Genomic DNA, 57,671 nt, shown 5'->3' with positions numbered 1-57,671 from the left:
CAGCCAATGTCAAGTACCTTTTTACCGCGCAGGTCTGGGAATAGCTTTAATTCGTCCTCGGTCGGGATAAGGCAACCGTATGTGGGCAATGCAGTTGTGCCAAACCAACTGTCGGCCATAGCATCCCAGCTTTTCTTGTTTTGAATTAGTATGTTGTCAGCCATATTATCGTCCTCCGCCTAATATAAATAATCTGAAGTTCGTTAGATACAACGGAACTTTTGCTCACTTGGCTCAGTCGCATTAGTCCACAATGCCTTATACTCAACAAGCCTCTTTTGAAATCTTTTAACCGAAGGTCTAGTCAACCTCCGTCAATGATTTGCCAAAAATTCCATACGTCTACCTAATTTTAGGTTTTGGAGAAGTTCTATTTTTTTCTGACCAAAAATTCAATACCCCTAACCATCCACTATTCACCTTTTATTCTCATATTCTCTAACTTGAGTCCAATTCCTTTACGAACAATCCTTTGCAACTTATCCGTCTCTCAATTACTAAAAAATTATTACCACCTCTTGTCAAATTTACGTTTACAGCTATGCTTAACAGTGCTGTTGAAGCCACTTGAATTGCTGTTAAATAGATACTTTTCCCTGTGGCGGGCGTCCACGTTATAGAATTACCTGCTGTTAACGTTTGATTTAAGATTTTATTAGATGGACCTTCAACTATATATAATGGAGACAAAGAATCATTAAAGATTTTGAAATTGGATCTCATGTACTTTTTCATGACTTTCATTCCTCTTTCTCAATATGTGATTTCACTGCGAAAATAAGCCCTCAGATAAAGGAAACCATGCTGAGCACACACAAAAGGCCAACATTAGTCAGCAAATTGACTAATGTTGGCCTAGTTTTTCCTATTGACTATATCCACGAACAGCAACAGACGTGAGTCCGAATCACCCAGAACCCCTAGAAAGTTACCAGCATAGAAGCACTAAATCGTAATTAAACTCAATATACCAAATCCAGCTATTATAAACCCCGAAAGCTGATTAACCCATTTAAGACGCTTTTGGTCAAATTTTGAACGCAGTAGATTTACCGATGCACTTAATGTTAGCCACCAGAGCATTGAACCCACAAAAACACCAAGAACTAATAATCCTGCTGGTATGTAGTCTCCACCAGTTGAGCCTACTCCTAGTCCTGCAAAAACTGCGGCAAAAGACATTATAGTCATCGGATTCGTCAACGTTAAGAAAAAAGCAGATGTATAGGAACCTAAAAAACCATTACTTCTCTCGTTCGCAGTATTTTCTGCTGGAATAGATTGAAATGTTCTATAACCCAAATAAAGTAAAAACAGTCCTCCAATCAGACGCAAATAAGATTGATTATCTAGTAAAAAAGCAGTAACAACTGTTACACTAAACGCGGCTATACAACCATATATGGCATCAGCTGTCGCTGTACCTAAACCTGAAAGCAAACCATTTAGCATACCATTGGACAGAGTACGCCTAATACAAAGTACTCCAATTGGTCCCACCGGTGCAGCTATAGAAAAGCCTAATATTAATCCTTTAATCAGAAATAACCACTCCATCGCCCTTCTACCCTCTTTATATTTTTACTCCTGGTAAATCCAATATAGGATCTACCAGGAGTTTTAAAACATTCTCCACCGTTTTTGTCGCTCAATTACCAATCATGCTTGAGCATAAGCGACGCATTCCAATTATAGCTATTGCTGCCTTTTTCTCCGCCAACCCGGCCGCTGATGCTCCAGGTAGGATTTACTAATCCCTCAGCGTTTAATTCCCAGACCAAATATTCCCGATCCTGCCGACCACCGTCAATTGTGAACTTATCATCCAAATTGCCACCGTAGGCGACTGTCATTTGCGGATCATAACCACCCAAAACTCTTTTATAACCCACATTAAATCCATAATGGCCTTGTTTTAAGGAGTGCTCCCACTCCAGTCCTATCTCGCCGGTACTGTACGTATTGTGCGAATGATCAGCCACCTGATTATAATTGCCGGCTCCTTGTTCGCGGAAACTGTCTTGCGTATAACGGGTAATATCCACACCAACGTAGGGACTAAGTGTAACGGGAGTTTTTCGCCCTTCATACAAATTGTACTTTTCTTTCAAACCCAGGCTGATAGTATGGCTGCCATAATGGCTGTCCGCCGTTAAACCTAATTCTCGTAAATAGCGTGTGGACGCATTGGTTTGACGGCCGCAGGCAAGATAGACTTGACTATCGAAAGCACCCTGGCTATAGTCACCATAAAAACCCAGCCGGTAATCATCAGCCTCGCTGCGAGCACTTGCCGAGGAATTATCGCTGTTTTCATAACCAAACATCCAGCCTGCCCGCCAGTTCGGGGTGCTTTGCCAATCCCGGCCTACAACAATGCCTAGCCCCTTGGATTTCATTTCGGGTTCATCGGCATAAGCATCTCTCGAACCTCCGCTGCGAGTAAACTTCATCCACCAGCCATTGTCTGTATCCAAATGCAGCGGAATCACACCCTTAGCCGCCAAATCGTTTTCTGACAGATTGCCAGCCGATCCACTGCTTTCCTCCTGGTTGTTATGGTTTAGATGATTGAAGCGAGCCGTTATCGCGTTGCTTAACAGATCGCTGCGTTGAATAAGCAGCGACTGATTGATTTGAGCGCCGCCGTAAATTTCATTTAAAGCCAGCGCAGCGGACAAAGTATTCAAATTATACAGTGTATCCATTTGACGTTGGGCATCCCCGGCCAGCGCATCATACATTGCGTTCATATGCAGATACGCTGTCTGCTGCCGCAAGTTGGGTGAAGCAATATTATTTTGGCGGTTCACTTCTAAAAAAGCGCTGGTGCCATTTTGCGAACCGTGAGCACTCAGTAAACCGGAAACAGCCGCTGTGCCGGAAGCGAAATTACCGGTAATATTGGACGCAGTCAACACAGTATAACTGGTATCCGGCCGGTAAGTATTGCCCGCGGCAGTAGTCAAACTAGTGCCTTTAATATCTGCCTCGCCGACTACGGCAATTTTGCCGGCAACATTATTTTGTACTGCGACAACAAGCTGGCCGCTGCTGGTTAAATTGCCGCCGACACTAAGAGTACCCGGCATTCCATAGCTGCCGGCCTGCAGGCTGGCACGGTTGGTCAAATCACCGGCGATAGAACCGGAACCGGCAATTGTGCCGCTAAGAATACTATAAGCGCCTCCGGCCACCGAACCGTCAATCTGCAATACGCCGCCGGCAGCAATACTACTGCCGCTATAAGTATTTTGGCCGGTAAGCGCCAAAATGCCATTACCTTTCTTGTACAGTCCAACAGGCAAATCAAGCAGTCCATTGGCTATAGCCTTGGCATTGTATGTATCAATATATTCCCGGCCACCTGAAAGACCCAAACCCAAATCAGTTCCCAAATAATAGTTGTAAATTGACTTCAAATCAGCATAGGTACTGGTGGGGGACAGCAAACCGGCCCGTTTTTCAGCAATGTTGTTGCTCCACACACTATTATAACCTTGCGTATCAATAGAATATAGCGCCTGAGCCTGACCAAATTCATTGGCCGGACTATAATTGCTAAAATCCATCCGCCGGGCATTGAGCAATCCCGGCCCTTTTACCGCTTTCCCCACATCCAATAGACCCTGGCCAAAAATAAGTTCCCGCGGGGTATTCTGGTAAACCCAAGCTTGATTAGCAAACTCGTCAGCTGTTGCATAGCCATACTGTTGCAAAATAAAGCTGTTTTTATTGTAATAATCCACTAAATCGTTCACGATTTCATTTACAGACGATACATTGCCGAAATAATAGATATTAGTGGTATAAATGGGGTTTTCTTCATCGCCATCTTCTTGCACAGTCAATGTATACTTTGGCAATGTAAACGTATTGTTAGCTGTCGATAGCACCGTATCCACAATCTGACTGCCGGTCATATAGGGAAAGGCTTCCTGAACCAGTCCGGCTGAAGCCGAAACATAAGGTGTAGCCATCGATGTGCCGGACATGGTTACATAGCCGCCTGTGCCTGAATTAGCTGAATTAATAAACAAACCTGGGGCTGAAATACTATTTTCCTCCACATATTTGGACAGATCGCTAAACAAAGCGACAGCATTAGTACCTGTCGTCGTACCCTTAAATGCATCACTGTTCAGAGCTATTACATTAATAAAATTACCAGCCGCTTCCGGGTATAGATAAGGAAAGAGCGCGTCTACATCCGGGGATGCATGGCCGGCATTGCCGGCAGCAAAGACTAATACTTTGTCATAGTCCAAAATGCTGTGCCGCATGACTGAATACTCATCATTATCGTTATTCATCAAATAACGGATATCCTCTTTTCCTAACGTCGTGGTATCAATGTAAATATCTCGACCCCAGCTGTTGTTGATAATTTTTACACTATTATCTTGATTAAATCCACTATATACATCACCAATATTATTATCAACAAATAAATTACCGGAAAGAAGATTCGCGTCAAACGCTACGCCATGCATCCCGGTATTGTCTTTGGCAGCAGCCATAATGCCGGCTACATGAGTAGCATGATTATTTTTTGCCCAATCATAATCACTTGGTGGCACACCAATATACCCGGAGCCCGTTTTACTGCTAAATTCCGGATGATAAAATTGCACATACTGGTCACAAACTCCCAGCTTAATGCCCTTGCCAGTATAGCCTAATGCATAGGCGTCCGCCGCGTTAATCAGATTGAGTCCTGTGCTGGCGAAATATTCCTCCGTTTTGAAAGAAGCCGCATCAGCACACCAAACGTCCTGTTCGCTCATCCCCCATAACAATCCTGCGACAATCAGCCTACGCAGCAGGTTGCGGTAAAACGTCCTTGTTTTCATCTCATCACCTGCTTTTATTTTTTATATTCATTTAACGTATTCTTAAGAATGTATTTCTTATTTGACAATTTCACCCCCTGCGTTATCTTATCCCTTGTCAATAATCCCGTCCCTCTGACACCTCACCTCCTTCTCGAATAACCTGCAATAAAACACAGTGAACTCATTTCAGCTAAGTTTACAACCACATTATACCACTTTAGATGTCTATCATAGTTAAAGATTAGCTAAAGAAGCTTTTGCACCTTCGAGACTGGAAGGAAAACAAGTTATATTGTCGAAAGAAGAACTGTAATAAGAAATTTTTGTATTTTCATCCAATTTGAGGAGGATCTTATGGCTAGAGATTCTAGCAATGAACTTGCAATTTTACAGAAGTGTCCTTCCGGAATCGAAGGACTTGACGAAATAACATGTGGTGGTTTACCGCTAGGTAGGGCTTCGCTGGTTTGTGGTTCAGCAGGTTGCGGCAAAACCATGCTGGGTATGCAGTTTTTAGTTAATGGTGCCCTCCAATATAATGAGCCAGGTGTCTTTGTTTCATTTGAAGAAACCGAGGCAGAATTAACCCAAAATTTCGCATCTTTAGGTATTGATCTTGATGATCTTTGTAGTAAAAAGAAGATTATGATGGATTATGTTTATATTGATAAAGATGAAATTGAAGAAACCGGCGATTATGATTTAGAAGGTCTATTCTTAAGGCTTGACTATGAAATAAACGCTATTGGTGCTAAACGTGTTGTGCTAGATACAATCGAGGCATTATTCTCCGGACTCTCTAACACAAAAATATTACGTGCAGAGCTACGGCGTCTCTTCCGTTGGCTAAAAGATAAAGGAGTTACTTCTATAATAACCGGAGAGCAAGGCAGCGGAACTTTAACTCGGCATGGAATTGAGGAGTATGTCTCCGACTGCGTTATTTTGCTTGACCACAAGGTAATTAAGCAAATTTCTACTCGACGGATACGAATTGTAAAATATCGAGGTTCCGCGCACGGAACGAATGAGTACCCATTCCTCATAGACGAACAAGGCATTTCTATAATGCCAATAACCTCAATAGGACTAAAAAGCGAAGCATTAATTTCTAGAGTATCAACTGGTATTCCAAGACTAGATACAATGTTAGGTGGTGAAGGGTTTTATGTTGGTAGCACAGTACTGATTTCAGGAACTGCCGGAACTGGTAAAACCAGCGTGGCTGCACATGTCGTAGATGCAGCTTGCCGCCGGGGAGAACGCTGCCTTTACTTTGCTTTTGAAGAATCACAAAGTCAAATCATTCGCAATATGCATTCCATTGGTGTTGATTTAGATCAATGGGTTTCCGAAGATCTCTTAAGATTATACGCATGGCGGCCAACTAATATCGGGCTCGAGATGCATCTACTTTCAATGCACAAAAAGATAGCTGAGTATACCCCTGCTATCGTAGTAATTGACCCAATTTCAAACTTGACTGAAATCGCTAATGAGACTGACGTAAAAGTTATGCTGATGCGTCTAATGGATTTCTTGAAAATGAAAAATATAACTACAATTTTATTAGATCTTTCTGATACCTCAAAACTTGAGTCAACAGGAGTCGGAATCTCCTCTCTTGTCGATACTTGGATTACCCTCCGGGATATAGAACTAAATGGAGAACGAAACCGCGGTCTACATATTATTAAATCCAGGGGTATGGCACATTCCGATCAAATACGCGAGTTCGTATTAACCGGTGAAGGAATATTACTGAAATGAAGGGCTGACTAACGAGGGAGTGATACCATGATGAATAGTAATATAATGGAAAGTCTAGATAAAAATCAAGACAGATGGATCCTACGACTATATGTTGCAGGACAAACACCAAAATCTATTCGGGCTTTTGCTAACTTGAAGAGAATATGTGAAACTCATTTGTCTGGAAAATATACAATTGAGGTTATTGACCTTGTAGAAAAACCGCAGATAGGTAGAGAACATCAAATCTTAGCCATCCCTACACTTGTAAGACAATTACCTATGCCGCTGATAAAAATTATTGGCGATTTATCAAATACTGAACGGGTACTAGTGGGGCTCAGTATTTTACCTAACTAGGAGGCTATGTAATGGACTATGTTAGTTCTGCTGATAACTTTGAACTATCCGCCGTCAGGGAAAAATTCCAACCTTGCTTATTACAACTATATATTGCGGGATGTTCTCTACACTCACAAAGAGCTATCTCTAATTTACGAACACTTTTTCAAGATCATCCAGAGATAAAATACCACTTGGAAATTATAGATATACTACAGCAACCCGAACTAGCTAAAGAAAACCAAATAATAGCCGTTCCTACACTGATAAAGAGAAAACCGGTTCCGATTCGGCTATTTATAGGAGATATGTCTGATATAGAAGTAATTATAGCTAAGCTAACTGCGTAAGTAAGGAGTTCTATTATGCATAACCATGAAGACCTTAAAAAACTGAAGCAAGAGGAATTACTAGAGCAATTACACGAAGCAAATAATGTTCTCTCTGCTATTAAGAACGGTGAGGTAGATGCCTTACTAGTTTCTCATCATCATAAAGACCAAGTGTATATTCTAAAAGGAGCGGACCACGTTTACAGAGTACTTGTAGAAGAAATGCAAGAAGGCTATTTGACAATTGATACAAACGGGCATATCCTGTTTTGTAATAGAAAATTTGCAGAACTTATCAATGTTCCCCTTAATAAAATCATTGGTTCACCGACAAGTTTATATTTTCCCTTAAGCGATTTATCTGCTATGAATAAGACTTTAAATGCGGGACATGCTCGGTACAAAAAAGAAACATGGATTAAGACACAACAGGGAAAACAAGTTTCAGTAAATATTTCTTGCGCTCGTCTCACGTTGGATACTGATATGTTTGCTTGCATAGTTGTTACAGATCTTACAGATCAAAAAAGGCGCGAGAAGTTAACCAACCTCGTTCTTGATCAAGCAACAGAGGCTATTCTAATATGCGATACTAACGGAGCTATTGTAAAAGCTAATAATATGGCGACTAGTTTGTTCGGTGAACAAATAGTTTCTCAGCAGTTCGATAGTGCAATACCTCTTTACTGTGAAATTCATCATAAAAGTCTTAATCTCGAATCCCTATTACGCTACGAAAATGATCTAAAACAAGAAATTTGTTTCAACGGAAAAGATAGTACTTTCTATTTTCTCGTTAGTGCCTCAATGTTACTTGACAAGGAAAACGGTGAAGCGTTTGGTTCAGTTGTAATGTTGACTGACATTACTGATAATCTTAAATTTAAGAAGGAAATGAACCGTCTTGATCGACTAAATATAATTGGTGAAATGGCAGCAGGTATAGGCCATGAAGTTCGGAATCCAATGACAACAGTACGGGGATTCTTACAACACTTTGTTCATAAGGATGAATTTAAGAAACATCGAGCCTCATTCGATTTAATGATCGAAGAGTTAGATCGAGCAAATTCTATTATTACTGAATTTCTTTCATTAGCAAAAAATAAGACTGTTGAACGTCACCCAGTTAACATAAATAATTTAATAAAGAATATACTTCCACTATTGCAAGCCGATGCTCTTAGATTAGGTCATCAAATCATATTTATGGGGGAGTCAACCCACGAGATACACGCTGATGAAAAAGAAATTCGTCAATGTATTCTTAATCTAGTTCGTAATGGGCTAGAGGCTATGAAAATAAATGGAACTTTATATATAAAAACGTTAGAGCAGAATGAAAAAGTATGTTTAACTGTTATTGATCAAGGTGAAGGCATTCCCGATACTATCATGGATAAGATAGGCACCCCCTTTTTTACTACTAAAGATAATGGTACAGGTCTAGGACTTGCAGTATGCTATCGTATTGCTGAGAGACACAATGCAAAACTGGAAGTTAAAACAGGGCCCGATGGCTCTGCATTTAGCTTAGTTTTTATTCCATTTGAGGAGAAAGAAATGTCGGACTAACAGGGTTGTTGACGCGAAATTAAACCATTTCATCTGCCAATATTGCATATTCATACGTATCATTCCAAATAGGTTTTCTTTCTTCGTCATACTTAAAAAATATGTTTTTTTGTAAATGTCCCTCTCTTCGCATATTTAACCGTCGTTCTAATTATTTCAAATTCTCCACATACCTTACTGGTGATTACTTCTTTATTTATAATCCAGCATGGAAAACAAATATCCTCCACCTTCAATCAACTTGTTGTATATTAAGCACTGAGCCATAGCTATCGAAATAGTAGCTATGGCTCTAGTTCTATACTTTACTTATTTTTCCTGCAATAATGTTAGTTAATGTACTTGAGATAATGAATCTGTGGTAGAAGCTAGTCGGATTAGTGGAGAAGGATGTTACATGCTGAAAATTCAGGTTAATTCTCAAGATGATTTGAACTATTTTTTAGATTCGATCTTGGAATATGGAAATTACCGAGTAAATATTTCTATCAGAAGGGTCAAATAACAACTACTCCGACCTAAGTTTAAAAAGCAGTTTAGCAAAAAATCAATTGAGTGCCTTTTTTGAGTATCGGTCGCATTTGAAAAAGGCTTGTTTGCATTGCTCATTTTACTTTGAACAAAAATTGTGATTGGGGGCTTGACTTTAATTACCTACCAGCAATATCTGCGCTTCTTTCTTTTTGCTCTTATTCAATTCATGACGTTGTCGTCCTTCTTCAAATCTTATCTTTTCTTCTTCAGTCTCTAACTTCAAAGGAGATATACTCAGTGGCTTCCCTCCAACATTCAATGCAACCATTGTAAAATAGGCTGTTAGCGCACATTTTCCTGGTGATTCGCTAAAAAGATTTTCTACTTCTACCGTAACTACAACTTCCATCGAAGATCGATTGACAAAGGTAAGAAAAGCATGACAGGTAACTAAGTTTCCAACATAGATAGGTTGATGAAAAATCAACTCATCTACTCTCGCAGTGACAACGTTTGTGCGTGCATGTCGCTGTGCGACAACAAATGCAGCATTATCCATTATTTTCATAATCTCGCCCCCATGTACATTACCCGCAGGGTTAGCCTGGTCTGGCTGCATAACCACTGACATTATCAATGCTGAACTTGCAACAGTTTTCCCCTCCATATACCCTTCTCACCCTTTCCTTTGCTATTCTTTGTATCTTACCGCAAAAGCAGCAGACAATATATTTACTATGCTAGTAAGATTAAAATCATTCCAATTTTTTTCAAAGTATTTTCAAAAAAATCAGGGGAAAATCCTTTTCAATGCAAAAAAATAGTCTCCGCCTTGCATTTTTGCTAAGGACGATGCTATTTTTCTCCCTTATAGATCCAACGTTTTACCCGGTTTTCATTCTGCTAGGTTAATTTACTTAACGCCTGTTCCCATTCTTTGTAAAATTTCTTTATAGATTGAAATCGCAGTTTTCTCTCTGGAAAAGTCGCTTTACATGCAAGTTCATATAGTTCTTTTGATCCTTCCCATCTTTCAAATGACCGATCAGATTCACCACCGATCAATCCAAACAAAAGTACTCCCATTGTATAAACATTTGTTATTGAATCTATAGGTGCCCCAAAAATATATTCTTCGGGTGATTTAAATCTTTTTGGTCCCCAAAAATTTTCCCCAATATCATTCACTGTAGGTTTCTTTCTATAAAAATCGATATCACATACTTTGGTTTCATCGGTATTAAAGTCATATAGAATACTTCCATCATAGAAATCAATTGCTGCATAATTCTTTTGTTCAACAAACAATAAAAAATTAAAGATTGCACTTATAGATTTCAATCGTTTTTCAAAGCTCAATCTTCTATATTTATAATAGGGTGAATTGGGGTGAGTATATCTGTTCCATTTATCAAATGTCCAATGAGCAAATAAACACTCGCCATTAAACCATTCAAACACGAGTGCTACTCCATCAGCTGTCGTTATTTTTTTTACAAAACTAATCAAATTTTCATGTCTTAAATCCTGATATACAGTTATCGCTTTATTAAGATTATCTATTGCTGTTTGCGTATTTCCTTCATACTCAACTGTTTGCGCCCCTGCGTATTTTACAAAGTATTTTTTCTCGTCATTTTGTACACCAAAGGAAATATTCCCAGAATCTTGCTGATCAAACACGCAGAAAACAGTTCCCAGTTCCTTCAGCCATCCGAAATTTTGTGTCTTTTTTAATTCAAAAGACACATTATCAATAATAGTTATTTCCATATATATTTTCCCCCATTGTCCTGTCAACATTGGAACATTTTGTTCCATATCGTGTCATTAAATTGTTCCATAACGTGCCATTACAATATCCTTTAACCACTCCCATCCTCAAATATTATATTATTGCTATTAATTCCCTATTTACCAAAAATTCCCGTTAAATTCATGCAACATTTAACAGGAATTTTCTATTATGCCATTAAAATGATTTTTTCCAGCTATAAAATTAAGTTACTTTAACAACATGGCACCACTGTCATGTTAAAATTAGAATAGCCTGACTACACCTAACGGCATGATTATTGCAATTAAAACTTATTAAAGGAATTAGTTTTTGGAATATACTGGAGGTATGTCTTTGAAAATTACCCGGATTACGCAAAAAATGCTAATATTTTCGATAATTATAGGACTAGCCACAATTATGCTTACTACTTGGTCTATGAATCAAATTGTTTTAAAGTATATTGATCAATTGGAAACTAATCTAATAGAAAAAAAATTCAACGAACTAGATTTAATACTTAGCAGAGAAACAAAGAGTCTCTTAGGAATATCCCGAGATTGGGCTTGTTGGGATGATACCTACTTTTACATGGCTGGCGAACTAGATGGTTATGAAGAAAAAAATCTACAAGAAGATATACTTAAGAAGATTAATCTAAATATTATGCTTTTCCTTAATACTGATGGTACTATTGTAAAAAGTGTACGAGCTGATATGAACGATGATAGTTTTAACGCTTTTGAAGAAAAGCTGACAGATAAAGTAAATGACCTATTGAATTCTGATGATAGCGAGGCTGCACATACTGGCATTATCAATATTGATGGAGCTATTTTTATCATTTGCATAGCGCCCATTACTACGAGTGATGAAACTGCTATTAGCAACGGCACTTTACTAATAGGGCGAAAAATTGATAAGGAAATTATTTGCTATATAAGCAATCTTCTAGACGCTGCCATTGTTATTTCAGAGAATCCCGCTGCAACCATCGAGCACAATATAGTTGTTGAAAAAACCGAGAAAAAAATTGACGCCCACAGCGCAATAAAGGATATTAATGGAGCTTATGAAATAAATGTTGGTATTTCAATGCCGAGAACGGAATACTCTTTAGGAAAATATTATATCCGCTTATTTATAGACAGCTTTTTAATTTTGTTTACTGTTATCGTAATCTTTGCCGTAGGTATGACGCAAACACACATAATTAAAAGGTTAAGCTTGATACACAATTTTATTAAAAATGTAGCCAAAACACAAGATACGAGTAAAATGCTCTCTGTTCCTTACAATGACGAGATTACCGACATTTCTAATTCAATAAACTTGATGTTAGCAGAGCTGACAGATGCTTATAAAAAGAAAAAAGAAACAGATGTAAGGGTGCGGACAATCTTAGAATCAATTGATGACGGCTATATAGAACATAATCTTAAAACCAATGACTACTATATCAGTCCCAAATGGAGTCAAGTGAGCGACGCAGAAAAAAATCAGCCTGCATTTGATCCGCTGGCAGCTTATTTTAAAAGAATTAATCCTGATTTTTGGCCGGAAGCAAATGCAAAACTAAAGGCATTGATTGAGGGTGAAAAAGATTATGATGAAATGGAATATACACTTACTACATTGACCGGCGAATTAATCTGGGTGCTTCATAAGGTCAAAATTGTAGAAAGAGACCATAATGGCAAAGCCTTGCGAATGGTTTGTTCTTTATTGAATATAAGTGCAAGAAAAGAATTTGAAGAAAAAATAGTAAAGCTTAGTTATTATGATGCTGTAACAGGGCTTTGGAACCGGCACTATATTGAGGAACAACTAAATGAATTAGCCTATCATCCGGATTTAGACTATTTTATAATCATGGGTGACGTAAATGGGTTAAAATTAGTAAATGACACTTTTGGGCATAAAGATGGAGACAGCTTAATTGTGAAAATCAGCCATATTTTATGCAGCGTAAGTGAACCCGACGATATCATCGCCCGCTGGGGCGGGGATGAATTTGTACTGTTTATTAAAAATAAAAGTGACAGTTATGTAGCGCAACTTATCGAAAGAATTCAAGAAGAATGCCGGAATGTGAAAACATTTGGGTTTAGTATCAGTATTGCTTTAGGCAGCGCCAGTAGTAAAGAACGGCCTACTCTAGAAGCTGTTATGAGTCTGGCAGAAGAAAAAATGTATCGAAATAAGATGACAGAAGAAAAAAGTGTGAGAAGTGCAACTATTGTTTCCTTAGAAAAAACATTGTATGAAAAACATAGTGAAACAGAAGAACACACCCAAAGAATTAAAAAACTAGCTTTACGATTAGCGGAAAATCTGCATCTATCAAATGACCAACTGCATGAATTAGAGCTTTTGAGTCTATTGCATGATATTGGTAAAATTGGCATACCTGAACATATACTAATGAAACCCGGCAAATTAACAAATGACGAATTTGCAACCTTAAAAGAACACACAGAAATAGGTTACCGTATTGCTAAAGCAACACCTGGTTTATCTCATGTGGCCGAAGAAATTTTGAGCCACCATGAAAAGTATGATGGTACCGGTTATCCCCAGGGACTAGCCGGAACCAATATTCCTATTTTGGCAAGAATCATCAATGTTATAGATTCTTTTGATGTTATGACTCACAAACGGATTTATAAGGAAGCAAGTACCTACGATTACGCCATCAGCGAGTTAATTCGGTGTTCAGGATCACAGTTTGATCCGATGATTGTAACTGAATTTCTTAAATTACTGGAAGAACAGAGTAATCCATTTTAAGTTACAACTAGTATATATATAGCCGAGTAATAACATGAATTAGACAGCTTCTATGACTTGCCACTTTAGGAATTAATAAGTTTTTCACATTATATTCTTTGCAGGAAATTACTTCCTTTTACCGAAGTAAGTAAAAAAATGGAATATAAGGAGATGAGTATAACATGGATACAGATATCAATAATGTGTTTGAAGGCTTACTAGACTGTCCACAATTAAAAGGATTTGTAAAAGTAGTTGGTATTTGGGAATTAATATTAAAGGAACAAACGGTTAAGATAAAAGTGACTTATGATTATAAGACAACATATTATAGTTATGCAGTAAGTCATTATTATCAAGGACCTACAGACGATAGGCCTAATATTCCACGTAAAATAATTGATGACACTTCAAATGGAATACTGAAAAGAGCAGTACGGATTATTCTCAGTGTATATGATACTGATTATGTAGGTGGGAAATGGGTAACAAATAAAGAGTTTTGATAGGTATATTTAGCGTCCTTTTGGGCGCTTTTCTTTTAGTACATTATAAGCTATAAAAAATATTCTCCTGAATAAAAATAATACATTGCCATCCTTTTGGAGATTATATTCTTTCTCAGTTAATTTCAATACATCAGTTTCAAATTCACACCTAAGAGCTTCGTTTGGTAGTTTATCAAGGTAAGGTCTCATTCCTGTTGATTTATACCAATCAATTATACTCTGGTGATTCTCCATCACGTGGCAGTAATTTGTTTCCCATAAATAAATCTCCGATGTTAGCGAGCATAGAATGTCATAGTATACTTGTGGTGAATCATAAAAAATTTCAGTAGTATTTGAGTTTAAATATGTATTCCACCTTTTATCTTTCACTGTTGTTTGAATAGCTTTATTGATACCCATATCAGTCACATTAGGAATTTGTATCGCAAGTATCCCATTTTCATTCAACATAGAAAATAGTTTTGGGATTAATTTTTCATGGTCTGGAATCCATTGAATTGCTGCATTAGAAAAAACAATATCAAATTTTCCCAAATGTGATAAATTTGCCTCTGCATCTGCTATCACCCATTTTAAATCCGGTATGTTTTCCTTGGCCTTTTTTATCATAGTACAAGAATTGTCAAGTCCAATAATTTCAGCTTTTGGCCATTTACTTTTAAGCTGTTTTGTACTATTTCCTGGGCCGCAACCGATATCAATAATTCGCGCCGGTTCGTCTTTTTCTATTCTGGAAATTAGATCTTTAACAGGTTGTGTACGTTCCATCTCAAACTTCAAATATAAGTCTGGATTCCACTCAGTCATAAAAATGCCCCCTATAATTGGTAATTATTACTCAAACTTTTAATTCGGATCATATTAGCCTAATCCCTCCTGCTCTTGAATAATTTTCCTTTTGCTAACTGTAATTATAAATCCACATATGTATAATTAAAATATGAAATATTCAATAAAGCCCTTATGGTTGACAGTGGGCTTAAATATAAAGGTAAGCCTTTACAGATTCTCCGTAAAGCCTTACCTTTATGCATTTTATATTCCTCAAAGCTTTTTTCAGTCGTTCGGAAGTTATGTTTGTGGCTTGTAAAAATTAACCTAAACTGATAATATAAGAAAGTAATTGTAGAATTTTATTATGTAAGCAAGTTTTTGAGGTGACACTATGTTATTTAATTCGTATGAGTTTATTTTTATTTTTTTACCAATTACATTATTGATTTATTTTACGTTAGCAAAATACAAGCTGACCAAGCTTGCGACAGCATCGCTCGTGATTGCCTCATTAGCATTTTATTCCTATTGGGACATACGATATTTACCGCTGTTATTGGGATCAATAGTATTTAACTATACTGCTGGTTCTTTTATAGAAAAAACGCGAAATAAATATTTACTCGCGTTTGCTATTGTAACCAATTTATCTCTATTAGGTTATTTTAAATATACTGGTTTTTTTATGCGGTCTTGCAATGATATATTAGATACGTCACTTTTGGTTCCCGAGATAATTCTGCCACTGGGTATTTCATTTTTTACGTTTACGCAAACTGCCTATTTAGTAGATGCTTATCGTGGTGATACCCAAAAATATAGTTTACTTACATATAGCCTATTTGTAACGTTATTTCCCCATTTGATAGCAGGGCCTATTCTTTATCATAAAGATATGATACCTCAATTTTCAAAGTTGAGGAATTTTGTCTTTTCACATAAAAACATGGCTTTAGGAATATCAATGTTTACCATGGGCTTGTTTAAAAAAGTTGTAATTGCAGATACACTGGCACCCTGGGTCAAGGTAGTATTTGACAATGCGGATAAGGTTAATTTTATTGATGCCTGGGCTGGAGCAATAGGGTACACACTGCAGTTATACTTCGACTTTTCCGGTTATTCTGAAATGGCAATTGGCCTTGGTTTTATGTTTAATTTTGTTTTACCAATCAACTTTAATTCGCCGTATAAAGCGACATCGATTATTGACTTTTGGCGTAGATGGCATATCACTTTATGTATATTTCTAAAGAACTACCTCTATATACCGCTAGGAGGCAACAGAAATGGTGAGATGAAGCGAATCCGGAATTTATTGCTTACTATGCTGCTCGGAGGACTATGGCATGGAGCAGGTTGGACGTTTGTTATCTGGGGCGGCTTACATGGTTGTTATTTGGCAGTAAATCATATGTGGCAGAAAACTGGGTTTTCTATGCCAGCATTGGCAGCATGGTTGCTTACATTTATTTCAGTTGTGATTGGATGGGTATTTTTTAGAGCTAATACTATACATGATGCATTTGCGATTTTACATGCGATGGCCGGGCTTAAAGGTATTATCCTTTCCATATCACTAGAACCAAACTTTGCATTTTTAAATAGATTCGGTGCCGATATAGATGTATTCCGTTTATTAAAAGCTGGCGAGATAGAGCTGATTGTGCTAGCTGTACTTATGCTAGTAGTCACAACGGTCAAAAATCCATACCAGTACATTGTGAATTTTAATCCCAACTGGAAATGGGTACTATCTATCGCGATAGCATTTGTGATAGCATTATTGGAGTTAACACAGGTATCAGAGTTTCTGTATTTTCAATTTTAATTTTGAGGAAAATGGGGTTTAGTTGTGAACAGATATAGAAGCTATAACCTAAAACTATGCACATTAGTATTAGTACTAGTTAGTACCATTTGTGTGATTAATATACTTGTTGATCCTTTTGGCATTTGGAATGTATGGAATAATAAATCCGTCAATGCCTGCAAGTCAGAACAAGAAACACATGAACGGTTATGTAGGGCTATTGCAATAATTAATATAAAACCATCAATTATTTTTATTGGATCATCTAGGGCGCGTATAGGGTTAGATCCTGGCTATTACGCGCAGATATATCCTGAGACGATTTATAATACAGGCGTGTCTAGTGTTACGATGAACGAAATGTTATGGTATTTTAAACATGCTTTACAAAATCAACCTGAGTTAAAACAGGTAATTATCGGTATAGACTTCTATGGATTTAATCGTAATTTTCCCAACGGCGAGGATTTCCCAAATCAACAGATGGGGAAATCACATCTTACTTGTAAGAGCTTTCTTGAGACCGCGGCATCATTGGATGCGTTGAAAAGTACTATGATAACAGTTAAAAATAATTTGGGTACGCCTGTGCCCAGCTTTTTTGAGCCTAACGGCAAGACTTCTGAACCTGCCATCCAAAATATTTATGGCAAAATTGTCGATATCGAAGGTTTTACTATGATCAACAGATTCAACATTAATACCAAAGAACATTATGCAAACTATGAATTATCGCCAGAGCGTATTGATGAGTTTCGCGAACTGGTTACCCTCTGTCGAGAAAAAAATATTACATGCAAAGTTTTTATCTCTCCCTCGCATGCAACAGATATGGAAGCAATTCATGTGGCCGGGAAATGGCAGGAGTTTGAAAATATGAAACGCCTGTTATGCGCCATTACGCCAATTCTGGACTTTTCAGGATATAACAGTATTACCACTGATCCAATAGGTAGCGAAAGGCGGTATTACTGGGACGGTTCTCATTATAATAAAGAAATCGGAAATATGATTTTGGGGCAATTAATTGGCACCAGGGGGGATAGTCCTGCTGATTTCGGCGTAATTATTACGCCGGATAATATTGAAGAACATCTCAGTTCTATTCGACAGGCAAGAGAAAAGTGGGCCAAGGATAACCCCAACATTGTTAATTACGTTCAGTCACTTAAGAAAACACAAACTTAATCTGTGATAGACAATTGTCGCTGAACGCTTCTAAAGGTTAGAAAATTTTAGCTAGTTCTGTCACTTCACATACCGCCTGTTCAAAAATTTTCTCCGTTTTGTTAGGGTCTGCTTCAATCCCTTCACATATTATTGTCTTAAAATTAGTGATTCCCAACAAATTGCAGATTGATTTTAAATAAGGTACCGCGTGATCATATGCTTTGGCTGGACCATGCAAGAAAACTCCGCCGCGAACATGAATAAGCAGCACTGGCTTATTCGCTACCAATCCCTTCCATCCGGTTTCTGTATATTCAAAGGTCTTTCCAGGTACGGTGATGTTAGCAATATATGCTGTAAGCATGGGAGGAAACTGTAAATTCCACATTGGAGCAGCAATAACTACCTTATCAGCTGCTAAGAACTGATTTGTAAAGTGATCAATTTTATCTAATAGAGTTTTTTCTTTAGCTGTAAGTTGTTCTTCTGTTTTATTCCAAGCCTCCAATACTTCACTATCAATTACCGGGATTTCCGTTTTATATAAATCCAACTCACTAATTGTATCAGTAGGATTATTGTTCATATACGCCTTAATAAATGACTGCATAAGTCGAACTGTATATGAGTTTTTTCTTGGATTTGCTATAATTGCAAGAACATTAGCCATAAAACACCATCCTTTAACCTGCCGACGCCGCAGACCAGCAGCTTTTTATTGGTAACAATTTGGTTAATTATGAGTTCGGTATGGTTTATTCCTTTTCCTGCTGAATGTTATCAACTGTCATTATTTCATGTATAATCGTGGAAATTCCATTGCCAGAAATTAGTATTGTGATATAATCATTCCAAAAGCATTTTTGTACAATACTGGAGGAATGATAGTTGGAAGAGCAGGATACTAAGAGACAATTAAATCGGGGGCTTAAAAACCGGCATCTGCAAATGATTGCCCTTGGGGGAATTATCGGCAGCGGCTATTTTTTAGGCAGTGGGTATGTGGTTGGCAAAGCCGGCCCGGCATCAGTACTGGCCTACCTGTTAGGCGGTTTGATTGTTTATGCTGTTATGGTATGTTTGGGTGAATTGGCGGTGGCCCGGCCAATTGCCGGTTCGTTTATCAGTTACACCCGTGACTATATATCACCGGCCTGGGCGTGTGGTGTGGGCTGGTGTTACTGGCTAACCTGGGTAACGTATGTACCGTCCGAAATGATTGCTGCCGGTATTATCATGAACGGTTTTTTCCCTGCAGTGAGTGCAATGTGGTGGGCGGTACTGTTTGGCTTAGCGATCACATCTATAAATTTATCCCGGGTTAATCTGTTTGGTGAAATGGAGTTCTGGCTGGCGCTATTTAAGATTGTTGCTCTTCTAATTTTTTGTGGTTTAGCTATCATGATTTTTTTTGGCGCTATTGGTGGCGGGGATTATCTAGGAACTAGTGTTCTGTTATCTAACGGCGGTTTTGCACCTGAAGGGTATTGGGCTGTGCTGCTGACGATGGTAATTGTTCTAGTTAATTTTCAGGGCTCGGAAATAATCGGTCTGGCAGCAGCAGAAAGTAAAGAACCGGCCAAGACAATTCCATCTGCCATCAGACAGATCACTATGCGGATTATCTCGCTCTATATTATTCCCATGCTGTTATTGGTCACTATTTTCCCCTGGGATAAAGCCAGCTTGGAAACAAGTGTGTTTGCGGCAGCATTGAGCGCTTATAATTTGGAATGGGCAGGAACTATTTTCTCGTTTGTTGTTTTAACAGCCGCTATTTCCTGCTCAAATTCTGGTTTATATGGCTGCACGCGTGCGATATATGCACTAGCACAGGAAAAGATGGCTCCCGAATTTCTGGGACGTCTCAACAGTCAGGGCGTGCCGCAAAATGCTACGGCCTTATCCATTGTGGTATGTTGGCTTGGGGTAGTGTTATATACCTTTGATCAAGATCAAAGTATTTATACCTATCTGCTGGCTTTATCCGGCTTTACCGGAGCAATTTCCTGGATATCGATTTGCTGGAGTCAATACAATTTTCGGAAGCAGCTTAGCTCGGCTGAAGTAAAGAAACTAAAATATAAAGCCCCGTTTTTCCCATATATTACTCAATTTGGCATTTGGGCCCAGATTGCTTGCCTGATTTTTGTCGCTTTTACCGAAGAACTCAGAACTTCATTATATCTTGGTGTGCCGCTACTGATTTTGCCAATTATTATTTACCGCTGGACGACGATGCGTAAGGAAGCAGTTACTGAATCATAGGCTTTGTTGTATGTGACCAATAAACAGTAACATATGCCCAGAATTATATCTTTTCTTGTCAAAGTTATAATTCTGGACATTTTTTCTAAAATAATTATAAAAGTTGAGTAATATTATAAAATAAACAACATACTGTTTTTATCCCCCAGACTTTTCAGCTTCAATGATCGTATAAATTTATGCTGTACTACACAGTTATTCTCAGGAGGCATTTAAATGGAAAAAATACTTGATTTGTATAGAAAAAACCATTCTATGTACAATGATTTTACCCATGAAATGCAAGATTTAGTAACTAATTTTTTAATGGAAAAAAATATTCGTATTCATTCTATCGTATCACGTGTTAAAGGAGAAACTAGCCTAAAAAATAAAATAATCAAAAAAAATTATACTAAATTAGAAGGAATAACCGACCTATGCGGCATTCGCATTATTACATATTTTTCGGATGATGTTGATTTAGTTGCAAATATCATTCAAGAATCTTTTACTATTGATCCGATAAACTCGGTAGATAAAAGAAAGCTGTTGCCGGTAACTCAATTTGGTTACTTATCCGTACATTTTATAGCAAGTTTGACTACCAGCCAACTACAGTTGCCTAACTATAAAAACTTTGCAAATTGTAAAGTTGAAATTCAAATTTGCTCTATTTTACAGCATGCTTGGGCAGAAATAGAACATGATTTAGAATATAAGTCGCAAGCCACTATTTCCTATAACGTACGACGTAAGTTCTCACGTTTGGCTGGATTATTGGAAATAGCCGATTCAGAATTTGTAGTACTTCGTGATCATTTGCAACCTTCTTCTGTATTAGCAAAAAAAGCGCTCTTTGCACCAGAATTATTTCCTTCAAAAACATCTACACCGCAAACCCTTTCCGAAAAACTCAGGCTGAAATTTCCTTTTGTCGAAGCTTTAGGTTCGACGATAAAAAAACATATCGATTTTACAACACTAAAAATTGGCTCTACCTATACCGCCATGGGCATGATCCTAGCATTGTTAATCACTCATATGGTGAATTTTCCACATCTTTTTTCCGCTATCACAGCTTACATCCATACAGAAAAGCATGTATTATTTTCATTAATCAGCATCTATTCTGTATAATATTACAAACCAAAAGGTACATCAAAACAATAAGTAATCCTTTAATGAACATGACACAGTGTCATGTTTATAATTGCTTCCATAGCGTATCACTTTTGTCCATTTTCGTGGCATATAAAAGCCTCCTGTCGTAGTTATCCTACAACAGGAGGCTTTTCATCGTAATATCCATTTTGTTGGATTCGAATCAGATGCCTGGGAGGCTTGATTTTACAGGAGCGGGCAACAAGATTCGTTGTTGCTGTTGCCGGCAAGCATCAAATTTGGTTTGCTGTTCTGTTGTAAGCTGTGCACGAATAGTCTTTGTGGAATCTTGCTTTATTTTTTTTATTTGCATAGCCTTTTGCTCATTTGAGAGTGTGCTATCGCCTAAAGCATCCCATGTTTGAACTTTAGATTGTTCAGTCACTTTCGCAATTTCTCTTTTTTGTTGTTGCGTTAATTCTAAGCTTTTCAGCATTTCAATTTGATTTTTACCTGCTTCCTTCATTTTTGCAGTAATTTGATCAAATGATGCCTGTTGGGTTGGATTCAACTGATTACGTACATTGCTCAGCGCACCGGTTCTTATTGTCTGGATTTGCTCAACCAAATCCTGTATTTGCTGTTTTCTTTGTTTGCCGGCAAATGGACTCCGGCTAATATGTGCATTGGCCTTTAGTTCTTTTATTTGATTATTAGCCTGGCGAAATATCACCTCAATTTCTGCTTTTTGTTGACTGCTTATATTCAGATCTTTTACCGGACTTGCCTGAGCTATTCCTAGCATTCCGGTCGGATTGCTGCTACAGCTTACAGTCATAAGTCCCGTAAGCATCATAATTCCGACAACCGCAGTCACTAACTTTGTAAACAGTTTTTTCCCAGTTTGAATCATTGATTTTACCTCCCTAAATTAATGATTTTATATTAGCCATACGTTCGGCAACAAGTCTTATTATAAAGGATCAATATGGCAGCAATATGGCAAAATTCTTGGTGAAAAAATTATTATATAAAAATATAAAACCTGCCATATCTATGCCATTATTTTGTATTATACTTAAAAAAAGAAATTAATAAATCTTCCTTAATATTTATAAAAAAGGGTGAAATTAGTTACATGTTAAAGATTCTTATTGCCGATGACGAGAAAGATATAAGAGACATCGTTACCTGGTATCTTAACCGCGAAGGCTTTCAGGTTTTTGCGGCAGCAGACGGAAATGCCGCTATGGATATCGAGACATCCCTATCACCTGATCTTCTAATACTGGATGTGATGATGCCCGGCTTATCCGGCTGGGAAATTGCCAAAACAATTAAGCGGAATGTACCCATTATATTTTTGACGGCACTAGGAGAAGAAAACGACAAAATAACTGGCTTCAACCTGGGTGCCGATGATTATATTCCCAAACCCTTTAGTCCACGGGAGTTAGTTGCCAGAGTACGCGTTATTTTGCGCCGGAACGGAAAACTGGCATTGACGGGAGATGTACTACAATTTTCTTCCTTGTCAATAGAGCCAGGAACACAAAAAGTTATTATTAATGACGAACGTATTGAGTTATCTACCAAAGAATTTGAATTATTGTATTTTTTGGCCCGCCATCCCCATACTATTTTTACCAGGGAAAATCTGACGATTAATTTATGGGGCTACGACTTTGATGGGGATGAACGTACTGTTGATACTACTATTAAAAGAATCCGCAAAAAACTTGGCATGGCCGGCGATTTTATAAAAACAATACGCGGAACCGGTTACAAATTTGAGGTGGACAAACAATGATAACCCGTTCCCTATTCTTGCGTCAGTTATTCAGCCATGTGGCAATTATCATCTTTATGGCCCTAACCTTGCTATGCTCGGTTATCTACTTTGCCTATCAAGGCAATAAAGGGGACTTAGCAATAAGGGTTAGTAATATTGCCACCTTTTTTTCAGAGGATTTGAAATCCGGTCACATACCCAACCTGCGGGAATGGCAATTAGCAAGTCAGGCTACGGGAGCAATACTCTGGTTGGAAAATAACGACGGACAGGTTCTCCAAGGACTCCAGCCGGATCATTTGTACGCAGAATCCAATAAAATCTATAATTCATTTGATTATTCCCGGCAAATCCTTCTTTCACCCGAAGGGCAAAATGCAATCATTATTTCAGTACCAGTGACAGTAGAGGACAAGCCAGGACACCTACTAGCCTATTATTCGATTAACTCTCTGCATTCTATTTGGGAAAGAGTACTCCGCTTCTCTCTCTTTCCTTTTATCGCCGGACTTGTATCAGCCTTATTACTCGCACTACTGTTGTCGCGCAAATTAACCCACTCGATTGCCGACATTGCTGCTGCCGCCAAACGCTTCTCTGCAGGAGACTATGCAAGCCGTACCCGTTCCACCGGTAAAGACGAAATCGGAGCCTTGGGAAAAACGTTTAATGCCATGGCCGATGCTATTCTTCATACCCAGCAAACCAGACGCGATTTTTTCACTAATATTTCGCACGAATTAAAAACACCACTAAGTTGCGTTAAAGCAACAACAGAAGCTCTCATTGACGGCATTGCAACAAATGATCAAGAAAGAACTCAGTATTTGGAAAAGATATTAGCTGAGACAGACCGAATGACCAGATTAGTGCATGACATTACGGATACTGAGCAATTGGAATCCGGCAAAATGGTTATCAAACAGGAACGGATTGATTTAGCATCATTGCTTATAAACCAAGCCGATAAGATAGAATTGCTGTTAAAGAAAAAAAATCTTTCGCTGGTGCTGCGTCTAGAAACTGATAAGCGCTACATTTTGGGCGATACTGATCGATTGGAGCAGGTTCTCGATAACCTTCTAAGCAATGCAAGCCGATACGCTCCGACTGGTTCCCGTATCTGTTTACTATTGACCGAAGAAAACGGATGGCTCCAAGTTTGCGTATCTGATCAAGGAGAAGGAATTGCCGCAGAGTATTTCCCCTTAATATGGGAGCGCTTTTATCGGGTTGACAAATCTCGTAACCGCTCTACCGGTGGAAGCGGCCTAGGCTTATCCATAAGCCGTGGTTTAATAGAAGCTATGGGCGGAACAATTTCGGTAGAGAGCAAAAAAGGAGAAGGAACTACTTTTACAATACGTATCCCTTGGCAAAAATAGAGCCTTTCATTAAACATAAAGATGCAAGCTGCAATCAGCTTGCATCTTTTATTTATAAATTAGTTTATCAATGGTTGCCATATTCATGACACTTTGCCAATTTATAATGGATTTAGTTTTACATCGCAGACTTTAGAAAAGATATTTCCACAACGGAGGATTATGCAAAATGCTTGTTACTGTTGCCAAAAACGCGGAGCTACTCCTACATCATGCGCAGGTTATGTATGGTCTATTGTTTGTTCTTACGACCCTGCTCCTATACTTAATTAATATTCTTAGCAGAGCTATCGCGGAAATCTTGTATTATGTTCCATACCCATACTAGTAAATTAAGAAGTAAGCAAATCTTTAATTAGCAATCACACGGGAGAGGATTTTTTGATGAAATTCAATAGGAGTCTAAGGTTTTTGGGGTTAGCAATCGTATTTGCCTGTATCATTAGCTTTGTTCTTTATGAGTGGGGTGGCTTTGGACCACAAAAGGTAGTTGCTGAAAAAGTTAAAACAGATACTCTCAAACCAACCGTGTTTGGAATAGGTACAGTACAGGCGAAAATGAATTACAATGTAGGGCCTACCCAAACCGGTAGAATATTGAGACTCTATGTGGATCAAGGTGATGTGGTAAAAGCAGGACAAGTGTTAGGGGAAGTTGACCCGGTCGACCTTGAACAACGCATCACTGCCAGTAACGCCGCGTTAGTTGGCAGTCAACACGCTGCAGAAACAGCCAAGGCACAAATTGAAGATGCTAGGAGTCGTAATCAATTAGCGCAGACAACAGTAGCCCGCTACACAGAGCTATTCCGAAGCGGGGCTATCAGTAAAGAATTATTGGAAGCTAAACAAAATGATGCCGAAGTTGCCCAGTCAGCTTTAGTTTCAGCATTATCTGCTTTTCAGGCATCACAAAGCAAGGTAGATCAAGCTTCCGCCGACTATCAAGGCCAGCTCGATCAGAAGAAAAACCTCCTGCTGATCAGCCCGGTAGATGGAATTGTAGTTTCCCGTCAGGCAGAAGCTGGCAGTACAGTCATTGCCGGGCAAACTGTTTTTACTATTATTGATCCGAAAACACTTTGGGTACAAACTAGAATTGATCAAACCTGTTTTAGCGGGGTTGATCTTGGACAAACGGCAGAAATTGTACTACGCTCTAATCAAACCGAGGTTCTGAAGGGAACGGTTGATCGTCTTGAGATCCAAGGTGACACGGTTACAGAAGAACGTTTTGTTGACGTAAAGTTTGAAACTGCTCCCGCTACGGTTTTCTTGGCGGACTTAGCTAATGTAATTATACATTTGCCTACGGCAGCCAATTCTTTATATATTCCGGCTGTGGCAATAAAAACTAACAACAATGAAGCTGGAGTCTGGGTTATCCAAAATGGCAAAGCTTATTATAAGACGGTAAAAACCGGAGTCCGAACCACTGATGGCAAAGTCCAAATTATCACTGGGCTAGAACAAGATGAAACCGTCGTCCTTAATTGTAAAACACAACTCACCGAAGGAGCGAGAGTAAGGCTGGTGTCAACATTGTGATCAATTTAGCGATTCGGGATATTCGCTATAGCTGGTGGCGTTATTCTCTTACCGGCATGGTTTTAGGATTATTAATTGCAACCACAATTACATTGTGTGGGATTTACCGCGGGATGAGTGCCGATGCACTTTCGCTGCCGGCTACAGCGGGATCAGATATTTGGGTTGTGCAAAAAGATACCTTGGGACCTTATGCGGAAGCCTCCTCCCTTTATGCTGATGAATATCGCGGATTAGCCGGTTTTCCCGGAGTCGCAGAAGTAGCTAATTTAATAATTTTCTCAAGGCAAGTACAATGGGGAAATAGCGATGTTCGGATAATGATCACAGGATACGAGGATGGTAAAATGGGACAACCAACAAATATCATAGCTGGCCGGCCGATTATTCAATCCAAATATGAAGCAATCGCGGATAAAAAGAGCGGCTTTAAAGTAGGTGATAAAATTCATATCCGTGGCTATGAATATACAGTTGTCGGATTAACGGAACGGATGGTAAGTCCATCAGGAGATCCCGCCCTTTTTATTCGATTAAAAGACGCACAAGAAATTCAATTTAAAAAAGACACTACGTCGGTTTATAACGACCGAAAGAGACAAAATGCGGCGGATGATAATAACCAATTTTCCAAGTATAAAACCAATGCAATCTTGGTTAAGGTGGCACCGGGATGGGACGTACATCAGGTAGCAGCAAGTATCAAACAGTGGAAACACTTTGAAGCCTACACATACTCGGACATGGAACATCTACTTTTATCAAAGATTATCGATAAAGCAGCCAAACAAATTGCCTTTTTTTTAATCATCTTGGAAGTTGTCGGTGCCGCTATCGTTGCGCTCTTGATTTATACAATGACTATGAGTAAATTGAAGGAAATCGCCGTTTTGAAGTTGATTGGCGCTAGCAATGGTCTGATTACGATGATGATTTTACAAGAAGCCTGGGGGATTGGTATTATCGGTTATGCGATAGGGTATATTGTATCTGATCTTTGGGTACCAATTTTTCCGCGATATATCGCATACAATACGGATATTCGAGTGTTTTCCTTTGTACTAACGATGGCAATATGCACTCTCGCCAGCATTATCAGCATTCGAGCGGCAATTAAAATTGAACCGGCAGCGGCGATTGGGGGATAACTATGGATACTGCGATAGTAATGGAAGAAATTAAAAAGCGCTATGGCACAGGCGAGAAGACTGTTGATGCTCTGCGCGGCGTAAATATGACTGTCTATTCCGGGGAAGTGATTGGCCTCATTGGAGCAAGCGGCTCAGGGAAAACAACCTTACTGCAATGCCTGGGTGCCATTATTGACCCTACTGCTGGTCGGATTGAGCTTGGTGGAAACGTAATCTTTGATAATGGCTGGTTGATCCACGATGTCCGCACGCTCAGGCGAGACAAAATTGGCTTTATGTTTCAAGCTCCCTATTTAATTCCCTTCCTAACAAATATTGAAAATGTCGCCCTGCCCATGTTATTGGCGAGACAGCCCTACGAAAAAGCACGGCAGCGGGCGTTAGAACTATTAACTACCCTTGATATTGCTGATAAGGCAGAGTTCAAATCCTACCAGCTTTCCGGCGGTCAGGCGCAACGAGTATCGATCGCCCGGGCGTTGGCCAATAATCCTCCGGTAATATTGGCTGATGAGCCAACAGCTCCCCTTGATAGCCACCGTTCACTAGCTGTAATCAAGTTATTGAATGAATTGGCTAAGCAATATGGAACAGCCATCATTGTCGTAACCCATGATGAAGTGGTTATACCGACCTTTAGACGGATCTATCGGATGCGGGATGGTCTGGTTTTTGAGGAAAAGGAGAAGAACGCGATGTCTTTACCGGCAAAATAGCAAAAATGCTGCTATTTTCGTCACAAGCCAGAAAAATTGGTATCCATTGTATCACATCACCCAACATGTTTTTGTACAAATTTGCCGATATTATTGATTGCCTGCTGCGCCTCAGGTACAATTGCAGCAAAGGCGTGAAATACATGCCACATGTTATCCCATACTTCCAAGGTAACGTCCACGCCAGCTTCTTGAGCCCGCGCTGCCAAGCGGGTAGAATCATTCAGTAATACCTCATGGTCGCCGACCTGAATTAAGAGACTGGGTAATCCACCCAGGTTTTGGTTTATTGGAGATAAAATTGGTGGTTTTATCGCAGAAGTTTCAATATAGTAGTCTGCGGATAGTTTGCATCCGCTTAGACTACATAAGGGATCTAATTCCGCTCGACTTACATAGGACTCACCGTCAAAATATATTAGATCCGACCACGGCGATAACATAAATGCGGCGGCAGGTAACTGATAACCAGCATCACGTAATGACAGTAAGGTCATAAGCGTAAGACCACCACCTGCAGAATCCCCGCCGATTACAATATTTTTAGGCAATATACCACTTTCAATAAGCCAACTGTAAGCGCTAATTGCATCATCATTGGCACTGGGATATTTATGTTCCGGTGCCAACCGATACTCCACCACCAGGACGCGAACGGCGCTCGCTGCAGAAATACTGGCCGCTAAAGCGCGATAAGTATCACATGAACCGGAATAAAAACCACCGCCATGAAAATAGAGAATTACCTGTTCATTCCCTGTAGGGACATTCGCTGCCGTAACCCACTCTGCCGGTAAATTATTTACCATTACCTTATCAACAGTAGTACCACTGGGGAGTTCCGCCTTAATAGCCACTGCCGTCCATTCCCGGCGTATCTGTTCAACTGTATTTTTCTCAAGATCAAATTTTTCCTTCATAGCGATAAGATAGTCTCTTATAAATGACATGGTAACCCACTTCTCTTTTTTATAGATTTTCCAAGATATCTTTCTTTATCCGTAAAGTAAACTCCTGCCATAGCGCTCTGTTTTATCGTGGATAGTTGTGGTATTATAAATTAGAGTAGTTAATAAATATAACTTATGAATCGGCAAATTTAAATATTATGGATGTGATTTTAGCATGTCAACAGAAACCAATAATAAGTTACTCAAGATTGGAGATATTGCCAATCTTGCGAAAGTCACTCCACGTACAATCCGGTATTATGAAGAACTGGGTTTATTGACTCCTTCTGAAATAAGTTCTGGCGGTTTCCGCCTGTATACTGAAACCGATTTGCTACGGTTAATATTTATTAAGCGTTTTAAAGATTTGGACTTCTCTTTAGAGGAAATCCGCAAGCTGCTGGAAGGAATCGATTTGACACAAAGCAAGGAAGAAAAAATAAAAACAATCAATCACTTGCTGGAGGAAGAATTCCGCCAAATTAGTTGTCGAATGGCGGAATTGGAAAAATCACAGTTACGTATAAAAAAAGCTATGTCCTCGCTCGAAATATGCAAAAATTGTTCTCTCGCAATTTGCCCTTCGGAATGTGTGCATAAAAAATCGTTGCTTGAATAACTGCCTGAAAATTTCAGGTGTTTTTTTTATTTTGTATATTGACGTTAACGTTAAGGTGATGTAGTATGATATATAGATTGGAAAAAATATAAAACAAGGAGTGATTACGATGAAAATCGTCGGCTTAGTAGGTAGTCCCCGAAAAAACGGTAATACGGATGTGTTGCTGCAAAAGGCTTTGGAAGGAGCAAAGGCTCAAGGCAGCAACACCGCTATCTATTACTTAAATGAAAGGAATATACGCGGCTGTCAGGCATGCGGGGGCTGTAAAAAAGCTGGAAAGTGTGTAGTCGAGGATGATCTGACTGAAATTTTCACAGCCATTGACGAAGCAGATGGGGTTATAATAGGCTCTCCAATTTACTTTGGTCGTTTTACTGCCCAGACTGCTCTCTTTATGGATCGGTTATTCGGGTATCTGAAACCTGATTTTAGCAGTAGCCTCGGTAACGGCAAAAAATATGCCCTGATATTCACCCAAAATCAACTAGATAACACTACATATACAAATACCATCAAGGCTACAGCTCAAGTATTGGAACGTGTTGGTTTTATAAGTGGTCCTAAGCCATTAGTGGGAACCGGATTGCCTAATGCCGGCATGGTGTATGAAGATAAACAACTTTTGCAAAGCGCCTATGATATCGGCCAAGAATTGGCACGCCGGTAATTACACAATCCCAATTCCATAAAAAGGAAAAGCACCTGCCAAATTATATATATTTTGGCAGGTGCTTTTCTCAGTTCTTATTAATTGGTATTATTTTAATCGTTACTTATACAAAACCTGTCATATAGGTTATTGTCTAACCCCCTGCATTATGCCGTAAGCTTCTCCCATATAAATATGTTTATACGAATCGACATCAAGTACGGGAGCGGTTAATTCAAAGCCTGCCTGTGGCTGGAAAAGCATTACAATATCAGAGCCGCCAAATAGAAAGTAACCGAGCGGATCACCTTTTTTGACTTTGGCGCCGACTTTAACGCTTTCTTCGAAGTTAACAGAGGAAACTTGCGACATGCCGATTGGCAAAACAGCAACTAAACCATATTTTTCCGTATCGATAATAACACAGGAACGAGTTTCAATAGACTGCCATGCAGGATTTTTAGCTTCTAACACATACTTATGAAGTTTTTCATTCCAGAGAGTAATCCCGCCTACGGCATCATCAGCAAGGATAGTGCGAACCTCTTTGATTGTTCCGCTTACAGGGAAATGATAGCGGTGATAATCATTTACATCTAGGAAAGTATGTGTTAAAATCCCATTAGCGAATGCGCCGGCATAAGCGCTATCCCAACCGAGAATATCAATTACGGAGTTAAAATTAGCTGATTTTAACTGTACACCTTTTTGCTGTCCAATGCGAGAGTTTTTATCAATTTTCCATACACCCTGCGGTGTGGAATCTGCAGGAGAAATAACGACAGCTTCATTCGTAGTTTCAGCAATAGGACGAGCAGCTGGCGAACTTAAATAGCGGGCAAAAAAGTCATTAAATGTAGCCCAATTTTGAGGACTTTCATACCAGCCATTGTTCATACCGAATCTTTCATCAGCACAGGATTTTTTATAAAATTCTTCATTCCAGGAATCTTTAGTACTTAAATATTCACCCCAGTGTTTAGTGAAGTTTATCATCCAGGAACGGTAAGGTTCTACGTATTGAAGTGAATTGTAGTAGTAACCCTTACCTTTGAGTCTATCTAATGGCTGGTCGATAAGAAAATAGAAGTAGTCTAAACTTTGATCAATGCTCTCGTATAATTTGGGATAGTGTTCCGCTGAAGGCAGGATGTTGAACGGCATAGCTGTTGTTGACCAATCAATGAAATCGTAATATTCTTCTAAAGATTGAACTGGATTAGTTTCCCGGTCAGGATTAATCTGTTTGGCCTGCTTAATAGATTGAATAAGCATGCTTTTGAGGTCGGCATTGTGTTCTACAATTGTAATTAGCTCTTCAGTATCAGGTGCATGCTTTTTGATGCTTTCTGCGGCAGCAACGTTGTTAATGTTAGAAAAAAGCGCAACATTGAATAATAGTAAAGCAATGATAAAACTAAAGATGCTATTAGGACATTTCTTTAACATAGAGTAGCCTCCTTTATTTGGAATGTGATATTTTAGATTTTTCTTCGACATTGCGTCCCATAATACCTGTCACAGTCTCTTGTAAAACAGGAAATTGAAGCTGCTTCATAGAATACATATTTAAACCTATTTGCATGTATATATGGAGGCGAACTATTTTGCAACTTAAGAAAATAACTGTTATTATGACTATTTTTACCTTTCTGACGATTTTTGCCCATGCCCAGGCAGGAAAAATCGAATGTTTATGGCCCAATGCGGAGGATGCTGTGATGTATGAGTTAGAAATTGCTACAATCGCAGTGAATGAAGATGTCCGGGCAATGCCAAAACAAGTAGTGTACACAACAACCAGCGTTTTCACGGCGGGTATTCAATTACCGCTTTCCTTATTTGAGGGACAAGATCTCAAAAAGCTCTATCTTCGGACCCGGCCATTAGATTTAGATAAAAATCCAATAGGCCCTTTTTCCAAACCGAAAGCTCTCAGTAAGATGAGCCTGAATCCGTCCAAACCAACACCTACATCCCTTTATACTGACGGCCCGCTACCCTTATACCCTGTATATTCTTGGATTCCGGTAGAAGGCGCTGCCAAATATGAAGTTGAAGTCACTGACCAATGGCCTGAATCACCAAATGGAACAGAACCTTCAAAACATAGAATACGTTCCTATTTTATCCAGCAGCCGGGATTTGATTGTTATGATCCCGAACCGCTAATAGATAAGGGAATTTACTATTGGCGGGTTCTTGCCTACGATAAAGACAACCAACCAATCGGCCTATATTCAGATCCTGTTTTATTGCAAGTCAAAACTGGCAGTTATGAATGGGCGACCTTCGGCGACAGTATTACCCATGGCGGGGGGGCAATATCCAATCCCCCATCTGATGCTCGTTTTGATTACTCAAGCTATTTGCCATACAAAGCAAAAAATCTGGGCAAAAGTGGCGATACGGCGGAAACATTGGAAGAACGCTTTGACCAAGAAGTGCTGCCGTTTAAACCTAAATACTTACTTATTATGGGAGGCAGTAACAGTATTAGGGGAGGAACAAGTGCAGATGATGTAATAGAATCATTAGCCGCTATTAATAAGAAATGCCAGAATAATAATATCAAGCCCATTTTTTTGACCCTTCCGCCAATAAACCCTGAACGAATTCAACGCGTTTTTAACGAAGCAACCGTTTCTAATTGGAAGACTGAATTGGCTAAGGTAAATGCCTTTATTAAAAGCCAGCCTGCTTATGTCGATGTATACCCGTCGCTGGTTGATGAGCAAGGATTATTGCCGGTAAAATATGCGCAAGACGGCTTACATTTAGATATATCAGGGAAGAGGATTATTGGACATAAAGTGTCTGATTATATTAAGGAGCATTCTTTGTAACTTTTTAATCAGCCATCTCATAGATGCAAAAAACGCTATTTGTCTATTGCCAGCAATAGCGTTTTTTTCTATGAAAACCATAATTAGAATCTTAACTAGCAAGAGGTGCGTGACTTGAAATTTAATCAAACAAGTTTAGATAAAGATATAGGTGATATTCTGCCATTACTAGATAGTTTTAGTACCCTCCACCAAATTTGGCTAAAGTTTGTTAGTTGTAATGGGGACTATATTGTTACCCCTAAAAAAAAGTCTCAAAGTGAATATTGCCACTTCATTCGTTCTTGTCCGGAAGGTCTTAAACGATGTCGAGCTTCTGTTACAAAATGCATGTATTTTGAACCGGATAAGCACCATATATTACCTTGTCATGCTGGATTATTTATACTCGCAATTCCTCTTCACAGTAACTCAAATTGTATTGGAGCTCTTGCAACTGGCGAGATAAGAATTAGTGGCACTTTTAATCAGAGTAAACTAAAAGAGAAAGTCCAGGATTTAAATTTGGATACTAAAAAACTGCTCAGACTTTATGAAAAAATTCCAGTAATAAAACGTGAAAAGATTATGATTCTAGGTGAATCCATACATACTATCAGTAACTGTCTAATCAAATTAGGAATTAAAAGCGAAACTGCTAGAATGGTAGATCAAACCATTCTAGAGGATATAAATGAAGGAGACCCTTTATTACCCAAAAATATTTCATTAGAATGGTCTCATCAAATTGTTCAACAAGCAAGTAGGTATATATATAGAAATTTTAAAAAATCACTTTCTCTTGAAGAAGTAGCTAACTATGTTCATTTAAGTCCAACATATTTTTCTTATCTATTTAGTCAAGTACGAAAGCAAACCTTTTCCAATTTCTTAATGGAGACTCGATTAGAAAAAGCAAAGGAACTTTTAGAAAAATATCCCAACATTTCAATATCCGAAATATCTAGCATAGTAGGATACAATGACTCAAATTATTTTTCACGAGTTTTCAAGAAAAAGATAGGCGTTTCTCCCAGCTCTTATCGCCACGTCAATAGCTAACTTACTCCGCCTTGATAAGAGGCGGTTTTTTATTTCGAAAATTAATCCAGATAAATAAAAAGATTATGTAGAGATCTTAATGATTAAACCAAGTAAAATGATTAAAGGTGGAAAAAACAGTATTACAAGGAGTGATGGAGTTTGCAAGTACAATCCGAAGTAGATTGTCAAAATCAATATTTTTCGCAAGTGGTAAGAAATCTTTCACCAGCCTGGTTTGCTTCTGTTATGGGAACAGGAATTTTTGCCCTTGCTAGTAAAAACTACGCATGTTATTGGGCTGGACTTAATAGTGTAGCGGTATTTTTATGGGGCATAAATATACTTCTTTTTCTTGGTCTGATAGTTCCGTGGATTCTGCGTTGGTTTTTTTATAAAGACTATGCGTTAAGAGATCTCAATCACCCAATTACAGGACAGTTCTATGCTACAATGCCTATCGGGTGTTTAGTGCTAGCAGCGGACTTTATATCATTCGGACCTAGTTATATCGGGATAAATCTGGCATTAACTATCGCTAAGGGTTTGTGGATTACCGGCGCTGTATTGTCGTTGACAGCAGCTGTCATCATTCCAACCCTAAATTATTTCAATAAAGTAACGATTGAGGATATTAACCCGGTTTGGTTTATGCCTCCGGTAAGTTTAATAGTGGTTCCCATTGCTGGAGCATCCCTCATTCCTTCTTGGCCCCAAACCATTCAAAAAGTTATGCTTCTAATAAATTACATATCTTGGGGAGTAGGTTTCTTCCTTTTTATGTTTATGGCGGTAATCTGTTTCTATCGACTTTTTGTGGCCCCAATACTGCCTGGTTCCTTAATTCCTACCCTTTGGATTTATCTAGGGCCTATCGGGGCAGGAACAGTTTCCCTTTTGAATTTAGGACATGCTGCTAGCTTGCAATTTATGAACAGTGCTTTGATCCCTGTTCTCAATATTTTGGGATTGATTTACTGGAGTTTCGGTTTTTGGTGGCTAATTACTGCCAGTGTTATTACTATTACCTACATCCTTAGAAATAACTTACCCTATGCACTTTCATGGTGGGCATATACCTTCCCCCTTGGTGCTTACACAGTTGCTACTTATTTAATTTCAATTAACTTAGAGTGTGAAGAGATTAGAGTTTTCGGTTTTCTTTGCTACTGCCTATTGGCATTTTGTTGGATTACAGTATTTTATAAAACATTTTCCCAAGTTTGTATTGATTTGGGTGTCAAACCACCGAATAATTTAAATAATCTTTAACTTTTCTATTTCCTAAACATGGTATAATTACTGATAATATAACGAAAGGGAGTGCTTAATTGTCACATGAGCAAAAAATTACAAACCTCCTTTTGCGGAATTCAGTTAGAAAACCCTTGTATATTATCATCAGCTCCGCCAACGCAGAATAAAGAGGGAATTGCCAAAGCGCTGCAATTAGGCTGGGCTGGCGCAGTGACTAAGACCTGCACTTGTGATGATCTCATAACAGGCGATACTGCCAATCGCTTTGCCGTCCTGCGGCATAATGACGGAAGTATCACCGGATTTGAAAATATTGAAGGGCTAACCCATTATCCTATTAACTACTGGGAACAGGCAGTGCGGGAACTGAAACAGGAGTTCCCCAACAAGGTGATTATCGCTAGCATCATGGCCGATGATCGATGTGAAAAGTGGCAGGAGTTAGCCCTGCGTATGGAAGCTGCCGGGGCCGATGCTATCGAACTAAATCTATCCTGTCCGCACTTTCGGATCGAGAGTGCTATGGGAGCCGAAACCGGCAAGAATGAAGATCAGTCGGCACACATTACGGCCTGGGTGAAAAAGGTAGTCACCATCCCTATCATCGTCAAATTGACTCCCAATGTCAACCATATCCAGAACATTGCTGAGGCTGTCATTCAAGCCGGGGCAGATGCATTGTCAACCATCAACACAGTGCAGGCTTTGCTGGGGATTGATATTGATACATTTGAACCATTGCCAATCGTTGACGGGTACAGCGCTTTCGGCGGTTATTCAGGACCAGCCATAAAGCCAATTGGACTGCGTTGCGTAGCACAACTGGCGCAGGTTGCCAAGGTGCCCATTCATGGTATGGGGGGAATTTCCAAATGGCAAGATATTGTTGAATATATGGCTGTTGGCGCCTGCTGCGTACAAATAGGCACAGCTGTTATGCTGAATGGCTATCAAATTATCACTACTATTCTTCAGGGATTAGAAGAATATGTTGAGCGCAAGGGTATTTTGGATTTGAATGCTATTATCGGTGCATCCCTTGCCAAAATAACAGTCCGAGAGCGCCTAAACATGGCATGGGGGGCTCGATCGGCAGTCGCAGTACCGGAGAAATGTACAAATTGCGCCAAATGCATTATCATATGTTCCGAAAGTGGTAAAGCCGCCATACAATTCATAGACAAACGAATCACCGTCAACCGGGAACTCTGCGACGGGTGCTCGTTGTGCACCCATGTTTGCCCGCACGGAGTGTTAGCTTTGCTATGAGTCACAGGTATATAAAAAGGAGCTGTTGCTGAAACTCAACGTTCAACACAGCTCCTTTTTTCACTTCATTTTATTTTTGACGATTTTACAAGATCTTTCGCTCTTTTGTTAGACTCTGCCTATTAAATTTCGTAAGCGTCAAAAATGCCGTCACCTTGACAACAAGTCATTTGGTAACGGCATTAGTTTTACAGTAATCTGGAACAAAACTGGGCATTAGTCGTTGTAGTACCTCAACATCATTTCGTATATCCCAGTTGGGTGCGTTTTTAAAAATATAAGTCAGGTAGGCATATGGATTGAGCCCATTTTCCTTTGCGGTTTCTATTATGCTAAACACAACTGCGCTGGCTTTAGCTCCTCGCGGTGTGTTGGCAAAGAGAAAATTTTTGCGGTCAATCACAAACGGCTTAATGCTGCGCTCGGCGCGATTGTTACTGATTTCCAGCCTTCCGTCCAGTAGATATCGTTCGAGATATTTCCATTGCTCCAACGTATAGTGCACGGCTCTGCCAAATCCGCTCTTGGTAGATGCCTTTACTGTATGAAGGTACGACAAAAACTCGTCAAGCACTGGTTTTGCCAGTTCCTGACGCTTTTTATAGCGTTCTTCCGGTGTACAATCAGCTAGTTGGCGCTCAATAGTAAATAGCTTATCGCAATATTGTTTGCCACGTTGCGCCCCAGAGCCTTCTCGGTCTTTTTCCAAAAGGCCTTTTAGCGCCTCGTCAAATTTTCTTCTGGCATGTGCCCAGCAGCCCACAATGACGATTCGCTCCGGCAAGCTATGATACCCGGCATAACCATCCGTATGAAGGTAGCCGCTAAACTCCTGCAAAAATTCTAAAGGATGCTTTGCCTTCCGGTCTGGCTGATAATCACACAGCACAATAGGTATACTAGCACACCCGCCAGTTCTATACAGCCACATGTAGCTTTTGCTTTGCGCAGATTTGCCCGGCTCGTGAAGTACCTGTAAAATGGTTTCATCTGCGTGGAGCACTGGCTGTATGGAAAGTAGCTCTTTAAAGGCATCATAGATTGGCTCCAGCCAATCTTCAGAACACCGAATTAGCCAGTTAGACATAGTTTGTTTGGAAAGAGCTATGCCCATACGGCTCAAATCTTGCTCCTGGCGATGCAATGGCATTCCATTTGCAAATTTCTGTGTCATAATATGAGCAACTGCTTCTGGAGAAGCAAAGCTTCCTTTGATTACCGGCTTGTCCATTGGTGCCTTGATAATAGGCACGCTGCATGAATTGACTTCACAGTCGCGGCAGGCATATACATAGTCAATATGTTCTACGATAACTGCTTTGGCCGGGATGATCTTCAATTCGCGGCGGACATTTTTACCCATAATATGCAGTTTTGAACCACATTCCGGGCATTCCTGTTCATGTTCCGGTAAAAAATGCTCTACAACCTCTATTGGTAAATCGGCAGGAATGGTCTCTTTTCTTTCTTTGACATTCTTACGATAATGCTTCTGAACTTCAGTCAATTCAGGCTCGGGCACCCGTTCATCTGCTGTTGCCTCCGCCTCGTTAAAAAGATTAAACTGATCGTATTTGCTTTTTTCACTGGAGGAGCCGAACTGTTTTTGTTTGGAAAGACGCATTTGCTCCATCAGCCACTTGACCTGTTGAGTCAGTTCCTCATTTTGTATTTTTAGTGCCTCATATTCAGTACGAGAAACAGAGATCATTTCTTCTTGTGTATTAGTACCGTTCACTAGAATTTTCATGTAATAATTATACCATATTTTATGGCTTTTTTCCATGAAAAATCCGTTAAATCCATTGATTTTGCAGGATATTTAGGACTTTCAGCAAATTAGACGATTTGTATTTTATCGACTTTTTTATGCGCCCTCGGCTGTTGAATGCTTAACCCTTCCATTAGCCAACGAAACTGTTGTGGCGTAATGTGTTTGACCTCTTTTTCATCTTTTGGCCACTGAAAGCCTCCGTTCTCCAGCCGTTTATACAAAAGTACAAAGCCATCGCCATCCCAAAAGAGCGCTTTGATTCGATCACGCCGACGGCCGCAAAACAGGAACAGACTGCTGGAGAACGGATCTAGGTGAAAGCATTGCTGTATGGTCGCTGCCAGACCATCAATAGATCTTCTCATATCGGTGTGGCCACAGGCGAGAAAGATATGTTCGATTTTAGATATATCACCTAACATAAATGTTTCAGTGCCAGAAGCGTAGCCTCCACGGTTACCATATCAGCGCCTTGATAGACATGGATTTGCATATCGTTACGCTCAATCGTGATAGCCAATGTTTCCGCACGATGCTTAGGCATCTTCATTTCTGCAAATACCGAACCCTGTACGGGAACAGCCTCGCTGGAGGCAGGGAGACTTACCGAAATTGCCCGGCAAGTCTCCTGACATACAAGTTTCTGCCAATGATAGTATGTTTTCACGTTAATGTTATTTTCGCTGCACCACGTTTTAATGGTTTTGCCACTGTTGCGGCAAGCCGTAACAATATTGCGCCATTTCTCCAATCGAACTTCATGCGTCACTTTCTGTACGCTCATAAAAGTAGACCTCCTGCGAGTTTCTAAGAATCCAAATGACTCCAACAAACTCTATGTGATTCTCTTGGACCTATTGTCTCATCCGGAGGCCTGGTTGTACATGTGACGATTTATTTGACGCTTACTAAATTTCTTCTACTGACTGAATAATCCACTCACCATATTGTCGCTTGTTATTCTGTTTATTATCGTTTTGGTGTTGGTCTTTCATACGATCCTGTTTGAGTCCGGAGTCTTGGTTTTGATTCCGATCTTGTTTTTGATCTTGTTTTTGATCTTGTTTTTGATCTTGTTTTTGATCTTGTTTTTGATTATGATTTTGCCTTTGGTCGCGGTTTTGGACATGATTACTATCTTGCTTCTGATTGTAATCTTGCTTTTGAATACGTTTCAAAGTTACTTTAAAGTTGGAACCGTCATGACTAACTTTAACAACAGCGGAAGTAGCTGTTTCCTTTTCTACCTTAAAAACATCAGACTCTGCATCAAATCCTAATTTGCTTGCATTGGCCTTAACTACTTCTACTGGGCTTTGACCATGGTAATATTGCAATTGTCCGGAATCTCTTTGGCTATCCATCTTGGCATTGTTATTATAGCTTGGCGCTGCTTTATACTCATTTGCATATACAGTTGTTGCCAGCGGCGCTGCCACAAGAAAAGATGCACTTAGGATACCAACTATACTGTTACGAATCGATTTTTTCATTTTTGTTTTTCCTCTTTCAAATTAGTTTATATACCATCAGGTGGTATATCTGTATAATACACTCAAAGATTTAAATTTTTCTTAATTACCTATTTCCTTTTTTTGAAGAGGAAGTACTTTCTAGATAACTATGTCTGATGTTTTCTTTGTATTGGAATAGAAACCGTAAAGTTTGTTCCTTTTCCCAATGCACTTTTCACATTGATTATCCCGGCATGCTTTTCGACTATCCACTTAGCTATAGATAGGCCCAAACCTGTTCCGCCGGAATTTCTTGATCGAGATTTATCTTCACGAAAAAAGCGGTCAAATATGCGTGAAATGTTCTCAGGAGCTATACCAACTCCCGTATCTCGCACGCTTATTATGGCGTTCCTATTAGATATATAACAATCAATATTGACCTGCCCGCCTGCAGGCGTGAATTTAAAGGCATTATCAAACAAAATTACGATTAATTGATGCACTCTATCCTTATCGGCTACTACTTCTACATTGGATTCAATATTAGCTACTAAACTGATATGATTTATCTCTTTAAACACTTCAAAATGGCTGATAACCTCATTAACAACATCACTTAAGTTAATCAAACTTAGGCTTATGTCAGACTTACCGGCATCTGATCTCGCCAGTGTAAGTAAACTTGATATTAGCTTGATCATTCGCTTTGTCTCTTGCATTATAGTATTGATTCTATGACACTCTTCCCGGATAGTCTCGTCTGGATGCCGCAGCATCAGCTCGGCATTGCTATATATTCCGGTTAAAGGAGAGCGCAATTCATGTGATACGTCCGAAACAAATTGTTGCTGTTTTTCCCATGCTTCCTGAATAGGAATCATGGCCCGCTTAGCAAGAAAAAACCCTGCTAAGCTAATACCAAATATACTTGTAACTCCACCACCGATAATAAGCCACAAAAAGTTATTGAGCAATTGCACTTCCGAATCTACAATGCTTATTACAAAGACAGATTCTATGCGGAATTTTGTAGCACTGTCGTAAAGATCTTCTTGGTATATATATGGCCATCTCATTATTCTATAGACATGGCCTTCATAATCTTTTGTCTTCAATTCGCCAGCTTCAATGTTGGAAGTAATCTCATCAATATTTTTTAATTCATTCTCGTGAAAAGGAATCGGATTTACTATACGTCCATCTGTGCTACGGGCTAATACAAAAATTCGCGGATCAAAAATTGGACGTTTTACTGGAACAACGATCCCATTTGCTAATCTAAATCCACTTGCGTGCAAACGCATGGCTTCATCTAATCTATCGAATAGCCGGTAAGAAAGATATCCGTAAAGTATCAAAGTAAATAGAAAGTATACAATGAAAAAAACGAATGAATTTATAACTGTCAGTCGAGCCAAAGTACGCTGAAACATGCTAACTCTCCTTCAGCATAAATCCAACACCACGAACGGTTTGAATCAAAGTATCTAAGCCATAAACAATTAATTTTTTGCGTAGATAATGTATATATATATCAACAATGGTACTCGAAGTATCAGAATCCAATCCCCAAATCCGATCAAAAATCTGATCCCGTGTAACTATCTGTTCTTTATTCAATGTTAAAAATTCTAAAATTTCATATTCCTTGTTAGTCAGCCCCAGAGGCTCATCGTTAACGAAACCATCCTTTACTTTACTATTCAACGATAAGTTACCGTAATTTATCTGGTCCTCGATAATTAAATTGCCCTTACGGCGTATAAGAGCTTTTATTCGGGCTAGTAATTCCCGCATAGCAAAAGGTTTCACCAGATAGTCATCTGCGCCGGACTCCAAACCAATTACACGATCATCGACACTATCCTTTGCTGTCAGAAGCAGTATCGAAATAGCGCAACCACTTTTTCGCAGACTTTTAACAATCTCCAAACCGCTAATCCCTGGTAACATAATATCCAGCACAATTAAATCATGTATTCCTTGCTCGGCCAAATACAATCCCTCATCACCGGTCGATGCTTGATCCACTATATAGTCTTCTCCGGATAAAATTGATACCGTTGCTTCTCTCAAAATATTGTCATCTTCAACCACAAGTATTCGCATCATTAACCCCTTTAGTTATTATTCTATACCTAGTATACTCCCACACCATTTATTTTTAATCTTATTCTAACCTTCGTTTAATGAGTATTTAATCTTTCTTAGTTATCCTATATTTATAGCAAGGCAGGAGCATCATGAATAATGATGCACACTATAAAGGGGGAATAATCAATGAGAAGATTTACATCAATTATACTTGCATTAGCTTTTATTCTTGTATCAATAACAGGTCTGCAAATGACTGGGGGTGGCGGACGTGGCCCGGGAGACAACGAAAAATATCAGGCGGTACAAAGTCAACAAGCTGGAAGTACTATTGCGGGTAACAATTCTGCAAAATCACGTCAAAAATCTTTTTACCCTAAAGTAGCACATGAGTGGGGAGGATATGTATTTATTATTGCTGGTTTAGTACATCTTGGGCTCAATTTGAAATTAATGAAGTCATACCTGATGATAAAATCGTAATTTTTGTGATATAGAAAGCAAAAAGTTTTACTTTTTGCATTGCCCCAAAATTAGATGCAACGCGCGCTGTAGCATCACCATAAACGAAAACAATGTCGTATAATTAAAGTGTGGCATAAGGTCGATACTTTTTGAGCTAAGAACTCGACCCCAAAATTGATATGACTTCCTGCTTGAACCACATATTGTCCAGCTCATTCGGGCGAAAGGACGTGTAGTAAAATAATAACTTACAGGAAGTCGCGCCATATTTTATCTACAAAGGGATGATATTGTGGACATAACTTATGAGCGTTGTTGTGGGATTGATGTACACAAAAAGATGATAGTTGCCTGTCTAATCTGTGGTGGAAAGCAGGAACTTCGTCAGTTTGGTACAACGACAAAAGAACTGCGGGATTTATCAGCCTGGCTAGTTGAGGCTAGATGTCAAATGATTGCCATGGAAAGTACCGCTTCCTACTGGAAGCCATTGTACAACATCTTTGAACTGTCCGGCTTGGATGCCATGGTAGTCAACGCCCAGCACATGAAATCTTTGCCTGGTCGTAAGACCGACGTCAAAGATGCAGAATGGATTGCGGATCTTCTCCGACATGGGTTACTAAAAGCAAGCTATATTCCAGACCGTGAACAACGTGAACTGCGGGAAATTTCTCGCTACCGCAAGAGCTTGACTGATGAGAGAAGCCGTGAGCTGAACCGATTGCAGAAAATGCTAGAGGGAGCCAATGTGAAACTATCTAGCGTAGTAAGTGCTATCAACGGCAAGAGTTCCCGGCGACTTTTGGAAAGCATTGTCCAAGACAAAAAGCTGGATGAAGACGAAATTTTAAGGCTACTTCATCCCAGCATGCACGGTAAACTCAATGAAATCATGGCTTCTGTTGACGGAGTTATCTCGCCTTTGCAACGCAGATTGCTGCGCAATGTCCTGGATCATATTGATGATATGACAAAGCGTATCGAAGATATGGACAAACTCATCAAAGACTACTTAGACAAATATGAAGCTGCCATCACAGCCATAGATGAAATTCCGGGTGTTGGGAGAATCAGTGCAGAAACCATCTTAGCGGAAATCGGGCTTAATATGAATCGGTTTCCCACAGATGGCCATATTAGCTCTTGGGCCGGTGTGGCTCCAGGTAACCATGAGAGTGCAGGAAAACGAAAGAGTGGAAAAACCACTCATGGAAACAAAACATTAAAAGCCATCTTAATTCAATGTGCTAAGGCTGCGCAAAAAGTGAAGGGAAGCTTCTTTTCAGCCCAATATCAACGGATTGCGGCACGAAGAGGAAGCAGCAGAGCCGCCGTAGCTGTCGCCCATTCCATACTGATAGCGATCTACCACATACTAAAAACAGACGTTCCTTATCGAGAGTTAGGTTCCGAGTATTACAATCGATTTAACCGGGAGAAGAAAATACAATCATATTTGAAGAAATTAGCGGCTTTGGGTTGGGAGCTCCCCACCACAGCTACGGCCTAATTGCCTACATACCATAAATTTTTTGGCCCTAGACTATAAGGCTTGTATTTGTGCGCCTTTTTTTCTGGCACATAGGAGATGTTTTCATAGTAAAGTAACAAAAGGTCTAGGCCCCCCGCTTCCAAAAGCTGAAAAGCCGGACGATATTCCTAAAATCCGTAAACTCGCTACGCTCAAACAGTACGGATTTTTTAACGGAATACCGCCCGGCTTTTCTCCTGCGGAACGCTTTTTCCGGCAAAGACCGAAGGGTTACGGGAGTCACGAGGGTTGCATCATAAGCGAGGTTAAGCGCCAGCGGCAAAGCGTTATATGATGGCCACCTGTGCCTTGTTTTATAAGGCCCCCGCGACTCCCAATACTTATCCTTTCTTATGCTGCTATTTAAGAAAAATGCCTTTAACCCCCGTCTCCCTTGCTAAAGGGGGATGTCACCGCAGTGACAGGGGGATTGAAAAGCGAACGATACAGAAACGAACGAACAAAACCGGAACCCAATCCCTCCGGCGCTGCGGCGCCACCTTCCTTTAACAAGGGCAGCAAAGATAAGACAACAGAGCAAAACAGGGGCACCACACTAATTTCTTAGTGCGACAGCCCCTTTAAACTATCGCCGTATGTCTGTGATATTCCGTGCCTTTTACTGCCGCTTCTGTATTCTAATTTGTCAAGCTATCCAACCGTTGTCCACGAGACACACGCCGGCCAGATCCTCGCGGTCCCGAAGAACCTGCGTATTTACTTTCTGAAATTAGGTCAAAATTTTTATATGCTTCTACGGGGTTGCTTTTCAGGAGACGCTCCGCTGCTTGTTCTGGACTAGACCAGCCATGTTGTTGCATAGCTATGAAAAGAGTATGGACATTATTATGAGTATCAGCCTGTAAACGCTCAATAGCGTCGCTTACCACAGGTGTGGTAGCTTCCAGCACACAGTGGTCATATAAGCTCGATAAATGTTTTTCAGACATCATCAAATCCAACAACATATCGTGGTCTGAAAGTCGATTCCTGGTTGCTGTTGAAAACTGCTTTTGGCGACTCATTATTTATTTCCCCCTCACTGTTGATGTTGCCATTCGGGCTTGCCAAGCTCTTGTTTAATGATATTGGCATGCTGACGTTTATCTTTGGTGATACGAAACAGCATGTTTTTCAGTTCATGGTCTGCACATTGATCAGCATAAACACTACATTTAGCAATACAAAGATTCTCCATCTGTAGCGCGCCTTCTAAGTAAGCCCGTTCTTTTGGGCTGAGATTATTTTGCCGCAACTCAAAGCACCTCCATTTGTTGAACATATTGTAATTTGAGCTAAATTAGGCAAAAATATACCACCCAGCTATTCCCTCATTATATCAAAATCTTCTTTATTTCGTAGTTGATTAGAATACACGCCAGCATATATGCCTCCTGCTGCCAGTAAGTCACTGTGACTGCCCTGCTCAACAATCTGACCATTTTCTACTACCAAAATCCGGTCTGCATCCTGGATAGTGTTGAGCCGATGAGCGATAATAAACGTAGTACGCCCATTCATAATTTTACGTAAGGCATCCTGAATAAAAAATTCTGTTCGAGTGTCTATGCTGCTGGTAGCTTCATCTAGAATGAGTATCGATGGCTCTGCCAAAATTGCCCGGGAAATAGCGATAAGCTGCCGTTGGCCCTGACTTAGATTACCGCCGTTTTCTAAAAGCCTGGTATCATATTGTTCTGGCATACGGTTAATAAATACAGCGGCGTTGGCTAGTTTAGCTGCGCATTTCACATCGGCGTCCGACGCTGTTGGTCTGCCGTAGCGAATATTTTCCTTAATAGTACCGGAAAATAAATACGTATCTTGTAACACAATACCAAAGCACTTACGGAGACTGTCTCGCGTATATTCACGGATATCCCTGCCATCAAGCAGAATCCTTCCATCGGTAACATCGTAAAAACGCGCCAGCAAATTAACAAAGGTGGTTTTACCCGCCCCGGTAGAACCTACAAGCGCGGTGCTGCTGCCTGCTGTAGCTGCAAAATTTACATTTTGTAGTATCGGCACATCTGGCCTGTAACCGAAACTGACATTTTGGAAAACCACTTGACCCTTAGGCGCTACAAGTTCAACGGCCTCCGGCAGATCAGGCGGTTCTTCAGCCTGGTCTAAAACTTCAAATACCCGTTCAGCACCGGCAACCCCAGATTGTACTGTGTTGAAAATATTGGCAAGCTCATTGACGGGGCGGACAAATTGCCGTGAATAACTAATAAAACTGGCAATGGTACCAATAGTGACTAAATCATTTACCGCCAGCATACCACCAACAATGGCAATGGCCCCAAAGCCGATATTAGTAATTACATTCATTATTGGCATCAGAAAACCGGACCAGATTTGAGCACTTGTTCCTACTTCACACAGTCTACGATTTATAGCCTTAAAATCGTCAATGGCCTTATGCTCATGGTTAAAAGCCTTGATCACTGAAATACCTGAGATAGTCTCTTCTACATGGGCATTTAGATTTCCCAGCTCAACCTGCGTTTCTTTAAACAATACTTTAGTTTTTTGAGAAATAATGCGGGTCAAAAAAATAACTAACGGCAGCGTAATCAGAGCAGCCAGTGTAAGCAACGGACTTAATACCAGCATCATCACAAATGATCCCGTAATGGCGATGGATGACGACATAAGGTGTGAAATTGAATGAGATAATGTACCACTGACATTATCCGTATCATTTGCTAATCGGCTCATTAATTCACCGTGGGGATGGATATCAAAGTAAGCAAGTGGCAGTTTTTGCAGTTTGGCAAATAGTGTTGCTCTTAGCTGCATTACTACCCGCTGTGAGATACCGGCCATCAACCACCCCTGCCCCCAACTCAATAGACCATCAGCCAGATACGTTACAACCAAAATTAAAAGCAATACTTCCAGCCTTCCGCCTCTAACCGCAGGTTCTGGTGCAACCATGCTGTCAATCGCTACCCCGATTAGATATGGACCTGTCAACACCAACACCGAATCGGCCAAAATTAAAGAAAAAATGATGGCAAGCATTCTTTGCTCCTGCCGAAAATACTGCCATAGCCGCTGCAGTGTTTGAGTAAATTTCTTAGGCTTTACACCACGCCTGGAACGTCGCCCTCCAAAAGCTCTACCGACATCAGGCCCGCGCCATGTCTGGTTAGCCGCTGTACTGCGACGCTCGTTATCTCTGCTTTGTTCATTACCTTCAGCCATAACAGTTATCTCCTTCCCCGCTGGGACTGGACAATCTCGCGGTAAACATTGCTGGTTTGTAATAACTCAGTATGGGTACCGCACGCAGTAATAGTACCATCTTCCATAACGGCAATTTTATCGGCATCCAGGACAGTACTAATTCTCTGGGCGACTACTAGGCAAGTAAGCTGACTCGCATACTCATTCAATGCCTGTTTTATTTTTTCTTCAGTAACAATATCAATCGCACTCGTACAATCATCCAGGATAAGTATGGCAGGCTTCCTGATAAGGGCTCTGGCAATGGCTAGTCGCTGCTTTTGTCCGCCAGACAAATTGACGCCTCCCTGCCCCAATTTGGTGTTGTATCCTTCAGGAAAAGAAATAATAAAATCATGTGCCGCTGCCAGTTTTGCGGCTGCTTCTACCTCCTGAGCAGTAGCATTTTCTTTGCCCCAGCGGATATTATCCATGATGGTGCCGGTAAATAGAACTGCTTGCTGTGGCACAAGAGCAATTTTTTCTCGCAGCTGCCCGGGATTAATCTCGGTAATATCATGCCCATCCACTTTTACGGAGCCTGCAGTCACTTCATAGAAGCGCGGAATTAAGTTGACCAGGCTAGTTTTGCCGGCACCGGTTGCACCGATAATACCAACCGTTTGTCCGGGCAGGCAAGTCAGGTTGATATCGCTTAGTACCGTTGGCCCGCCTAAACCAGCATAGCTGAAGCTGACATTTTCAAAATCGATACGTCCTTTGTTAACTGGCTGGAATGCAAAATGGTTTATTATCCACTTGGCATCATTATGCTGTTTAAATACCTCACCAATTCGTATCACCGAGGCTTTTGCCCTGACAAAGTTATTAAATATCAGGAATACAATCATTAACGAAACCAATATCTGTGACATATAGTTTATAAACGCAATAATATGACCAACTTGTATTTGCCCGGTGTTAACCCCTAATCCCCCTAGCCATAGCACCATGACGATACCCAGATTAACAGTGAGTGCTATGCTAGGACTAAAAACAGACATTAGCCGGATAGCACCAACCGATTTTCCCTGCAGTTCCTGATTGGCTGATGCGAACTTTTCCTGCTCATATTCAAATTGCTTAAAAGCTTTGACCACCCTAATCCCGGATAAATACTCCCGCATAACGGCGTTGACCTGATCAAGTGCAGTTTGGACTTGGGCAAACCGGGGAAAACCCACCTTAATAGTAATGACTATTAATAACAAAATAATAGGAACAATGAATATCAATATAACTGCTAAATGAGGATTAAGATTTATCGCCATAATTAGACTGCCTATACATAGAAGTGGTGCTTTCAGCGATATTCGCATTAGACTGTTCACCAATAGCTGCACCTGATTAACATCATTTGTAAGCCGGGTTACCAGAGAAGTCCTGTTAAGGTTATCAATGTTAGTAAATGACAACATTTGAATTTTCTCATATAAATCGCCCCGCAATTCTGACCCGAAATTTTGTGATACCTTACTGGCAATTACATTGCGGACGGAAGCAGCAAACGCGCCAAAAGCGGTAATTAAAACCATAAGGGCACCTTGGCTTAAGATGTAATCAGGCCGCCTGTCGGCCACACCAATGTCAATTATTTTAGACACGATGGTGGGCTGCAAAAGATCAAATATAGCTTCAATTGTTACAAACGCAGCAGCAACCAAAAATTGCTTCCAATACTTAGTTCTATATTTATGCAAAAACGCCCAAGTGATCATCCTATACGCCTCCACCTTGCTATGTAGGTAACACACCGTTGATAATTCCTAATTATACCATAGTGTGTAAACAAAATAAGAAAGAACCATAATCCATCAGTAAAGGGAATTATGGTTCTTTCTTCGTTGTTGGGATTACGCTGGCTTACTCAATATCCTGCGAAAAAATATTGATGTCATTTCTTTTATGAAATCCAATATACTGCCAGAAGTCCATACCTTGATGATTATTGGCAAACACAAATAAATGACATTTACTTATACCTTCTTCTTTAAGTTTATCCAAACAATTGGCAACTAATCTTCTTGCAACTCCGTTTTTTCTGTAAATAGGACTCACAGCTAAATGGTGAAGATATCCCCTTCTCCCATCATGTCCGCAAAGTATGACCCCGACAATCTGTTGCTCATTTTCAGCGACAAAACATAACCCGGCATTTCGTTTTAGGAACCTTCTTATATTTGGTTGCGTATCCGCATTACCAAGCGCTAAGCCTTCAATGCTTGACCAAAGCGCCATAACCTTTGCATAATCCTCAATACTCATTTCACGAATTATAATGCTAGCATCCAAGTACCCATCCCCTTTATTGATGTAAATATAGAACTTTCCACTATAGGCCATTTTATAGTTCTTTTCTCATATAGCACACGGGAAAAGGAAGATGGGCAAATCGTTTGGTAGTAAACTCGATAAATCCTAGTCTGCGATACCATGATTTTAAAATCCCATGATCCCCAATAACACCAATTAACACCGACTTTCCGCCCTGGTCAGCAACATATTCTGTCACATACTTAACAATCTGGCGACCATATCCTTTATGCCGATATTCAGGCAATACTGCCAATCGTTCCATATAAAAATCCATGGGTTCATTTCTTTCAATGGCAACAAAACCAATCTGTATCGTTTCACAAAACACCCCGAACATTGCAATTCCCTTGTCCCGCATTTTCTGCAAATGCCGCATTTCTATAAATGCTGGGTTTGTGGGAGCTTTCTCCTTAGTAAGATTGAATTGTTCCGCTACTGTAGCAAAAGATTTCCGGATGACATTTATACTGACTGTCAATTCTTGCTCAGTACTCACTGATTTATATAGCAAAGCCATATAATTCATCGCCTCTCCCTCAGAAAACTATATCATACTCCCTGACACATTTTTTGAGATTTTCAGATTTTGGCTTTAACAAGCAGTCGGTCATTAGATATGCAAGGAGGACAGCTACTTAACAGTCTTGTTTCGTCCGCTTTCTTTTGCAGCATACAACTTTTTATCTGCTTTATTAAGAAGTTCACTAATCTTTTCTCCACTATATTCTTCAATGCCCATACTAACAGTTAAATGAATTTTATCCACAAATTCATATAACTCGATGACTCGCCTGATTTTTTCTGCAACTATAAAACCTTCATTTAGATTTGTATCTACGAGCATAACCAAAAATTCCTCGCCACCATACCGTCCAACAAGATCAGTTTGCCTAGTACCTTGTTTAAGAATATTGGACAGTTCTTTTAGTATTTTATCTCCTATTAGATGACCGTAGGTGTCGTTAATCCTTTTAAAAAAATCAATATCTACGAGCATTACAACAAAATGACAATTGCTCCGGCTATATCGCTTAGCCTCTTCTTCTAGACGTTCATATATATATCTGTGGTTGTAGAGTCCTGTTAGCGCATCGATTGTTGCCTGGGTCTTTAAGACGTCATTTCGCTCAAGCAGCTCTTGTTCCTTTTGCTTCATCTCCCTGAAAATAAAATCATACGGTTCTTGTATTCCTTTGACAATAATCGTCTTATAAATTAAATAAAAGGAAAATATCTTAAAATAATGCCCTACTAGGTTTGAAAAACCATAGTTATCGATATATATGGTAAAAGCGAGCTCCGAGATAATAGTACAAACCATCGATAAAAGTAAATATCTATATACAATTCCTTCAAAATAAGATTTATTGTTATTAAGAATAATTATTGCTGCAAACAATATCAAACAAATAACATACTCACTATATATTTTAAAAGGTGTAAGACCTACCCCATCCACAAAACATACAGGGAATATTTTCCATGCAAAAATCGAACTTAGAATTAACGTTGTAATGATAGTACAAATAGCAAAGAGTGCATATGGATTAACCTTTATTTTGGATTTTACAAAAATGAAGGAAATTAAGAGGATAATACTTTCAAAATAGCGGGCAGCAATCCACAATTGATTAGCATAATAGTCATAGTCCTTGAAAATTTGCATACCTTTGTATGACATCGTATGGAATAAGTCAATAAATGCAATGAAAAAATAGGCTATGCCTATCAATTTGAGATAGTTATTTTCAATATAGCGCATTGAATTCCAGGAAATCAAAAAAACAGTAAACGCAATGCAAATACTAAATATTTCGGCAATGGTATGAAAAAGCAGATAATTATATAAGCTACTAAAATATAGCAAGATAAGGATAATTATAATAAAAATAATGCTAACTGTTTTTAATAATAGATTTCTCATTGGATTCTCCTCAAGTCTGTATTTTAAGCTATTAAAATAGTAGGATCGTCCTTGAAATTCTTTTTGCAGACTAGGTTAATTGCTAGCATTGCTTGGCGAGAATTTACATACCTTTATAGATAATCGTTATTTGTTAGTACTATTTTTATTATATTTAGTATCTTATGGTAAGTCAAGTAAAGTTCATTAAAAATAAAAAAAAGCGCCTAGGAGCCGTTCAAAAGCTAGGGCCGTGTTGAAACGCATGAGTTTCAACACGGCTCCTTTGGTAGTTTAGGCGTCAGAACTTAGCTGCCAATTTAACTTAGCTTGGCAATTCGCCCTTTTAGAAACTTTTAATGCAAGGAGCCAAACCTTTGGGCAAAAGCTTCTTTCGGGATGCTCTTATAGTTAAGCACCGATTTTTTAAATAATTCCATATTATTTTTTCCCATAATAACCCCCATATAAATCCGTGGTATGGAAAATCTGGCCTCATGATCATAAAGTCCCTGGTCGCTAACAGCAAAAGACGCTTTATACCCAGCTCGCTCGACTGCATCTAAGACACTTTTATTATAATAGCCAATGGGAAATGCAATCATCTCAGCTTGTGTTCCCGTCAACTCTTCAAAAAACTTCTTTGATCCTGCTACTTCAGCTTGCAATTGCTCGGCGGAAATTTTAGTGAGGTCTGCATGAGTCAAGGTATGTGACTGAATGGAGAACAATGGATCTATACTTAATTCTTTGATTTGTTGCTCATTCAAGTAAGAATAGCCTGTCAGCTTGCCGCCAATACAATTTTTGATAATAAAGAAAGTCGCCTTCATACCACGCTTGCGAAGTTCCGGTACAGCATATGTATTTACTCCATCATAACCGTCATCAAAGGTAATTAACACGCTTTTTTCCGGAAAAGGGATATTGTTCGTAAGGCATTCAACAAATTCATGAGCAGACAATGTTTTATATTCATGGGCTGCCAACCAATCCAGTTGTTGACAAAAATCCTTTACGGAAACATCAAATCCATTTATTTCTGTTTCTTTGATATCATGGTACATCAATACCGCCGGGAAATCACTACGTTTAAATTTATCTGTTCCACTACAAAATCCATAGCTGGACAGACAAATCATTAGTAATGTAATCATTACTGGCATCCATATTTTTATTTTCATGTTGATAACCAACTCCTAGCTTGTTTCAAGAATAGAGTGCGTTACTATCGCCGCAACGCATTGTAGAGTTTTGCTGATACATTGGCAATAAAGTCACTGGAATAGCTATGGTCACCTGTGCGGGTGTAAAAACTGATTAAAATTGGGTCATGTCCGTCCTGAACGACACCCACATCACAAAGCACATCATCCAGTTCACCAACTTTATGAAATACCGGTACTTGCATATAGCGGGGAATTTCATCCTGGAAGATTGTGTTGGCCAGATCGTCTTTTAATCGCCGCACATTTTTTTTGTCTATATATTTTTCCCTGTATATAGACTCAAGAACCTTGGACATTTCATAAGGCGTTGTTACACTATGATAACTGTATTTTTCAAACGCCTGCTCATCATGGATTTCCGTCTTACGTAACCGCAAATCCCGCTCAACTTTATCAAACCCGTCTTTTTTGGTTGCATCAAACTCATTCAGTAATGCAGCAAACGTATTGTTATCACTTACTTTTATCATCATATCAATATCTTGATCATACTCATTCTGCTTGTAGGGCGGCGCTTTTGGATAAAGAAATTTATATGTAGCCAAGGCCACAATCAGCTTACTTGTAGAAGCGGTAGGAAAAACAGTATCCTGGTTATATTTTATCGTTTTTCCTGTTTTTAAGTTCTTGGCAAATACGCCAACTTGTCCGTCAAACTGTTTTAAATCACTGGTTATTTCCCTTTCCAAAGCCGGTGATGCATTAGCTGTTACGACTGACAAAGCAATAATAAGTGCAGTACATGCTGGGATAAGTTTTTTTAGCATCAGAATTCCTCCTTTTAACTGGATATGTCTATTTTATCATAAAGCTAAGGGACAGGTTAGGAATTTTCCGCTCACAAAACTTGCTGACGGTTCCACCGAGTCAGACCCAATTCCCTACTTGGGTAATATTTACCATAAACACAAAACTCCTGCCAATTCATACAAGTTTGACAGGAGTTTTGTGCGATTAGTAAATTGAACAGATAACAATGCAGCTACGCACTTATTTATTCAATTTTGTTAATATCGATATTTCCACCCAAACGCCATATGCTAATGTTATTTACACCCTGCTCCTTAGCTATACCAATCCAGTAATTTAGCGTTTCTACATCAGCATACCAAACCTGGTAGGAAACGCCCCTATCTTGATACTCAAAAACTAGGCACTGGCTTTCTTCATCCCTTTTGGTTTTACTGTCCTGTGTCATTGCAAGCGTTTTGGCTTCGACTTCTGAGAGAAGAGTTCTCTTACCATTATCACCCCATAAGCAGCCGCCGGTTGCAAATGCAATAGAGGTTTCACCTGGTAAAGCTTTCATTTGCCCTACTGTTTTTTCAATAAACCCCCGATTGGCCTTTGGGCCTGGCTCGCTATGCAGCCCGTACAGGTTATAAAACATGACTATATATTCAGGTCCTTGAGGGAGATTAGCAATGGAAAATGGTGTCCCCGGTTCAAGTACCACCCGAAGTTTTAATTTATTTTTCCCGGCTTTTTTGTAAAGTTTATCAACAAATATTGAAAATGACTTGACTATTTGTTCATCATTCCAGATACGTTCATAATCAATTTCAATGCCGTCATATTTACCCTTCAAAGTCAGTGCAATAAGATCATCAATATGTCTGTCCATAGATGCAGGTGTGACAAATATCCGGTGAAGAACTTCAATGTCTTTCAGGACAACCGATTCATCAGCATTCTGCTTATCATTTACAAAGGTAAGATAGGTTTCATATTGTTCTTTTTTCGCTCTTAGCTCCTTTCTCTTATCGCTAAGTTCCTTAGGAATGAAGATGCGGTCCCGGGCATCAAAATACGCACCAAAGTAAGACAGTTTACCTAATTTTTCACCTATCCGCTGCAAGTCTTTTCCACCTGCATCCAAATCCCAATAAACCAACCATGCCGACTTTTCAATCGTTTCTTTTGCATCGGCCTTACTAGTCAACTGGTTATTAAAATTACAGCCTGCCAAAAGGACAAAAGCAGCTATCAGCAGCACCATTTTAAAAATTTTATAAGTTATACCCTTCACCCAGTTGCACCTCTCTACTGCCTACAAGTATTTAACAAAAAAATCCACGAGGGCTTCCCATAGCTGTTTCACTTTAAATTTGACATTATCGAATCCTTCCAATTTGCTGTCAAACAAAATTCTTTCGTGTTCTGCTCCCGTATTTTCAGATATTATCAATTTATCAAATACACCATCATATACATCATCTGCCAAATTTCTTTGACTTTGCCCGTAGCCCCCCCATGCACTTTCAAGAAAGATAGCGCCGCCTTTTGTATCCATTACTTGCAAATCACTTACGGCTTCCTTGTCATCCACTATAATTGTTAGCTTATCTCCTTTAAGAGACAACGCCAAGCGCCGGTCACCCTTGGCATGAACACTGATTTCAGGTATATAGGGTTCTGCTCCCTCTGCCACGGTAGGAGCTACTTCCCGGGTTTTATTTTCCAACCGTACTGCATAGGCTTTTGCTTTTTCAGGTGAATTAGCGTATTGCAGAAGAGTTGTCAGCGCAGTTTGTTCTGCGGCCTTTTTATCCTCAGGAACAGATAAAATTGTTTTGCCGTCATGCTGATCTAAATTTAACTTAAACAACTCTTTTTCGGCGCTGCCATTTTGTTCTGTAACATATAAAACATTGTTAAGAATATATACAGATAAGAAATTTTTTAGGTTTTCGTCTGTCCGCATATATATTCTCTGTAACCCAAATTTATTGCCTTTTAGCCTTACGCTAAGTTTTATATCTTCAAAATCATTGCTATTCTTCAAACGTACTAATCCTTGGTCTTTTGGCAAAGATGTCAAAATCATCGTTTCATCTTTAATCTCCAATGCCCCTTTACGAGTATCCCAGTCCCTCTGTTTATTCAAATTGCCATTGACAAAATCCAAATCCTGATTAATATCATATTTTATCCGCATCAACAGATGATTGGTATACCAATAAGGCTGCGGCTGCATCCGCGTTAAATCATAAATACTGCTGTTTCTCTGATTAAACGTAAATCCTTCCCGGTTAAAGTTCATTTTAAACAATTTTTTAATCCAATCTTCATTTACAGCACTGACTTTGTCATTATTACCAAACTGGCCTGTATTGGAGTGCATGAGTATATACGTTCCCGGTACATAGCCAATAGACTGAGCATATATATCCCGCATGGCTTGATAATCGTGGGAAATACGTTCTTTCATCCTGGTATAGCTTTCTTTGGGAACACCATATTCATCCCGTATATAATCCATTAAATAGTGATTGTATTTACGACCTAAGTAAGGTGCAACTCCGGCATGTTCAAGTGGAACTAATTCTCCCAGATAGTTTTCGTAGCGGTCAAACACGTTAATAAATGCCAGTCTGTAACCATTGGTACCCATTTCCCAATACGTCGTTTTTTCCAGCTCTGTTAGTTCTTCAGGTACTAAAAATTTAGGGTCTTTTTTATCGAATTTTTCGGGATAGGTCAACATTGTTGCTTTAAAATTCAACTCTTCCAGAATTTTTTGCGAAAAAATAGCCGTATCCCTTCTGCCGTCTTCAAAGATCAAAAACAATGATTTTTCAGGTAACTCTTTTCCCGACTGATAGTAGTCTAAAATATCTTGCTGCGTAATAGTTACATAGCCCAAATCTTTTAGCGCTTGCAAATGTTCCTGCAAACGCCCGATGCCAATGATATTTTGTTTACCTATCCTTTCCACACCAAAATAGGAAAGAGCAACAAAACCTTTATCGCCCGAAAACTTTGTACTCTGCTCGGTATAAGGTTTATATGCTTTCAGAGTAAGCAAAGTGACTACAGCTATCGCAATTATCGCAAAAATGAATAGTAGTTGAAACACTACTCTTACCATTTTCTTTCTGTCTTTAAGTTCTGTAAACTTCGCATAAACAGCTGTTTTTCTATACCTACGAGCAATGAAATTAGTTGGCGTTGTCATTAGCGTATATCTCCACGTATATTATCTTTCTTTTTTGCCATTTCCAAAATATCGGCCGGAGTCAACCTTGTTCCCCAGGTAGTTTTCCAAAACGTAACCCAGGCAATAGGCATTTGCCATAAGAGCACGGCTTCATAGTAGAAACAGAACCATAACCCATACAGCCATGTTGAGCTTCTCCGCAGAAATAGTTGAGCCATGCTCATCAACAAAGCCATCAGAAAAATACCAAGGATAAAAGTAAGCGGAAATACCCTGTGCACAAGTGGAATGTAAACCAGATTATAAATAACGATTGCCGGCGCCAACAACGGTACAAGCATCCCCATATAAAAAGATAATGACATAAAGGGTTCCTTCTTCCACATAAACCAGGCTGCTATCATCGATTCTCTTAGCCATGACCGTTTCCAGCGCATTTGCTGTTTCAAAAAAACGGAATATTTATTTGGCACAATGGTAGTGCATATTGCCGTATCCTGATACGTGGTACGATTGTTTCTTAAAATGAAATTTGTCATACTCCGGTCATCACCAAACGTGGCTCTCTCTCCCAAAAATTTTTGGTTCAGCCAGGCATCCATATATTTGAGGACCAGGTCTTTCCGATAACAAGAAAGCGGACCTGATAAGCAGGTGACGGCATCAAAATAGCCTTCTGCTGCTTTCATTATCCGAAACGCAATATAATAGCGGACAGCCTGCATCTTCGTAAGTGCATTGGTATAGGTATTAGCAACATCTGTTCTGCCTGATACACCGCCCATTTTTATATCTTTGAAAGGCTGCACAATATTTCGAATCGCAAAAGGATCTAGAAAACTGTCAGAATCAACAAATACCACTAATTCATGTTGTGCCCTTGTTGCTCCTTTAGCCATAGCTTCCCGTTTGCCTGCGTTTTTCTCCTGCCGGAAATAATGCAATCTTGTCTCAACGTCATAGCGCTTTTCTTTAGCCTTTAATTCTTCCGCTATTTCTACAATTTTTGCAAAAGACTTGTCATTGGAACAATCATCA

At 39.5% G+C, this 57,671-nt stretch carries 52 protein-coding genes (2 of these 52 only partly in view); 24 read left to right on the top strand and 28 right to left on the bottom strand.

What is annotated here, in order from left to right:
• The 3 genes from AC1ECB_RS01070 to AC1ECB_RS01060 all read right to left on the bottom strand — a co-directional run.
• Positions 1 to 164, bottom strand: partial view of a class I SAM-dependent methyltransferase gene (locus AC1ECB_RS01070; RefSeq protein WP_485667084.1) — the beginning only. It extends 586 nt beyond the left edge of the window; the window shows 164 of its 750 coding nt (coding positions 1-164); the start codon lies at positions 162 to 164; the stop codon falls past the left edge of the window.
• 781 nt (positions 165 to 945) lie between these two features.
• Positions 946 to 1,557, bottom strand: coding sequence for a LysE family translocator (locus AC1ECB_RS01065; protein WP_485667083.1), 612 nt, complete (start codon positions 1,555 to 1,557; stop codon positions 946 to 948).
• A 95-nt stretch (positions 1,558 to 1,652) separates the two neighbouring features.
• A complete protein-coding gene (locus AC1ECB_RS01060; protein ID WP_485667082.1) occupies positions 1,653 to 4,853 on the bottom strand; it encodes a S8 family serine peptidase in 3,201 nt (1,066 codons plus the stop codon).
• A gap of 336 nt (positions 4,854 to 5,189) precedes the next feature.
• Between AC1ECB_RS01060 and kaiC the strand changes: the two genes are divergently transcribed.
• The 5 genes from kaiC (at position 5,190) to AC1ECB_RS01035 (ending at position 9,341) form a co-directional block, all read left to right on the top strand.
• A complete protein-coding gene (gene kaiC / locus AC1ECB_RS01055) occupies positions 5,190 to 6,605 on the top strand; it encodes a circadian clock protein KaiC (protein ID WP_485667081.1) in 1,416 nt (471 codons plus the stop codon).
• Between the two features lie 27 nt (positions 6,606 to 6,632).
• Positions 6,633 to 6,947, top strand: a complete 315-nt coding sequence (locus tag AC1ECB_RS01050; protein ID WP_485667080.1) for a circadian clock KaiB family protein — start codon at positions 6,633 to 6,635, stop codon at positions 6,945 to 6,947.
• Between the two features lie 11 nt (positions 6,948 to 6,958).
• Positions 6,959 to 7,279 carry a circadian clock KaiB family protein gene (locus tag AC1ECB_RS01045; protein ID WP_485667079.1) on the top strand — a complete coding sequence of 107 codons (321 nt, stop codon included), beginning with the start codon at positions 6,959 to 6,961 and terminating at the stop codon, positions 7,277 to 7,279.
• A gap of 15 nt (positions 7,280 to 7,294) precedes the next feature.
• Positions 7,295 to 8,836: an ATP-binding protein gene (locus AC1ECB_RS01040; protein WP_485667078.1), complete on the top strand. Its 1,542-nt coding sequence runs from the start codon at positions 7,295 to 7,297 to the stop codon at positions 8,834 to 8,836.
• Positions 8,837 to 9,194: 358 nt separating this feature from the next.
• Positions 9,195 to 9,341, top strand: a complete 147-nt coding sequence (locus AC1ECB_RS01035; RefSeq protein WP_485667077.1) for an Lrp/AsnC ligand binding domain-containing protein — start codon at positions 9,195 to 9,197, stop codon at positions 9,339 to 9,341.
• A gap of 141 nt (positions 9,342 to 9,482) precedes the next feature.
• On the opposite strand, the gene AC1ECB_RS01030 is transcribed toward AC1ECB_RS01035, so the two are convergent.
• A complete protein-coding gene (locus tag AC1ECB_RS01030; RefSeq protein WP_485669251.1) occupies positions 9,483 to 9,929 on the bottom strand; it encodes an acyl-CoA thioesterase in 447 nt (148 codons plus the stop codon).
• Positions 9,930 to 10,213: 284 nt separating this feature from the next.
• Positions 10,214 to 11,083 carry a hypothetical protein gene (locus AC1ECB_RS01025; RefSeq protein ID WP_485667076.1) on the bottom strand — a complete coding sequence of 290 codons (870 nt, stop codon included), beginning with the start codon at positions 11,081 to 11,083 and terminating at the stop codon, positions 10,214 to 10,216.
• Between the two features lie 358 nt (positions 11,084 to 11,441).
• Here AC1ECB_RS01025 and AC1ECB_RS01020 point away from each other — a divergent pair, with 358 nt between their 5' ends.
• Positions 11,442 to 13,877, top strand: coding sequence for an HD domain-containing phosphohydrolase (locus AC1ECB_RS01020; RefSeq protein ID WP_485667075.1), 2,436 nt, complete (start codon positions 11,442 to 11,444; stop codon positions 13,875 to 13,877).
• Positions 13,878 to 14,041: 164 nt separating this feature from the next.
• Positions 14,042 to 14,365 carry a hypothetical protein gene (locus AC1ECB_RS01015; protein ID WP_485667074.1) on the top strand — a complete coding sequence of 108 codons (324 nt, stop codon included), beginning with the start codon at positions 14,042 to 14,044 and terminating at the stop codon, positions 14,363 to 14,365.
• 9 nt (positions 14,366 to 14,374) lie between these two features.
• Here AC1ECB_RS01015 and AC1ECB_RS01010 read toward each other — a convergent pair whose 3' ends face one another.
• Positions 14,375 to 15,178 (bottom strand): methyltransferase domain-containing protein, encoded by an 804-nt coding sequence (locus tag AC1ECB_RS01010; protein ID WP_485667073.1) that lies wholly within the window; start codon positions 15,176 to 15,178, stop codon positions 14,375 to 14,377.
• Positions 15,179 to 15,536: 358 nt separating this feature from the next.
• Here AC1ECB_RS01010 and AC1ECB_RS01005 point away from each other — a divergent pair, with 358 nt between their 5' ends.
• Together AC1ECB_RS01005 and AC1ECB_RS01000 are read left to right on the top strand one after the other, a co-directional pair.
• Positions 15,537 to 16,976, top strand: coding sequence for an MBOAT family O-acyltransferase (locus tag AC1ECB_RS01005; protein WP_485667072.1), 1,440 nt, complete (start codon positions 15,537 to 15,539; stop codon positions 16,974 to 16,976).
• 24 nt (positions 16,977 to 17,000) lie between these two features.
• Complete coding sequence (locus tag AC1ECB_RS01000; protein ID WP_485667071.1) at positions 17,001 to 18,146, top strand: hypothetical protein; 1,146 nt, start codon at positions 17,001 to 17,003, stop codon at positions 18,144 to 18,146.
• A 37-nt stretch (positions 18,147 to 18,183) separates the two neighbouring features.
• Here the strand turns inward: AC1ECB_RS01000 and AC1ECB_RS00995 are convergent, their stop codons facing one another.
• A complete protein-coding gene (locus AC1ECB_RS00995; RefSeq protein WP_485667070.1) occupies positions 18,184 to 18,798 on the bottom strand; it encodes an FMN-dependent NADH-azoreductase in 615 nt (204 codons plus the stop codon).
• A 278-nt stretch (positions 18,799 to 19,076) separates the two neighbouring features.
• Between AC1ECB_RS00995 and AC1ECB_RS00990 the strand changes: the two genes are divergently transcribed.
• Both AC1ECB_RS00990 and AC1ECB_RS00985 read left to right on the top strand, forming a co-directional pair.
• The gene (locus AC1ECB_RS00990; RefSeq protein ID WP_485669250.1) at positions 19,077 to 20,396 is read left to right on the top strand and encodes an amino acid permease; all 1,320 of its coding nucleotides are present in this window, start codon (positions 19,077 to 19,079) and stop codon (positions 20,394 to 20,396) included.
• 216 nt (positions 20,397 to 20,612) lie between these two features.
• The gene (locus tag AC1ECB_RS00985) at positions 20,613 to 21,515 is read left to right on the top strand and encodes a GTP pyrophosphokinase (protein ID WP_485667069.1); all 903 of its coding nucleotides are present in this window, start codon (positions 20,613 to 20,615) and stop codon (positions 21,513 to 21,515) included.
• 187 nt (positions 21,516 to 21,702) lie between these two features.
• On the opposite strand, the gene AC1ECB_RS00980 is transcribed toward AC1ECB_RS00985, so the two are convergent.
• Positions 21,703 to 22,392 (bottom strand): Spy/CpxP family protein refolding chaperone, encoded by a 690-nt coding sequence (locus AC1ECB_RS00980; RefSeq protein WP_485667068.1) that lies wholly within the window; start codon positions 22,390 to 22,392, stop codon positions 21,703 to 21,705.
• Between the two features lie 225 nt (positions 22,393 to 22,617).
• On the opposite strand from AC1ECB_RS00980, the gene AC1ECB_RS00975 reads away from it, so the two are divergent.
• The 5 genes from AC1ECB_RS00975 to AC1ECB_RS00955 all read left to right on the top strand — a co-directional run bounded on the left by AC1ECB_RS00975 (position 22,618) and on the right by AC1ECB_RS00955 (position 28,071).
• Entirely contained in the window at positions 22,618 to 23,289 is a 672-nt protein-coding gene (locus tag AC1ECB_RS00975) for a response regulator transcription factor (protein ID WP_485667067.1), read from the top strand.
• Positions 23,286 to 24,656: a HAMP domain-containing sensor histidine kinase gene (locus tag AC1ECB_RS00970; RefSeq protein WP_485667066.1), complete on the top strand. Its 1,371-nt coding sequence runs from the start codon at positions 23,286 to 23,288 to the stop codon at positions 24,654 to 24,656. The genes AC1ECB_RS00975 and AC1ECB_RS00970 overlap by 4 nt, the downstream gene beginning before the upstream one ends.
• A gap of 411 nt (positions 24,657 to 25,067) precedes the next feature.
• Positions 25,068 to 26,204, top strand: coding sequence for an efflux RND transporter periplasmic adaptor subunit (locus AC1ECB_RS00965; RefSeq protein WP_485667065.1), 1,137 nt, complete (start codon positions 25,068 to 25,070; stop codon positions 26,202 to 26,204).
• Entirely contained in the window at positions 26,201 to 27,352 is a 1,152-nt protein-coding gene (locus AC1ECB_RS00960; RefSeq protein ID WP_485667064.1) for an ABC transporter permease, read from the top strand. The genes AC1ECB_RS00965 and AC1ECB_RS00960 overlap by 4 nt, the downstream gene beginning before the upstream one ends.
• Positions 27,353 to 27,354: 2 nt before the next feature.
• Positions 27,355 to 28,071, top strand: a complete 717-nt coding sequence (locus tag AC1ECB_RS00955) for an ABC transporter ATP-binding protein (RefSeq protein ID WP_485667063.1) — start codon at positions 27,355 to 27,357, stop codon at positions 28,069 to 28,071.
• Between the two features lie 56 nt (positions 28,072 to 28,127).
• On the opposite strand, the gene AC1ECB_RS00950 is transcribed toward AC1ECB_RS00955, so the two are convergent.
• Entirely contained in the window at positions 28,128 to 29,021 is an 894-nt protein-coding gene (locus AC1ECB_RS00950; protein ID WP_485667062.1) for an alpha/beta hydrolase, read from the bottom strand.
• 175 nt (positions 29,022 to 29,196) lie between these two features.
• Between AC1ECB_RS00950 and AC1ECB_RS00945 the strand changes: the two genes are divergently transcribed.
• Both AC1ECB_RS00945 and AC1ECB_RS00940 read left to right on the top strand, forming a co-directional pair.
• Positions 29,197 to 29,640 carry a helix-turn-helix domain-containing protein gene (locus AC1ECB_RS00945; protein ID WP_485667061.1) on the top strand — a complete coding sequence of 148 codons (444 nt, stop codon included), beginning with the start codon at positions 29,197 to 29,199 and terminating at the stop codon, positions 29,638 to 29,640.
• 109 nt (positions 29,641 to 29,749) lie between these two features.
• The gene (locus AC1ECB_RS00940) at positions 29,750 to 30,310 is read left to right on the top strand and encodes a flavodoxin family protein (protein WP_485667060.1); all 561 of its coding nucleotides are present in this window, start codon (positions 29,750 to 29,752) and stop codon (positions 30,308 to 30,310) included.
• A 129-nt stretch (positions 30,311 to 30,439) separates the two neighbouring features.
• Here AC1ECB_RS00940 and AC1ECB_RS00935 read toward each other — a convergent pair whose 3' ends face one another.
• Positions 30,440 to 31,741, bottom strand: coding sequence for a phosphatidylserine decarboxylase (locus tag AC1ECB_RS00935; RefSeq protein WP_485667059.1), 1,302 nt, complete (start codon positions 31,739 to 31,741; stop codon positions 30,440 to 30,442).
• A 158-nt stretch (positions 31,742 to 31,899) separates the two neighbouring features.
• Between AC1ECB_RS00935 and AC1ECB_RS00930 the strand changes: the two genes are divergently transcribed.
• From AC1ECB_RS00930 to preA, 4 genes are all read left to right on the top strand, one after another.
• A complete protein-coding gene (locus AC1ECB_RS00930; RefSeq protein ID WP_485667058.1) occupies positions 31,900 to 33,138 on the top strand; it encodes a GDSL-type esterase/lipase family protein in 1,239 nt (412 codons plus the stop codon).
• Between the two features lie 114 nt (positions 33,139 to 33,252).
• A complete protein-coding gene (locus AC1ECB_RS00925) occupies positions 33,253 to 34,179 on the top strand; it encodes a PocR ligand-binding domain-containing protein (RefSeq protein ID WP_485667057.1) in 927 nt (308 codons plus the stop codon).
• Positions 34,180 to 34,320: 141 nt separating this feature from the next.
• On the top strand, positions 34,321 to 35,430 hold the full coding sequence (locus AC1ECB_RS00920) for a TDT family transporter (RefSeq protein WP_485667056.1): 1,110 nt from the start codon (positions 34,321 to 34,323) through the stop codon (positions 35,428 to 35,430).
• A 66-nt stretch (positions 35,431 to 35,496) separates the two neighbouring features.
• Positions 35,497 to 36,684, top strand: a complete 1,188-nt coding sequence (gene preA / locus AC1ECB_RS00915) for an NAD-dependent dihydropyrimidine dehydrogenase subunit PreA (RefSeq protein WP_485667055.1) — start codon at positions 35,497 to 35,499, stop codon at positions 36,682 to 36,684.
• Positions 36,685 to 36,850: 166 nt separating this feature from the next.
• On the opposite strand, the gene tnpC is transcribed toward preA, so the two are convergent.
• From tnpC to AC1ECB_RS00885, 6 genes are all read right to left on the bottom strand, one after another.
• Entirely contained in the window at positions 36,851 to 38,434 is a 1,584-nt protein-coding gene (gene tnpC / locus AC1ECB_RS00910) for an IS66 family transposase (RefSeq protein ID WP_485665402.1), read from the bottom strand.
• An 89-nt stretch (positions 38,435 to 38,523) separates the two neighbouring features.
• Complete coding sequence (gene tnpB, locus AC1ECB_RS00905; protein WP_485666585.1) at positions 38,524 to 38,880, bottom strand: IS66 family insertion sequence element accessory protein TnpB; 357 nt, start codon at positions 38,878 to 38,880, stop codon at positions 38,524 to 38,526.
• A complete protein-coding gene (gene tnpA / locus AC1ECB_RS00900) occupies positions 38,874 to 39,242 on the bottom strand; it encodes an IS66 family insertion sequence element accessory protein TnpA (protein WP_485664427.1) in 369 nt (122 codons plus the stop codon). Before tnpA ends, tnpB begins: the two co-directional genes overlap by 7 nt.
• Before the next feature lie 124 nt (positions 39,243 to 39,366).
• A complete protein-coding gene (locus AC1ECB_RS00895) occupies positions 39,367 to 39,951 on the bottom strand; it encodes a hypothetical protein (protein ID WP_485667054.1) in 585 nt (194 codons plus the stop codon).
• Between the two features lie 128 nt (positions 39,952 to 40,079).
• Positions 40,080 to 41,348, bottom strand: coding sequence for a sensor histidine kinase (locus tag AC1ECB_RS00890; RefSeq protein ID WP_485667053.1), 1,269 nt, complete (start codon positions 41,346 to 41,348; stop codon positions 40,080 to 40,082).
• 1 nt (position 41,349) lies between these two features.
• A complete protein-coding gene (locus AC1ECB_RS00885) occupies positions 41,350 to 42,012 on the bottom strand; it encodes a response regulator transcription factor (protein ID WP_485667052.1) in 663 nt (220 codons plus the stop codon).
• 183 nt (positions 42,013 to 42,195) lie between these two features.
• Here AC1ECB_RS00885 and AC1ECB_RS00880 point away from each other — a divergent pair, with 183 nt between their 5' ends.
• Together AC1ECB_RS00880 and AC1ECB_RS00875 are read left to right on the top strand one after the other, a co-directional pair.
• The gene (locus AC1ECB_RS00880; RefSeq protein ID WP_485667051.1) at positions 42,196 to 42,492 is read left to right on the top strand and encodes a DUF4405 domain-containing protein; all 297 of its coding nucleotides are present in this window, start codon (positions 42,196 to 42,198) and stop codon (positions 42,490 to 42,492) included.
• 274 nt (positions 42,493 to 42,766) lie between these two features.
• Positions 42,767 to 43,987, top strand: coding sequence for an IS110 family RNA-guided transposase (locus tag AC1ECB_RS00875; protein WP_485667050.1), 1,221 nt, complete (start codon positions 42,767 to 42,769; stop codon positions 43,985 to 43,987).
• Between the two features lie 659 nt (positions 43,988 to 44,646).
• Here AC1ECB_RS00875 and AC1ECB_RS00870 read toward each other — a convergent pair.
• The 12 genes from AC1ECB_RS00870 to AC1ECB_RS00815 all read right to left on the bottom strand — a co-directional run.
• Positions 44,647 to 45,033 (bottom strand): spore coat protein, encoded by a 387-nt coding sequence (locus AC1ECB_RS00870; RefSeq protein ID WP_485667049.1) that lies wholly within the window; start codon positions 45,031 to 45,033, stop codon positions 44,647 to 44,649.
• Positions 45,034 to 45,047: 14 nt separating this feature from the next.
• Positions 45,048 to 45,206, bottom strand: a complete 159-nt coding sequence (locus AC1ECB_RS00865) for a hypothetical protein (protein WP_485667048.1) — start codon at positions 45,204 to 45,206, stop codon at positions 45,048 to 45,050.
• 125 nt (positions 45,207 to 45,331) lie between these two features.
• Positions 45,332 to 47,224, bottom strand: a complete 1,893-nt coding sequence (locus AC1ECB_RS00860; RefSeq protein WP_485667047.1) for an ABC transporter ATP-binding protein — start codon at positions 47,222 to 47,224, stop codon at positions 45,332 to 45,334.
• Between the two features lie 5 nt (positions 47,225 to 47,229).
• Positions 47,230 to 48,963, bottom strand: a complete 1,734-nt coding sequence (locus tag AC1ECB_RS00855) for an ABC transporter ATP-binding protein (RefSeq protein ID WP_485667046.1) — start codon at positions 48,961 to 48,963, stop codon at positions 47,230 to 47,232.
• Positions 48,964 to 49,108: 145 nt separating this feature from the next.
• A complete protein-coding gene (locus AC1ECB_RS00850; protein ID WP_485667045.1) occupies positions 49,109 to 49,537 on the bottom strand; it encodes a GNAT family N-acetyltransferase in 429 nt (142 codons plus the stop codon).
• A 52-nt stretch (positions 49,538 to 49,589) separates the two neighbouring features.
• Positions 49,590 to 50,087 carry a GNAT family N-acetyltransferase gene (locus AC1ECB_RS00845; protein ID WP_485667044.1) on the bottom strand — a complete coding sequence of 166 codons (498 nt, stop codon included), beginning with the start codon at positions 50,085 to 50,087 and terminating at the stop codon, positions 49,590 to 49,592.
• A 105-nt stretch (positions 50,088 to 50,192) separates the two neighbouring features.
• The gene (locus AC1ECB_RS00840) at positions 50,193 to 51,485 is read right to left on the bottom strand and encodes a sensor domain-containing diguanylate cyclase (RefSeq protein WP_485667043.1); all 1,293 of its coding nucleotides are present in this window, start codon (positions 51,483 to 51,485) and stop codon (positions 50,193 to 50,195) included.
• Between the two features lie 335 nt (positions 51,486 to 51,820).
• A complete protein-coding gene (locus tag AC1ECB_RS00835; RefSeq protein ID WP_485667042.1) occupies positions 51,821 to 52,648 on the bottom strand; it encodes a polysaccharide deacetylase family protein in 828 nt (275 codons plus the stop codon).
• A gap of 44 nt (positions 52,649 to 52,692) precedes the next feature.
• On the bottom strand, positions 52,693 to 53,460 hold the full coding sequence (locus AC1ECB_RS00830) for a serine hydrolase (protein ID WP_485667041.1): 768 nt from the start codon (positions 53,458 to 53,460) through the stop codon (positions 52,693 to 52,695).
• Positions 53,461 to 53,687: 227 nt separating this feature from the next.
• A complete protein-coding gene (locus tag AC1ECB_RS00825; protein ID WP_485667040.1) occupies positions 53,688 to 54,722 on the bottom strand; it encodes a glycosyl hydrolase family 18 protein in 1,035 nt (344 codons plus the stop codon).
• A gap of 21 nt (positions 54,723 to 54,743) precedes the next feature.
• Positions 54,744 to 56,651, bottom strand: coding sequence for a polysaccharide deacetylase family protein (locus AC1ECB_RS00820; protein ID WP_485667039.1), 1,908 nt, complete (start codon positions 56,649 to 56,651; stop codon positions 54,744 to 54,746).
• Positions 56,651 to 57,671, bottom strand: the 3' portion of a protein-coding gene (locus AC1ECB_RS00815) for a glycosyltransferase family 2 protein (RefSeq protein ID WP_485667038.1). 824 nt of this gene lie beyond the right edge of the window; the window shows 1,021 of its 1,845 coding nt (coding positions 825-1,845); its start codon lies beyond the right edge, outside the window — the gene reads right to left on this strand; it ends in the stop codon at positions 56,651 to 56,653. Before AC1ECB_RS00815 ends, AC1ECB_RS00820 begins: the two co-directional genes overlap by 1 nt.

Source organism: Sporomusa sp. 246TCP1, from assembly GCF_057319775.1.
Note: the sequence above shows the minus strand (reverse complement) of the source record. Positions and strands in the feature narration are given on the sequence as shown.

Excerpts from the sequence above, each read along its gene's own strand:
- AC1ECB_RS00880 (WP_485667051.1), top strand. The coding sequence starts at position 42,196 with ATGAGAAGATTTACATCAATTATACTTGCATTAGCTTTTATTCTTGTA.
- AC1ECB_RS01065 (WP_485667083.1), bottom strand. The coding sequence starts at position 1,557 with ATGGAGTGGTTATTTCTGATTAAAGGATTAATATTAGGCTTTTCTATA.
- AC1ECB_RS00845 (WP_485667044.1), bottom strand. The coding sequence starts at position 50,087 with ATGAATTATATGGCTTTGCTATATAAATCAGTGAGTACTGAGCAAGAA.
- AC1ECB_RS01040 (WP_485667078.1), top strand. The coding sequence starts at position 7,295 with ATGCATAACCATGAAGACCTTAAAAAACTGAAGCAAGAGGAATTACTA.
- AC1ECB_RS01030 (WP_485669251.1), bottom strand. The coding sequence starts at position 9,929 with ATGCAGCCAGACCAGGCTAACCCTGCGGGTAATGTACATGGGGGCGAG.
- AC1ECB_RS00990 (WP_485669250.1), top strand. The coding sequence starts at position 19,077 with ATGATTGCCCTTGGGGGAATTATCGGCAGCGGCTATTTTTTAGGCAGT.
- tnpC (WP_485665402.1), bottom strand. The coding sequence starts at position 38,434 with ATGAAAATTCTAGTGAACGGTACTAATACACAAGAAGAAATGATCTCT.
- AC1ECB_RS01045 (WP_485667079.1), top strand. The coding sequence starts at position 6,959 with ATGGACTATGTTAGTTCTGCTGATAACTTTGAACTATCCGCCGTCAGG.
- AC1ECB_RS00935 (WP_485667059.1), bottom strand. The coding sequence starts at position 31,741 with ATGTTAAAGAAATGTCCTAATAGCATCTTTAGTTTTATCATTGCTTTA.
- AC1ECB_RS00950 (WP_485667062.1), bottom strand. The coding sequence starts at position 29,021 with ATGTCATTTATAAGAGACTATCTTATCGCTATGAAGGAAAAATTTGAT.
- AC1ECB_RS00870 (WP_485667049.1), bottom strand. The coding sequence starts at position 45,033 with ATGAGTCGCCAAAAGCAGTTTTCAACAGCAACCAGGAATCGACTTTCA.
- AC1ECB_RS00980 (WP_485667068.1), bottom strand. The coding sequence starts at position 22,392 with ATGATTCAAACTGGGAAAAAACTGTTTACAAAGTTAGTGACTGCGGTT.
- AC1ECB_RS00840 (WP_485667043.1), bottom strand. The coding sequence starts at position 51,485 with ATGAGAAATCTATTATTAAAAACAGTTAGCATTATTTTTATTATAATT.
- AC1ECB_RS00865 (WP_485667048.1), bottom strand. The coding sequence starts at position 45,206 with ATGGAGAATCTTTGTATTGCTAAATGTAGTGTTTATGCTGATCAATGT.
- AC1ECB_RS00855 (WP_485667046.1), bottom strand. The coding sequence starts at position 48,963 with ATGATCACTTGGGCGTTTTTGCATAAATATAGAACTAAGTATTGGAAG.
- AC1ECB_RS00975 (WP_485667067.1), top strand. The coding sequence starts at position 22,618 with ATGTTAAAGATTCTTATTGCCGATGACGAGAAAGATATAAGAGACATC.
- AC1ECB_RS00985 (WP_485667069.1), top strand. The coding sequence starts at position 20,613 with ATGGAAAAAATACTTGATTTGTATAGAAAAAACCATTCTATGTACAAT.
- AC1ECB_RS00890 (WP_485667053.1), bottom strand. The coding sequence starts at position 41,348 with ATGTTTCAGCGTACTTTGGCTCGACTGACAGTTATAAATTCATTCGTT.
- AC1ECB_RS01050 (WP_485667080.1), top strand. The coding sequence starts at position 6,633 with ATGATGAATAGTAATATAATGGAAAGTCTAGATAAAAATCAAGACAGA.
- AC1ECB_RS00945 (WP_485667061.1), top strand. The coding sequence starts at position 29,197 with ATGTCAACAGAAACCAATAATAAGTTACTCAAGATTGGAGATATTGCC.
- tnpB (WP_485666585.1), bottom strand. The coding sequence starts at position 38,880 with ATGTTAGGTGATATATCTAAAATCGAACATATCTTTCTCGCCTGTGGC.
- AC1ECB_RS01025 (WP_485667076.1), bottom strand. The coding sequence starts at position 11,083 with ATGGAAATAACTATTATTGATAATGTGTCTTTTGAATTAAAAAAGACA.
- preA (WP_485667055.1), top strand. The coding sequence starts at position 35,497 with ATGAGCAAAAAATTACAAACCTCCTTTTGCGGAATTCAGTTAGAAAAC.
- kaiC (WP_485667081.1), top strand. The coding sequence starts at position 5,190 with ATGGCTAGAGATTCTAGCAATGAACTTGCAATTTTACAGAAGTGTCCT.
- AC1ECB_RS01005 (WP_485667072.1), top strand. The coding sequence starts at position 15,537 with ATGTTATTTAATTCGTATGAGTTTATTTTTATTTTTTTACCAATTACA.
- AC1ECB_RS01015 (WP_485667074.1), top strand. The coding sequence starts at position 14,042 with ATGGATACAGATATCAATAATGTGTTTGAAGGCTTACTAGACTGTCCA.
- AC1ECB_RS00835 (WP_485667042.1), bottom strand. The coding sequence starts at position 52,648 with ATGAAAATAAAAATATGGATGCCAGTAATGATTACATTACTAATGATT.
- AC1ECB_RS01010 (WP_485667073.1), bottom strand. The coding sequence starts at position 15,178 with ATGACTGAGTGGAATCCAGACTTATATTTGAAGTTTGAGATGGAACGT.
- AC1ECB_RS00895 (WP_485667054.1), bottom strand. The coding sequence starts at position 39,951 with ATGAAAAAATCGATTCGTAACAGTATAGTTGGTATCCTAAGTGCATCT.
- AC1ECB_RS00830 (WP_485667041.1), bottom strand. The coding sequence starts at position 53,460 with ATGCTAAAAAAACTTATCCCAGCATGTACTGCACTTATTATTGCTTTG.
- AC1ECB_RS00860 (WP_485667047.1), bottom strand. The coding sequence starts at position 47,224 with ATGGCTGAAGGTAATGAACAAAGCAGAGATAACGAGCGTCGCAGTACA.
- AC1ECB_RS00970 (WP_485667066.1), top strand. The coding sequence starts at position 23,286 with ATGATAACCCGTTCCCTATTCTTGCGTCAGTTATTCAGCCATGTGGCA.
- AC1ECB_RS00940 (WP_485667060.1), top strand. The coding sequence starts at position 29,750 with ATGAAAATCGTCGGCTTAGTAGGTAGTCCCCGAAAAAACGGTAATACG.
- AC1ECB_RS00995 (WP_485667070.1), bottom strand. The coding sequence starts at position 18,798 with ATGGCTAATGTTCTTGCAATTATAGCAAATCCAAGAAAAAACTCATAT.
- AC1ECB_RS00820 (WP_485667039.1), bottom strand. The coding sequence starts at position 56,651 with ATGACAACGCCAACTAATTTCATTGCTCGTAGGTATAGAAAAACAGCT.
- AC1ECB_RS01060 (WP_485667082.1), bottom strand. The coding sequence starts at position 4,853 with ATGAAAACAAGGACGTTTTACCGCAACCTGCTGCGTAGGCTGATTGTC.
- tnpA (WP_485664427.1), bottom strand. The coding sequence starts at position 39,242 with ATGAGCGTACAGAAAGTGACGCATGAAGTTCGATTGGAGAAATGGCGC.
- AC1ECB_RS00955 (WP_485667063.1), top strand. The coding sequence starts at position 27,355 with ATGGATACTGCGATAGTAATGGAAGAAATTAAAAAGCGCTATGGCACA.